This window comes from Rahnella sp. GSA61A (assembly GCF_019969905.1).
In the GTDB taxonomy this organism is placed as follows: Bacteria; Pseudomonadota; Gammaproteobacteria; order Enterobacterales; family Enterobacteriaceae; genus Rahnella; species Rahnella aceris.
This window is the reverse complement of the sequence record NZ_JAHXYO010000028.1, coordinates 1-57671: the sequence shown is the minus strand read 5'-3', so window position 1 is coordinate 57671 and position 57671 is coordinate 1. Positions and strand designations below refer to the sequence as shown.

The 57671-nt window shown below is 51.0% G+C and carries 52 protein-coding genes and 3 tRNA genes (1 of these 55 running past the window's edge); 17 read left to right on the top strand and 38 right to left on the bottom strand.

Going from position 1 to position 57671, the window contains the following annotated elements:
• The 18 genes from LC431_RS23950 to rpsB all read right to left on the bottom strand — a co-directional run.
• On the bottom strand, nucleotides 1–980 hold the 5' end (the start) of the coding sequence (locus LC431_RS23950) for a lysine decarboxylase LdcC (protein WP_015689430.1). It extends 1168 nt beyond the left edge of the window; 980 of the gene's 2148 nt are visible here — the first part of the coding sequence; it begins with the start codon at nucleotides 978–980; the stop codon falls past the left edge of the window.
• Nucleotides 981–1169: 189 nt separating this feature from the next.
• Nucleotides 1170–2129 carry an acetyl-CoA carboxylase carboxyl transferase subunit alpha gene (gene accA / locus LC431_RS23945; RefSeq protein WP_013574209.1) on the bottom strand — a complete coding sequence of 320 codons (960 nt, stop codon included), beginning with the start codon at nucleotides 2127–2129 and terminating at the stop codon, nucleotides 1170–1172.
• A 12-nt stretch (nucleotides 2130–2141) separates the two neighbouring features.
• Entirely contained in the window at nucleotides 2142–5624 is a 3483-nt protein-coding gene (gene dnaE, locus LC431_RS23940; protein WP_153376606.1) for a DNA polymerase III subunit alpha, read from the bottom strand.
• A gap of 83 nt (nucleotides 5625–5707) precedes the next feature.
• Entirely contained in the window at nucleotides 5708–6304 is a 597-nt protein-coding gene (rnhB, locus tag LC431_RS23935; RefSeq protein WP_037035141.1) for a ribonuclease HII, read from the bottom strand.
• Entirely contained in the window at nucleotides 6301–7449 is a 1149-nt protein-coding gene (gene lpxB, locus LC431_RS23930; RefSeq protein WP_037035142.1) for a lipid-A-disaccharide synthase, read from the bottom strand. Before lpxB ends, rnhB begins: the two co-directional genes overlap by 4 nt.
• A gap of 18 nt (nucleotides 7450–7467) precedes the next feature.
• On the bottom strand, nucleotides 7468–8256 hold the full coding sequence (gene lpxA / locus LC431_RS23925; protein ID WP_013574205.1) for an acyl-ACP--UDP-N-acetylglucosamine O-acyltransferase: 789 nt from the start codon (nucleotides 8254–8256) through the stop codon (nucleotides 7468–7470).
• Between the two features lie 3 nt (nucleotides 8257–8259).
• A complete protein-coding gene (gene fabZ, locus LC431_RS23920) occupies nucleotides 8260–8748 on the bottom strand; it encodes a 3-hydroxyacyl-ACP dehydratase FabZ (RefSeq protein ID WP_086935265.1) in 489 nt (162 codons plus the stop codon).
• A 114-nt stretch (nucleotides 8749–8862) separates the two neighbouring features.
• Nucleotides 8863–9885, bottom strand: a complete 1023-nt coding sequence (lpxD, locus tag LC431_RS23915; RefSeq protein ID WP_013574203.1) for a UDP-3-O-(3-hydroxymyristoyl)glucosamine N-acyltransferase — start codon at nucleotides 9883–9885, stop codon at nucleotides 8863–8865.
• A 2-nt stretch (nucleotides 9886–9887) separates the two neighbouring features.
• A complete protein-coding gene (gene skp / locus LC431_RS23910; RefSeq protein ID WP_013574202.1) occupies nucleotides 9888–10385 on the bottom strand; it encodes a molecular chaperone Skp in 498 nt (165 codons plus the stop codon).
• A gap of 152 nt (nucleotides 10386–10537) precedes the next feature.
• Entirely contained in the window at nucleotides 10538–12958 is a 2421-nt protein-coding gene (gene bamA / locus LC431_RS23905; protein WP_013574201.1) for an outer membrane protein assembly factor BamA, read from the bottom strand.
• Between the two features lie 36 nt (nucleotides 12959–12994).
• Entirely contained in the window at nucleotides 12995–14350 is a 1356-nt protein-coding gene (gene rseP, locus LC431_RS23900; protein WP_013574200.1) for a sigma E protease regulator RseP, read from the bottom strand.
• Between the two features lie 42 nt (nucleotides 14351–14392).
• The gene (cdsA, locus tag LC431_RS23895) at nucleotides 14393–15241 is read right to left on the bottom strand and encodes a phosphatidate cytidylyltransferase (protein WP_013574199.1); all 849 of its coding nucleotides are present in this window, start codon (nucleotides 15239–15241) and stop codon (nucleotides 14393–14395) included.
• Between the two features lie 9 nt (nucleotides 15242–15250).
• Complete coding sequence (ispU, locus tag LC431_RS23890; RefSeq protein ID WP_013574198.1) at nucleotides 15251–16009, bottom strand: (2E,6E)-farnesyl-diphosphate-specific ditrans,polycis-undecaprenyl-diphosphate synthase; 759 nt, start codon at nucleotides 16007–16009, stop codon at nucleotides 15251–15253.
• A gap of 289 nt (nucleotides 16010–16298) precedes the next feature.
• Nucleotides 16299–17495: a 1-deoxy-D-xylulose-5-phosphate reductoisomerase gene (ispC, locus tag LC431_RS23885; RefSeq protein WP_112152492.1), complete on the bottom strand. Its 1197-nt coding sequence runs from the start codon at nucleotides 17493–17495 to the stop codon at nucleotides 16299–16301.
• A 158-nt stretch (nucleotides 17496–17653) separates the two neighbouring features.
• On the bottom strand, nucleotides 17654–18211 hold the full coding sequence (frr, locus tag LC431_RS23880) for a ribosome recycling factor (protein WP_013574196.1): 558 nt from the start codon (nucleotides 18209–18211) through the stop codon (nucleotides 17654–17656).
• 108 nt (nucleotides 18212–18319) lie between these two features.
• On the bottom strand, nucleotides 18320–19051 hold the full coding sequence (gene pyrH / locus LC431_RS23875; RefSeq protein ID WP_013574195.1) for a UMP kinase: 732 nt from the start codon (nucleotides 19049–19051) through the stop codon (nucleotides 18320–18322).
• A 160-nt stretch (nucleotides 19052–19211) separates the two neighbouring features.
• Nucleotides 19212–20063, bottom strand: a complete 852-nt coding sequence (gene tsf, locus LC431_RS23870) for a translation elongation factor Ts (protein ID WP_013574194.1) — start codon at nucleotides 20061–20063, stop codon at nucleotides 19212–19214.
• A gap of 147 nt (nucleotides 20064–20210) precedes the next feature.
• Nucleotides 20211–20936, bottom strand: a complete 726-nt coding sequence (gene rpsB / locus LC431_RS23865; protein WP_013574193.1) for a 30S ribosomal protein S2 — start codon at nucleotides 20934–20936, stop codon at nucleotides 20211–20213.
• A gap of 367 nt (nucleotides 20937–21303) precedes the next feature.
• On the opposite strand from rpsB, the gene map reads away from it, so the two are divergent.
• The 4 genes from map to LC431_RS23845 all read left to right on the top strand — a co-directional run bounded on the left by map (nucleotide 21304) and on the right by LC431_RS23845 (nucleotide 26301).
• On the top strand, nucleotides 21304–22095 hold the full coding sequence (map, locus tag LC431_RS23860; protein ID WP_013574192.1) for a type I methionyl aminopeptidase: 792 nt from the start codon (nucleotides 21304–21306) through the stop codon (nucleotides 22093–22095).
• Nucleotides 22096–22205: 110 nt separating this feature from the next.
• The gene (gene glnD, locus LC431_RS23855) at nucleotides 22206–24896 is read left to right on the top strand and encodes a bifunctional uridylyltransferase/uridylyl-removing protein GlnD (RefSeq protein ID WP_013574191.1); all 2691 of its coding nucleotides are present in this window, start codon (nucleotides 22206–22208) and stop codon (nucleotides 24894–24896) included.
• Nucleotides 24897–24942: 46 nt separating this feature from the next.
• On the top strand, nucleotides 24943–25767 hold the full coding sequence (gene dapD, locus LC431_RS23850; RefSeq protein ID WP_013574190.1) for a 2,3,4,5-tetrahydropyridine-2,6-dicarboxylate N-succinyltransferase: 825 nt from the start codon (nucleotides 24943–24945) through the stop codon (nucleotides 25765–25767).
• A gap of 144 nt (nucleotides 25768–25911) precedes the next feature.
• On the top strand, nucleotides 25912–26301 hold the full coding sequence (locus LC431_RS23845) for a DUF3461 family protein (protein WP_013574189.1): 390 nt from the start codon (nucleotides 25912–25914) through the stop codon (nucleotides 26299–26301).
• Nucleotides 26302–26393: 92 nt separating this feature from the next.
• On the opposite strand, the gene LC431_RS23840 is transcribed toward LC431_RS23845, so the two are convergent.
• From LC431_RS23840 to LC431_RS23830, 3 genes are read right to left on the bottom strand one after another with little or no spacing between them, the layout of a single operon-like run.
• A complete protein-coding gene (locus LC431_RS23840) occupies nucleotides 26394–26843 on the bottom strand; it encodes a flavodoxin (protein WP_013574188.1) in 450 nt (149 codons plus the stop codon).
• A 42-nt stretch (nucleotides 26844–26885) separates the two neighbouring features.
• Nucleotides 26886–27665 (bottom strand): tRNA pseudouridine(65) synthase TruC, encoded by a 780-nt coding sequence (truC, locus tag LC431_RS23835; protein ID WP_166861385.1) that lies wholly within the window; start codon nucleotides 27663–27665, stop codon nucleotides 26886–26888.
• 1 nt (nucleotide 27666) lies between these two features.
• A complete protein-coding gene (locus tag LC431_RS23830; protein ID WP_013574186.1) occupies nucleotides 27667–27981 on the bottom strand; it encodes a YqcC family protein in 315 nt (104 codons plus the stop codon).
• A 190-nt stretch (nucleotides 27982–28171) separates the two neighbouring features.
• Here LC431_RS23830 and LC431_RS23825 point away from each other — a divergent pair, with 190 nt between their 5' ends.
• Nucleotides 28172–29410 carry an MFS transporter gene (locus LC431_RS23825; protein ID WP_013574185.1) on the top strand — a complete coding sequence of 413 codons (1239 nt, stop codon included), beginning with the start codon at nucleotides 28172–28174 and terminating at the stop codon, nucleotides 29408–29410.
• Nucleotides 29411–30067: 657 nt separating this feature from the next.
• Here the strand turns inward: LC431_RS23825 and syd are convergent.
• The gene (syd, locus tag LC431_RS23820; RefSeq protein WP_013574184.1) at nucleotides 30068–30619 is read right to left on the bottom strand and encodes a SecY-interacting protein; all 552 of its coding nucleotides are present in this window, start codon (nucleotides 30617–30619) and stop codon (nucleotides 30068–30070) included.
• A 76-nt stretch (nucleotides 30620–30695) separates the two neighbouring features.
• Between syd and queF the strand changes: the two genes are divergently transcribed.
• The 3 genes from queF (at nucleotide 30696) to xni (ending at nucleotide 33907) form a co-directional block, all read left to right on the top strand.
• Nucleotides 30696–31541, top strand: coding sequence for an NADPH-dependent 7-cyano-7-deazaguanine reductase QueF (gene queF, locus LC431_RS23815; RefSeq protein ID WP_112152495.1), 846 nt, complete (start codon nucleotides 30696–30698; stop codon nucleotides 31539–31541).
• Between the two features lie 170 nt (nucleotides 31542–31711).
• Nucleotides 31712–33076 carry a nucleotide 5'-monophosphate nucleosidase PpnN gene (ppnN, locus tag LC431_RS23810; protein ID WP_013574182.1) on the top strand — a complete coding sequence of 455 codons (1365 nt, stop codon included), beginning with the start codon at nucleotides 31712–31714 and terminating at the stop codon, nucleotides 33074–33076.
• 78 nt (nucleotides 33077–33154) lie between these two features.
• Nucleotides 33155–33907, top strand: coding sequence for a flap endonuclease Xni (gene xni, locus LC431_RS23805; RefSeq protein WP_013574181.1), 753 nt, complete (start codon nucleotides 33155–33157; stop codon nucleotides 33905–33907).
• 130 nt (nucleotides 33908–34037) lie between these two features.
• Here the strand turns inward: xni and rlmM are convergent, their stop codons facing one another.
• From rlmM to LC431_RS23785, 4 genes are all read right to left on the bottom strand, one after another.
• Nucleotides 34038–35144: a 23S rRNA (cytidine(2498)-2'-O)-methyltransferase RlmM gene (rlmM, locus tag LC431_RS23800; RefSeq protein WP_013574180.1), complete on the bottom strand. Its 1107-nt coding sequence runs from the start codon at nucleotides 35142–35144 to the stop codon at nucleotides 34038–34040.
• Nucleotides 35137–35532: a DUF423 domain-containing protein gene (locus LC431_RS23795; protein ID WP_013574179.1), complete on the bottom strand. Its 396-nt coding sequence runs from the start codon at nucleotides 35530–35532 to the stop codon at nucleotides 35137–35139. The genes rlmM and LC431_RS23795 overlap by 8 nt, the downstream gene beginning before the upstream one ends.
• 94 nt (nucleotides 35533–35626) lie before the next feature.
• Nucleotides 35627–36547 (bottom strand): transcriptional regulator GcvA, encoded by a 921-nt coding sequence (locus LC431_RS23790; RefSeq protein WP_013574178.1) that lies wholly within the window; start codon nucleotides 36545–36547, stop codon nucleotides 35627–35629.
• Between the two features lie 484 nt (nucleotides 36548–37031).
• Nucleotides 37032–37253, bottom strand: coding sequence for a YgdI/YgdR family lipoprotein (locus tag LC431_RS23785; RefSeq protein WP_013574177.1), 222 nt, complete (start codon nucleotides 37251–37253; stop codon nucleotides 37032–37034).
• A gap of 187 nt (nucleotides 37254–37440) precedes the next feature.
• Between LC431_RS23785 and csdA the strand changes: the two genes are divergently transcribed.
• Complete coding sequence (gene csdA / locus LC431_RS23780; protein ID WP_223510391.1) at nucleotides 37441–38646, top strand: cysteine desulfurase CsdA; 1206 nt, start codon at nucleotides 37441–37443, stop codon at nucleotides 38644–38646.
• Nucleotides 38647–38666: 20 nt separating this feature from the next.
• Nucleotides 38667–39101, top strand: coding sequence for a cysteine desulfurase sulfur acceptor subunit CsdE (csdE, locus tag LC431_RS23775; RefSeq protein ID WP_037035153.1), 435 nt, complete (start codon nucleotides 38667–38669; stop codon nucleotides 39099–39101).
• Here the strand turns inward: csdE and tcdA are convergent.
• Complete coding sequence (gene tcdA, locus LC431_RS23770) at nucleotides 39089–39904, bottom strand: tRNA cyclic N6-threonylcarbamoyladenosine(37) synthase TcdA (protein ID WP_013574174.1); 816 nt, start codon at nucleotides 39902–39904, stop codon at nucleotides 39089–39091. The two genes, csdE and tcdA, sit on opposite strands and share 13 nt — an antisense overlap.
• 45 nt (nucleotides 39905–39949) lie before the next feature.
• The gene (gene mltA, locus LC431_RS23765; protein ID WP_013574173.1) at nucleotides 39950–41062 is read right to left on the bottom strand and encodes a murein transglycosylase A; all 1113 of its coding nucleotides are present in this window, start codon (nucleotides 41060–41062) and stop codon (nucleotides 39950–39952) included.
• A 219-nt stretch (nucleotides 41063–41281) separates the two neighbouring features.
• Between mltA and LC431_RS23760 the strand changes: the two genes are divergently transcribed.
• From LC431_RS23760 to LC431_RS23750, 3 genes are all read left to right on the top strand, one after another.
• Nucleotides 41282–41358, top strand: a tRNA-Met gene (locus tag LC431_RS23760).
• Nucleotides 41359–41420: 62 nt separating this feature from the next.
• Nucleotides 41421–41497: transfer RNA gene (locus LC431_RS23755), tRNA-Met, on the top strand.
• Nucleotides 41498–41570: 73 nt separating this feature from the next.
• Nucleotides 41571–41647 (top strand) — tRNA-Met (locus LC431_RS23750).
• Between the two features lie 100 nt (nucleotides 41648–41747).
• Here the strand turns inward: LC431_RS23750 and amiC are convergent.
• Nucleotides 41748–42998 (bottom strand): N-acetylmuramoyl-L-alanine amidase AmiC, encoded by a 1251-nt coding sequence (amiC, locus tag LC431_RS23745; RefSeq protein ID WP_119261288.1) that lies wholly within the window; start codon nucleotides 42996–42998, stop codon nucleotides 41748–41750.
• A 228-nt stretch (nucleotides 42999–43226) separates the two neighbouring features.
• Here amiC and argA point away from each other — a divergent pair, with 228 nt between their 5' ends.
• Nucleotides 43227–44552, top strand: coding sequence for an amino-acid N-acetyltransferase (gene argA / locus LC431_RS23740; RefSeq protein WP_013574171.1), 1326 nt, complete (start codon nucleotides 43227–43229; stop codon nucleotides 44550–44552).
• Nucleotides 44553–44628: 76 nt separating this feature from the next.
• Here the strand turns inward: argA and ptrA are convergent, their stop codons facing one another.
• The 9 genes from ptrA to rppH all read right to left on the bottom strand — a co-directional run bounded on the left by ptrA (nucleotide 44629) and on the right by rppH (nucleotide 54595).
• Complete coding sequence (gene ptrA, locus LC431_RS23735; RefSeq protein WP_217243898.1) at nucleotides 44629–47514, bottom strand: pitrilysin; 2886 nt, start codon at nucleotides 47512–47514, stop codon at nucleotides 44629–44631.
• 302 nt (nucleotides 47515–47816) lie between these two features.
• Nucleotides 47817–48161 carry a prepilin-type N-terminal cleavage/methylation domain-containing protein gene (locus tag LC431_RS23730; protein WP_153376604.1) on the bottom strand — a complete coding sequence of 115 codons (345 nt, stop codon included), beginning with the start codon at nucleotides 48159–48161 and terminating at the stop codon, nucleotides 47817–47819.
• Complete coding sequence (locus LC431_RS23725) at nucleotides 48154–48639, bottom strand: YgdB family protein (protein ID WP_223510390.1); 486 nt, start codon at nucleotides 48637–48639, stop codon at nucleotides 48154–48156. The genes LC431_RS23730 and LC431_RS23725 overlap by 8 nt, the downstream gene beginning before the upstream one ends.
• Nucleotides 48636–49223 carry a prepilin peptidase-dependent protein gene (locus LC431_RS23720; protein WP_013574167.1) on the bottom strand — a complete coding sequence of 196 codons (588 nt, stop codon included), beginning with the start codon at nucleotides 49221–49223 and terminating at the stop codon, nucleotides 48636–48638. Before LC431_RS23720 ends, LC431_RS23725 begins: the two co-directional genes overlap by 4 nt.
• Nucleotides 49214–49675 (bottom strand): prepilin peptidase-dependent protein, encoded by a 462-nt coding sequence (locus LC431_RS23715; RefSeq protein ID WP_013574166.1) that lies wholly within the window; start codon nucleotides 49673–49675, stop codon nucleotides 49214–49216. The genes LC431_RS23720 and LC431_RS23715 overlap by 10 nt, the downstream gene beginning before the upstream one ends.
• Before the next feature lie 281 nt (nucleotides 49676–49956).
• Entirely contained in the window at nucleotides 49957–50751 is a 795-nt protein-coding gene (thyA, locus tag LC431_RS23710; protein WP_013574165.1) for a thymidylate synthase, read from the bottom strand.
• 6 nt (nucleotides 50752–50757) lie between these two features.
• On the bottom strand, nucleotides 50758–51627 hold the full coding sequence (gene lgt, locus LC431_RS23705; protein ID WP_013574164.1) for a prolipoprotein diacylglyceryl transferase: 870 nt from the start codon (nucleotides 51625–51627) through the stop codon (nucleotides 50758–50760).
• 182 nt (nucleotides 51628–51809) lie between these two features.
• Entirely contained in the window at nucleotides 51810–54056 is a 2247-nt protein-coding gene (ptsP, locus tag LC431_RS23700) for a phosphoenolpyruvate--protein phosphotransferase (RefSeq protein ID WP_013574163.1), read from the bottom strand.
• An 11-nt stretch (nucleotides 54057–54067) separates the two neighbouring features.
• A complete protein-coding gene (gene rppH, locus LC431_RS23695; protein ID WP_013574162.1) occupies nucleotides 54068–54595 on the bottom strand; it encodes an RNA pyrophosphohydrolase in 528 nt (175 codons plus the stop codon).
• 695 nt (nucleotides 54596–55290) lie between these two features.
• Here rppH and mutH point away from each other — a divergent pair.
• From mutH to LC431_RS23680, 3 genes are all read left to right on the top strand, one after another.
• Complete coding sequence (gene mutH / locus LC431_RS23690) at nucleotides 55291–55977, top strand: DNA mismatch repair endonuclease MutH (protein ID WP_013574161.1); 687 nt, start codon at nucleotides 55291–55293, stop codon at nucleotides 55975–55977.
• A gap of 86 nt (nucleotides 55978–56063) precedes the next feature.
• Nucleotides 56064–56282, top strand: coding sequence for a YgdI/YgdR family lipoprotein (locus LC431_RS23685; protein WP_015689428.1), 219 nt, complete (start codon nucleotides 56064–56066; stop codon nucleotides 56280–56282).
• Between the two features lie 184 nt (nucleotides 56283–56466).
• Nucleotides 56467–57507, top strand: a complete 1041-nt coding sequence (locus LC431_RS23680; RefSeq protein WP_013574159.1) for an NADP(H)-dependent aldo-keto reductase — start codon at nucleotides 56467–56469, stop codon at nucleotides 57505–57507.
• Nucleotides 57508–57671: the final 164 nt, after the last annotated feature.

Sequence of the window (57671 nt, the reverse complement as noted above, 5' to 3'; positions counted from 1 at the left end):
ATCGACGGAACATCCAGTGTGTTTTTGATGTAATCCGTGTTGTACAGCAAGCCGTCGTAAGTCGAGTTAGTGATCACTGCGTGCACTGGCCAGGTGGCATTCTCTGTCTGTGCAATTTTCTCTTCGATGCTTTCGCGGGTGAATTCATGCTTAGGAATCCCGCCAAGAATGCCATACGCGTTGCGATTGGGACGCAAATAGACCGGCACAATATTGGTCATCATCATCAGATGGGCGAGCGATTTATGACAGTTGCGGTCAATCAGCACCGTACTCCCTGCCGGTGCCGCATACATTCCGACAATTTTATTGGCCGTCGAGGTGCCATTAGTGACGATATAACTTTGCTCGGCGCCGAAAGTACGGGCGATATATTCCTCCGCCTCTAGATGCGGACCAGTGTGATCCAACAGGGAACCAAGTTCTGTCACAGAAATCGACACATCGGCTTTCAACGTTTTGGCCCCGAAAAAATCATAGAACAACGTCCCTACCGGGCTTTTTAAAAACGCCGTACCGGCCATATGCCCCGGCGTACAGAAAGTGTACTTTCCTTCTTCTACGTAGGTGAACAACGCTTTAGTCAGCGGCGGTGTAATGGTATCGATGTATTCATCGGTGTACTGGCGGATGCGTTTGGCAATATCCTCCGCCGCACTCAGTGCGTATTCAAAGAAATAGAGCACCATGCGCATTTCATTAACGTCGACGTCCAGCGTCGAATGCGTATTGATGAAAGCGTAAAGCGGCAGATATTCATTCAGCTCATTAATGGCTGTACACAGCTCTTCGCTATGCTGATCCCAGTCGAAAATAGCGCCGCAAATGCGGGCATTATTTTCGATGAGTTTGAGCAGATCCGCGCGATCGCGCGGATAAATGACCTGAAATCCGAGAAGCGTCAGCGCGCTATCCAGTTCACGGATCGGCTCGTCTTTGTAGTAAGCCCCTTCCGGGCGCATGATAGCGATAATATTCATCTGACAAATCCTTCTGTTATTTATTTTCTAAGGTATTTATAGAAACACGGTTAGTGCCTGCTGGGTACCCTTTACCGTTGAGTTTAAAGTGAAATGGGGAAATTTAAGAATGCTGGAAAGATGGATAGATGAAAACGGACAATAAAAAAGGCCACGCAATGCGTGGCCTTTCGAAAATCACGTTCAGGATCAGCAGTAGCCGTAAGTCATCAGACGCTGATAACGACGGTTACGCAGCTCTTCCGTACTCAGCACATCCAGATCGCTCAGATCAGCTTCAAGTTGTGCACGCAGAGAAGCAGCCATCGCTTCTACGTTACGGTGAGCGCCACCCAAAGGCTCAGGGATCACAGAGTCGATCAGTTTCAGCTCTTTCAGACGCGGTGCAATGATGCCCATCGCTTCCGCGGCCAGAGGGGCTTTATCCGCACTCTTCCACAGAATTGATGCACAACCTTCCGGCGAAATAACCGAATAGGTGCTGTATTGCAGCATATTAACTTTATCACCCACACCAATCGCCAGTGCACCACCTGAACCACCTTCACCGATAACGGTGCAGATAACCGGGACATTCAGACGGGACATTTCGCGCAGGTTACGGGCGATCGCTTCAGACTGACCACGTTCTTCAGCGCCCACGCCCGGATAAGCGCCCGGTGTGTCGATGAAGGTGATGATTGGCAGTTTGAAACGCTCAGCCATTTCCATCAGACGTAGCGCTTTGCGATACCCTTCCGGGGCGGGCATGCCGAAGTTACGACGAATTTTCTCTTTCGTTTCACGGCCTTTCTGATGACCAATGATCATCACGGCACGTTCGCCCAAACGAGCAATACCGCCAACGATAGCTTTATCGTCTGCGAATGCACGATCACCCGCCAGTTCATCAAAATCGGTAAAGATATGTTTGATGTAATCAAGCGTATAAGGACGACGAGGATGGCGTGCCAGTTGGGCAATTTGCCAGGCACCCAGATCAGAGAAAATCTTACGGGTCAGTTCAACGCTTTTCTCGCGCAAGCGTGCAACTTCTTCGTCCAGATTAATATCTAATTTTTCGTCTTGACGGCTGACTGCAGTCAGCGAGTCAATTTTCGCTTCCAGTTCCGCAATCGGCTGTTCAAAATCAAGAAAATTCAGACTCATAGCATTCCTATTTTAGTCAAATTCCAGTTCCACCTGCTCAGTACCGACCAGGCCTCGCAAATCCAGCAACAGTTTGTCCGTTGGCGTAACACGCCATGACGCCCCGAATCGTAGCCGGGCTCTTGCGTTTTCTCGTTGGTAATACAGATGCACTGGTATCGTCCCCGATCGATGTGGTTCCAACGATTGGCGGAGACGGTTCAAAAGCTGGTCATCAATTTGCCTGTCAGTCAGCGAGATAGCAAGACCGCGAGCATATTTTTCCCGTGCTTCACTGATGTCCATTACATCGCGGGCCATCATTTTAAGCCCGCCACTGAAGTCATCAAAGCTGACCTGTCCTGTGGCGATAAGGATACGGTCTTTTTCCAATAAATGCTGGAATTTTTCCAACGCTTCGGTGAACAACATCACTTCCAGACGACCGGAACGGTCATCAAGTGTACAGATCCCAATGCGGTTACCCCGCTTGGTGACCATGACACGCGCAGCGAGGACCAGCCCCACTGCGACGGTCATTTTGCCCCGTTCCGTCGGATGCATATCTTTTAAACGCTGGCCGCCGCCATAACGTTCAATTTCTTTCAAATATTGTGTGATCGGATGGCCGGTCAGATACAAGCCGAGCGTCTCACGTTCGCCATCCAGAACAGTTTGTTCCGGCCATGGCATCACATTCGCGTAAGATTTCTCAACCTGCTCAGGTGCTTCTGCAAGCACACCAAACATATCAACCTGACCAATCGCCTCGGCTTTGGCATGTTGATCAGCGGCTTTCAATGCGTCGCTTAGGGAACTCATCAACGCGGCACGGTGTGGTCCCAGGCGGTCAAACGCCCCGGACATGATCAGCTTCTCGAGAATACGTTTGTTCAGTTTTTTGACGTCAGCACGCGCGCAGAGATCAAACAGTTCTTTGAAATAGCCGCCTTCGTTACGCGCTTCAATAATGGCTTCAATCGGACCTTCACCCACGCCTTTAATCGCGCCGATGCCGTAAACAATTTCGCCTTCATCATTCACGTGGAAATGATACAGACCGCTGTTGATATCAGGCGGTAAAATCTTCAGCCCCATACGCCAGCATTCATCCACCAGCCCGACCACTTTCTCGGTATTATCCATATCAGCCGTCATTACCGCCGCCATGAACTCCGCAGGATAGTGCGCTTTCAGCCACAGCGTCTGATACGAGACCAAAGCGTAAGCCGCCGAGTGAGATTTGTTAAAACCGTAACCGGCAAATTTCTCTACCAGGTCAAAGATTTTAATCGCCAGTTCGCCGTCAATACCCCGAGATTTGGCCCCCTCTTCAAAACCACCGCGCTGCTTGGCCATCTCCACCGGGTTTTTCTTACCCATTGCACGGCGGAGCATGTCTGCACCACCCAGCGAGTAACCGGCCAGAACCTGCGCAATCTGCATAACCTGTTCCTGATACAGGATGATGCCGTATGTCGGCTCCAGCACAGGTTTCAGGGATTCATGCTGCCACTGGATATCCGGATAAGAAATCTCTTCACGACCATGTTTACGGTCAATAAAGTTATCCACCATGCCGGACTGCAATGGCCCAGGGCGGAACAGCGCGACCAGTGCGATCATATCTTCGAAGCTGTCGGGCTTCAGACGTTTGATCAAATCTTTCATGCCGCGGGATTCAAGCTGGAATACCGCCGTGGTTTCCGAGCGTTGCAGCATGTCGAAGCTTTTTTTATCATCCAGCGGGATGGCCGCAATATCCAGCGGTGCCTCACCGGCTTTCGCGCGGCGGGCGTTGATCATCTCCAGCGCCCAATCGATGATGGTCAGCGTACGCAGACCGAGGAAGTCGAACTTCACCAGACCCGCGTATTCCACGTCATTTTTATCGAACTGCGTGACCGGGTGATTACCTTCTGCGTCACAATAAAGCGGCGCGAAATCAGTGATTTTGGTCGGCGCAATCACCACACCACCGGCATGTTTACCGGCATTACGGGTTACACCTTCCAGCTGACGCGCCATATCGATCAGCGACTTAACTTCTTCGTCAGCCTCGTAAATCTCTGGCAACTGCGGCTCAGCGGCAAATGCTTTTTCAAGCGTCATCCCCGGATCAGGAGGCACCAGTTTGGAAATGCGGTCAACGAAACCGTAAGGATGGCCCAGAACACGCCCCACATCGCGGATCACCGCTTTGGCCGCCATGGTACCGAAGGTGATGATCTGCGAGACCGCTTCGCGGCCATACATTTCTGAAACGTGATCGATAACCCGGTCGCGTTTTTCCATGCAGAAGTCGACGTCAAAGTCGGGCATGGAAACACGTTCAGGGTTAAGGAAACGTTCGAACAGCAGGTCAAACTCGAGCGGATCCAGATCGGTGATTTTCAGGGCATACGCCACCAGAGAACCCGCACCGGAACCACGCCCCGGCCCGACAGGCACGCTGTTATCTTTCGACCACTGGATGAATTCCATTACGATCAGGAAGTAACCGGGGAAACCCATCTGGTTGATAACTTTAAGTTCGATGTCCAGACGCTCGTCATATTCAGGGCGTCTTTGTGCACGAACTTCCGGATCCGGGAATAAAAACTCAAGGCGCTCTTCCAGCCCGATTTTTGATTTTTCGACCAGAAAATCTTCAGTGGTCATGTCACCGGTAGGGAACTGCGGTAGAAAATATTCGCCCAGACGGATGGTGACATTACAGCGTTTGGCGATTTCCACGCTGTTTTGCAGAGCTTCAGGCAAATCCTCGAACAGCTCGCACATTTCATCTTCACTGCGCATATATTGCTGTGAAGTGTAATTGCGCGGACGTTTAGGATCATCCAGTGTAAAGCCATCGTGGATCGCAACACGAATCTCATGGGCATCAAAGTCGGCCGGCACCATAAAGCGCACGTCGTTGGTTGCCACCACCGGCAAACCGCGTTCTGTCGCCAGTGCGACCGCCGCATGCAGATAGTTTTCTTCTTCTGCCCGACCGGTACGGATCAATTCGAGATAATAGCGATCAGGGAAATACTGCTGGTAGAAATCCAGGCACTGACTGACTTGCAAATCATTTCCGCGGGTCAGAAACTTACCGACATCACCCATTCTCGCGCCGGAAAGCAGGATCAAACCTTCATTGAGTTCTGCCAGCCATTCGAGGTCGACGATCGGCCCGGCTGCGCCGTAACCGCGCTGATATGCTCTGGAAATCAATAATGTCAGGTTCTGGTAACCCTGATTATTCATCGCCAGAACAGTCAGTTGGGCCAGTTCATCACCCAGAATTTCGCTTTGGACATTCAGGTCTGCACCGATAATCGGTTTTACACCTGCGCCATGTGCCGCACCGTAAAATTTAACCAGTCCGCACAAGTTAGTGAAATCGGTAATCGCCAGAGCAGGCATGCCGAGTGACGCTGCGCATTTCACCAGCGGACCGACCTTCGCAAGCCCATCCACCATGGAATAGTCGCTATGTACACGCAGATGAATAAAACGAGGTTCGGCCATATCCAGAGTCCAGAAATGAGTGAATTAAAGGTTTGTGTGCCCGTCTTTTTTAGCAATAAAAACGGGCAGGAACAAATGACGCGTTATGCCAGTCCGAGCGCGCGTTTCACCGGTGAAAAACTTCGACGGTGGTGTGTAGTGGCTCCAAGACGGGCAAGACTTTCAAGATGCACCGGCGTCGGATAGCCTTTGTGCTTCGCAAAACCATATTCAGGGAACTGAAGATCCAGTTCAACCATTTCGCGGTCGCGGGTGACTTTAGCCAAAATTGAGGCTGCGCTAATTTCAGCGACTTTGCTGTCCCCTTTCACTATCGCCTGTGAAGCCATCGGAAGTTTAGGGCAGCGATTGCCGTCAATCAGCACCATATCAGGCGTAATACACAAACCGGCAACGGCTCTTTGCATTGCCAGCATGGTGGCATGCAAAATATTCAGTTCATCAATTTCATGTGGTTCAGCGCGCCCGAGACTCCAGGCCAGCGCTTTCTCTTTGATTTCGATGTATAACGCCTCACGGCGCTTTTCAGAGAGTTTCTTGGAATCTGCCAGCCCGGCAATCGGGTTAGCAGGATCAAGAATCACAGCAGCGGTGACGACTGCCCCCACTAAAGGACCACGCCCCACTTCATCCACGCCTGCAATACAGACAGCTTGTGGATAGATAAATACATCACTCATCGCTTTGCCAGCTCCATGACAGCCTGAGCAGCCTGTTCGTCTGCGTCACGGCGGATACTTTCATGCAGTTCCAGGAACGTCTCACGCAGTTCCCGGCTTTTCTCACCACCAGCCAATAAAGGCAGCAACGCAGCAGAAAGTTTGTCAGGTACACATTCGGTTTGCAGTAATTCGGTGACAATTTCCCGCCGTGCCAGCAGATTTGGCAATGAAACATACGGCGTTTTCACCAGACGTTCCGCCAGCCAGAAAGTGAAAGGCTTCATACGATAACCCACAACCATCGGGCATTTTGCCAGCATACATTCCAGCGCTGCCGTTCCCGATGCCAGTAAAGCGGCATCACTGGCGATCATCGCTTCCCGACCTTTCCCATCGAGCAAATGCGCAGGAAGATCAGGGGCTATTTCAGCCTTGATCCGTTCAAACTGCTCGCGACGTTTGGCATTCACCAGGGGCACAACGACATGTAAATCAGGATAAGTCTGTCGTAGCTGCAAAGCTGTTTTCAGAAAATCCGCGCTGAGCATTTCCACTTCAGCGTGACGACTTCCCGGCAGCAAAGCAAGGCAATGCACATCTTCAGGAATACCGAGTGACAAACGTGCAGCCTGTTTATCAGGATGCAGCGGCATCGCATCGGCCATCGTATGACCAATGAAACGACAGGGAACATTGAATTTGTCATAAAACGCTTTTTCGAAAGGCAGGAATGCCAAAACCAGATCCGTTGCCTTGCCGATTTTGAAAACACGTTTTTGACGCCAGGCCCAGACAGACGGGCTGACATAGTGAATAGTACGCAGACCGCGCTGCTTCAAACGACCTTCAAGCGTGATGTTGAAGTCAGGAGCATCAATGCCCACGAACACATCAGGCTTCAGTTCGCTAAAACGACGGGTCAGATCTTTGCGGATTTTCAACAAGCGTGGCAGCCGTTCAAGAACTTCCACCACGCCCATTACCGCCAGTTCTTCCATCTCGTACCAGGCTTCGCATCCTTCCGCCTGCATCAGCGGACCCGCGACACCCACAAAACGGGCATCAGGATGATGCTTCTTCAAGGCTCGAATCAGCCCGGCGCCAAGAATGTCACCGGACGTTTCACCGGCCACCAGGCCAATTGTCAGAACAGGCTTTTGCATTGTTTTCCGTAGCGCAGATCAGCGAATAATACCGCGCGTTGAGCGGTCAAAGAAATCACTGAAAGGTTTAGCTTTCGGGAATTCAGCCGCGATAGCAGCGATTTCCGGTTGTGCTTCTTCCAGCGTTTTACCGCTGCGGTACAGTAACTTATAAGCATTGCGAATAGCGTGCAGATCGGCTTTTTCGAAACCACGTCGCTTAAGCCCTTCGATATTGATGCCGAAAGGTGTCGCATGGTTACCTTGCGCAATGACAAACGGAGGAACATCCTGAGCAACCCCGGAACATCCACCCACCATCACATGCGCACCGATAATACAGAACTGATGCACTGCCGTCATGCCGCCAATGATCGCGAAATCATCAACCTCAACGTGACCACCGAGGGTCGCGTTGTTCGCCAGAATACAGCGATTCCCAATGACACAATCGTGGGCAATATGTGCGTTAACCATCAACAGGTTATCACTACCCACTTTTGTCAGACCACCGCCCTGAACGGTACCACGATGAATGGTAACGCTCTCACGAATATTGTTGCGATCGCCGACCTCAACGCGTGTTGGTTCACCGGCATATTTCAGATCCTGGTTAATTTCACCAATGGAAACGAACTGAAAGATGCGGTTATCGCGACCAATTTTGGTCACGCCATTAAGAACTACGTGTGATTTAAGCTCGGTGCCTTCACCAATTTCTACCTGGGAACCCACGTAGCAGAAAGGACCGATATGAACTCTGGCACCGATAACAGCACCGTCTTCAACAATAGCGCTTGGATGAATAAAGGCGGTTTTATCAATCATGTATTAAGACTCCCGGCGGCGGGCGCACATCATTGATGCCTCGCAAGCGATCTCGCCATCGACTTTCGCGACACCTTTGAAACGAGCAACGCCACGACGCTCTTTAATGAATTCAACTTCCAGAACCATCTGGTCACCCGGCAGGACCGGACGTTTAAAGCGTGCATCGTCGATTGCTGCAAAATAATACAATTCGCCAGGTTCCAGTTTTCCAACGCTTTTAAATGCCAGAATGCCGGTGGCCTGAGCCATTGCTTCCAGAATCAAAACGCCCGGGAAAATCGGTTTACCCGGGAAATGGCCCTGGAAGAACGGTTCGTTAAAAGAAACGTTTTTCACAGCGCGCAAAAATTTCCCTTTCTCAAAATCCAACACGCGATCAACCAGCAAGAACGGGTAACGGTGTGGCAGTAAATCCAGTATCTCTTCAATATGCAGAGTATGAGTGTCAGTAGTCAAAATACTCTTCCTGTCTATAAAAACTGATGGCATCAATAACACGGCCTGCCAGACCCCAAAAGAAGGTCATCAGGCAGGCCGCAAATAGGAACGTATGTCGCAGGTTCACTCAACGAAGGGAACACAAAGCAGCACCGTAGGTGGTAATTAATCTTTTTCGATTTTACGCTCGACAGCTTTGAGGCGTTTATTCATCTCGTCGATATTCATTACCAATGCAGCCGTCTTACGCCAAACTTTATTCGGTTGTAACGGGATACCGGAGGAGTATACCCCAGGTTCAGTGATTGGTCGCATTACCATTCCCATTCCCGTCACTACGGCCTGATCACAGATTTCCATGTGACCATTGATAACACTGGCTCCGCCGATCTGGCAGTAGCGTCCAATTTTCAGACTACCGGCCATAATAACACCGCCAGCGACCGCCGTATTGTCTCCAATCACGACGTTGTGTGCAATCTGACATTGGTTATCAATGATGACGCCATTGCTAATGATAGTGTCATCCAGTGCGCCACGGTCAATAGTGGTACAGGCACCGATTTCAACACGGTCACCGATAATGACAGTACCTAACTGTGGGATTTTAACCCAATTACCACGATCATTGGCATAACCAAAACCATCAGCGCCGATCACAGTACCTGACTGAATCAAGCACTGCTCGCCGATTTCAACGCGGTGATAAATAGAAACATTGGCCCACAACCGTGTGCCAGCGCCTATTTTTGCCTCTTTACCGATAAAACAGCCTGCACCGATGACAACATTGTCACCCAATACAACGCCTGATTCGATGACTGCATTTGCGCCAACCGAGACATTCTTACCTAATGTTGCACTGTCTGAAATCACCGCACTCGCCGCGATATCCACTGCCGGTGCTGGCGTGGTATCCAGCAATTGCGCCATCCGCGCATACGTCAGGTAAGGGTTTTTAACCACTAATGCCGCTGTAGGGCAAAATGGCAGATCCGCTTCGGTCAACACTACGGCGCCTGCATTGCAGGAAGCCAACTGTTCACGGTAACGGCTGTTTGATAAAAACGTGATTTGCTCAGAGTGTGCGGAATGCATTGAAGCAACGCCGGTGATGGCAATTTCGCCATCACCGTGCAATTGTGCATCCAACTGCTGTGCGAGATCAGCCAGTCGAATTGAAGACATGTTTATTTAACCTGTTTCAGCACATCAGCAGTAATGTCTTTGCTATTGTCAGCATATGCAATGGCATTAGCATCGATAACAACGTCATAACCTTCTTTACTTGCTACAGTTTTCACAGCGTCCTGAATACGGCTCAGGATTTTGTTGCGCTCTTCGCCCTGACGACGACGGTTGTCCTGGTCGAATTGCTGCGCTTTTGCAGAGAATGCTTCACGCTGAGCCATTACGTCTTTTTCAAGTTTAGAACGGTCGCTGGCTTTCATTGTAGAGCCATCGCGTTGCAGACGTTGCATTTTGGTTTGCAGATCACGTTCCTGAGATTGCAAATCTGTCGCACGGCTTTTGAACTCGTTTTCCAGCTGTTTTGCTACAGCTTCACGAGCAGGCATTTGTTGGAAAATACTTGCTACGTTAACGATAGCAATTTTATCAGCAGCCTGAACGCTAGCTGAAGAAGCCATAACTAAACCGAGGCCTGCGGCATATAACCACTTTTTCACTATAAACTCCTTCCATCACCCGTTGTGCCATATGGCACATTAAATTACACAAAACACCTGACATGAAAACAATACACGGGCCGAAACCCGTGTATGAGATTTATCATCAGGCCATTGCGATTCTGCTGGACAACTTCTGCCCGGACAGAACGTTACCAGGTTTTACCAATGTTAAACTGGAACTGTTCTGCCTTATCGCCTTCATATTTCTTGACCGGTTGTGCGTAGGAGAAGACCAATGGTCCAAGTGGAGACATCCACTGCAACGCAAGACCCGAAGAAACACGAATGTTACCTGGTTTACTGTAATCAGGAACGCCTGCCGCAATAGTCTGCGGGGTGTTTTCCCAACCTGTATCCCAAACAGTACCGCTGTCCACGAACAGGGAAGTACGCAATGAGTTAGCGTATTTCTCGCTAACAAATGGAGTCGGAACAATCAGTTCAGCACTCAATACTGCCATTGCGTTACCGCCAACTGCGTCGTTTGAGTTATCAATCGGACAGCCGCTGTAAGATGTGTTAGCCGTAGTACATTTGTAGTATGCCGCTTTTGGACCAATGGTGTTCGACTGGAAACCACGAACACTGCTTGAACCACCGGCATAGAAGTTGTCGTAGAACGGCACTTCTTTACCGCCAAGACCGTCTGCGTAACCTGCACGCGCACGGCCCATCAGCACCCAGTCACGATCCTGATTTAGCGGCATATAACTGGTTGAATCAAATGTAATTTTATAATATTCGTTATCAGAACCCGGAACGGTTACTTTACCGTTCAGACTGGCTTTCGTCCCAGATGTCGGGAAGTAGCCACGGTCGAGATTGTTATAACCCCAGCCGAGGTTGGCGAAGAAATCATTCGCACTAAAGTCAGCATCAGCATTGTCACTGGTGGTCACCGGCGGTTTCAGCCCAACAGAGTTCAGATAACGGAACATAGCGATCTGTGGTTCCATATTGGACAGATCGTTGTGTACGTAATCCAGACCCAGGCGCAATGAGTTATTTTCATTGATTGGGAAACCAAGATTACCGCCAATACCATAACTTCTGTTGGTATAGCTGGACAGGTCCGCATCATCAGCTTTGAAGTCGTTATAGAAGATACGACCACCCAGACTTACGCCATCAACGGTGAAGTAAGGGTCAGTGATAGTGAATTCTGCATATGTCTGGTAATCGTTTTTAGTACCGCTGATGCCAACAGAATTACCCGTACCCAGCCAGTTATCCTGCTGGACACCCACCTGGAAGCTGACACCACTCTCAGTACCGTAACCCACACCAAAGTTGAAGCTACCGGTGTTACGTTCTTTCACTTTGTAGACAACATCAACCTGATCAGGCGAACCTGGAACACGCTGCGTATCAACATCAACCGTTTCGAAATAACCCAGACGGTTCAGACGCTCTTTACCTTTATCGACCAGATCGTTGCCCAACCAGGCACCTTCCATCTGACGCATTTCACGGCGCAGTACGCTGTCCTTACTGGTGTCATTACCTTCAAAACGGATATGACGTACATAGAAACGGTTCCCCGCATCAACGTTGATATGCAGTTTGACGGTCTTGTCTGCATCATTAATTTCTGGCTGTGTAGTCACACGCGGATAGGCATAGCCATAACGACCCAGCATCTGCTTGATGTCGTTTTCCATTTTGGTGACTTTGGCGCCGTTATACAGCTCGCCTTTATCAATTTTAGTCAGGCTTTGAACTTCTGCTGAGTGACCCGCCATGCTGCCAGTCACTTCAACGCCAGAAAGTTTGTATTGCTCACCTTCTGTGATGTTCAGCGTAATGTAGATGCCTTTTTTGTCCGGCGTCAGGCTGACCTGAGTCGAATCAATGTTGAAACGGGCATAACCGCGATCCAGATAGAAACTACGCAGGGTTTCAAGGTCACCCGCGAGTTTTTGTTTCTGATATTTACGGTCACCGACCACGTTCCACCATGGCACTTCATCACGCAGCTGGAAGCGTGAAATCAGATCATCGGTCGTAAAGGCATGGTTACCAACAATGTTGATCTGCTGAATTTTGGCAGAAACACCTTCGGTGAAGACCAGCTTCAGATCAACACGGTTACGTGGCAAAGGGGTCACAACCGCTTTTACCGATGCACTGTATTTACCGACGCTGTAATAGAAGTCTTCGAGACCTTTCTCGATGCTGCCGATGGTTGTACGGTCAAGGGCTTCGCCAACACGGACGCCAGAGGCCTCCAGGTTTTGCTTCAGCATGTCATCTTTCACCGATTTGTTACCGGAGAAAGTAATGCTGGCAATAGTTGGACGTTCTTTGACCTGAACAATCAGAGAATTTCCATCGCGCAGGACACGAACATCCTCGAAGTTGCCAGTGGCAAACAATGCACGAATGGTATTACTGATATCATCGTCAGTCACCGTATCACCGACGCGAACCGGCATATTGAGTAACGCCGCACCGACGGCAACTCGCTGCAGGCCTTCGAAATGAATATCTTTCACTACGAAACCGTCTGCACCGTATACGGTGGCGCTGCCAAACAGCAGCGACGCTATGAGCAACTTTTTGATCGCCATCGTTGTTATGCGTTCTTCCTAACCTAATCTCCGGCCTTAAAGACGGGAGAAATCATTGAAAAGTGCAAGCCCCATCAACAACACCAGCAAAACTGAACCAATGCGGTAACTGAAGTCCTGAACTCGCTCGGAAACTGGCCCACCTTTAAGCTTTTCTATTGCGAGAAACAGCAGGTGTCCACCATCTAATACCGGTAATGGGAAGAGGTTGATGATCCCCAGATTGACACTAATGAGTGCCAAAAACGTGAGGTAAGACACCAAACCATATTCAGCTGACATTCCTGCGCCCTGTGCGATGGATATTGGGCCACTCAGATTGTTCAGCTTCACATCTCCGGTAATTAACTTACCCAGCATGCTCACTGTGAGTTTCATCAGTTGCCAGGTTTTATCCCCGGCCTCATAAAACGCCACAAACGGGCCATACTGACGGATTGTTTTATATTCATCAGGCAGCGGTATCACTTTCGGTACCACACCAGCAAAACCCTGTATCTTGCCTTTACCTGCGGACTTCGTGTCCGGCGTCAGTGTTAACGCGACGGGATTCCCCGCCCGCTCAACTTCCAGTGCAATTGGTTTACCCGGATTGTCACGTACCTGTATGACAAACGACTGCCAGCTTTCCAGAATCTGACCATCGACTTTAACGATCCTGTCCCCGGCTTGCAAACCCGCCTTTTGCGCGGCTGAATCTGGCTGCACCTCCTGCAGAACAGATTCTATCTGCGGCCCTCTGGGAATCATCCCCAGAGACACCACCGGATCCTGCTTTTCAGGATCAAATTGCCATTGACGCAAATCCAGAGTTTTCTCAACGACCTGGGATGAGCCAAATTGCGCCACATCAACCGTCGTTTGATCATCACCAATTTCGCCGACTAACGCCATACGAACTGAATCCCAATCAGGCGTTTCGATACCCGCAACAGATTTTAGTTCCATTCCGGGTGAAATATTGGATTGTGCGGCAATTGAATTTGCAGTGACATTTGCCACGACAGGACGCACGCTCGGCACGCCGATGACGAAGATCAGCCAGTAAGCAAAAACAGCAAAAATGAAATTGGCGATCGGCCCGGCGCTGATGATAGCAGCGCGCTGCCAGATTTTTTTGTTATTGAAAGATTGGTGGCGGAATTCAGGCGCTACAGCCTCGACGCGCTCGTCGAGCATCTTAACGTAGCCTCCGAGAGGAATGATGGCCAGAACATACTCTGTTCCCTGACGGTCAGTCCGGCGCCATAGCGCGCGTCCAAAACCGACAGAAAAACGTTCGACACGCACACCACAACGACGAGCAACCCAGAAATGGCCGAACTCGTGCACGGTGATAAGCACCCCCAATGCGACGATAAAGGCGGCCAGGCTCCAGAGTATGTTCATCATATGTCTAACTATTCCTTAGGAAACTTCACCGTCACAGACGGATTAATACACTAACAGCATCAGACAGGCGAATACAGGCACCGCAGCCGTCAGGCTGTCGATACGATCCAGTATTCCGCCGTGACCAGGGATCATATGACCACTGTCTTTGATCCCTGCCTCGCGTTTGAACATACTTTCCGTCAGGTCGCCCAGCACAGAAGCCAGCGCGGCAACAACGGAACAAATCAATAAGGTCGACGGTACCACATCAAGTGGTGCATAGCGGCCAAATAGCCAGGCTATGAGGGCTGAAGTCAGAAGACCGCCAGCAAACCCTTCCCAGGTTTTCCCCGGGGATACTTTAGGCGCCAGTTTATGCTTACCAAATAATTTACCAAACAGGTAAGCGCCGGAGTCTGCCCCCCAGACCAGTAGCATCACATATAACAACCACCATGCGCCAGTATGATGATTTTCTGCATAACCGTATTGGCGCAGTGCGACCATACCCCAGAAAAACGGCACAATAGTCAGTATGCCAAAGACTAAGCGCAGCACACGGGAATGGCGCCAGAAGGCTGCCGAAGCAGGATATCCAACCACCAGCACCAATGCCAGACACCACCACGCAAGCGCAGCCCATAATGAGCCTCCGACTTGCAACAGATGCACGCTTTGCTGGTAAGCAGGTATGCTCAGCATCATCGCTGCCAGCAGGAAACCACATAATATAGCCAGCCAGATGCGCTGATTACGGCTTGCAAAACCGGCCAGTTGCCCCCACTCCCACGCTGCCAGCATGCACACAACTAACGTCACGATGGCAAAACCGACAGGCGGTAATAAAAAGAGTGCTGCAATAACAATCGGTATTAAAATCAGAGCTGTGATAATGCGATACTTCAGCAAATGTTCTCCCTAGGACGCATTGGCGCCGATAGGTGTAGTCCCCCCGAAGCGGCGCTCGCGTTGTGCAAAAGCAGTCAGCGCACCTTCAAAGGTATTTTCATCAAAATCAGGCCAGAGGACATCGGTAAAGTAGAGCTCCGCGTAGGCAATTTGCCACAGCAAAAAGTTACTGATCCTATGTTCCCCACCGGTTCTGATCACCAAATCGACGGGTGCCAGTTCGCTCATACAGACCGCTGAATTCAGCAATTCTTCTGTAATCTGTTCTGCCCGCAGCGTGCCGGCTTCAACCTGACCCGCCAGAGTCTTAACGCCTTGAATAATATCCCATCGGCCACCGTAATTCGCGGCAATGTTCAGGGTAAGACCGTCGTTATTTTGAGTCATTGTTTCTGAACGACGAATGCGTTCCTGCAGACGAGCACTAAAGCGACTGACGTCGCCAATGACCCGAAGCCTGACATTATGTTTATGCAAGCTTTTGACTTCACTGTCTAATGCACGGACGAACAACTCCATCAATGCGGAGACTTCCTGGGCCGGACGATTCCAGTTTTCACTACTAAAGGCATAAAGCGTGAGTGCATCAAGGTGATGACTGGCAGCAAAACTTACCGCTTTGCGCACCGACTTCACTCCCGCTTTATGACCGAATACCCTCATTTTACCCTGACGTTTTGCCCAGCGTCCGTTACCGTCCATGATAATGGCAACATGGCGAGGTTGAGAGCAATACATATCAGACATCTGTTGATTTTCGAGGGACATAACGCGTACTCATTTCCTTTTATCAGAACACAGCGGCTTTCTGGCTGGCATAACATTCTTCTGGCTGACGACGCCACAACAGTTAGCTGGCGGCACACCTTTCTGTCGCTGGTGCGACTACACGCGCAAAAAAGCCGTGTCCCCCTTGCAGGCACGGCTTACACTGACAGATCACCGATTCCACCTTTAACACTCAGGCCCTGAAAAGCCAAATCTACTGTCAGTGTGGCGCAGACTATACCATTTCAATGTGATGCTAACAAACTGCTGCATAAGTACAAAAACAGCCTTATAGCGCAAATGTATGAAGTTTCTCACGTGCACTGGCTCTCGCCTGCGCGTCGATCTCCAACACTTCCTCAACAGAATCAGGTTCAGCGCTCACTAACTGCTCCATCACCTGACGATTCAGGCCAGCAATGTCAGTAAAACGAATCTCACCATTGAGGAACGCGGCCACCGAAATTTCATTCGCGGCATTCAGTGCCGTCGTCGCTGCCTGCCCGGTGTTGCTGGCTTCGATAGCCAATTGCAAACAAGGATAACGTGCGTAATCCGGTGCACTGAAAGTCATCGCACCCATTTTACAAAAATCCAACGCTTCGACGTCAGTTCTGACTCTGTGCGGATATGCCATGGCATGCGCAATTGGGGTACGCATATCCGGCGAGCCAAGTTGAGCCAGCACGCTGCCATCGCAATAACGCACCATGGAATGGATCACGGATTGCGGATGGATAATCACTTCCATCTCAGCAGCAGAGGCATTAAACAACCAGCGGGCTTCAATATACTCCAGCCCTTTATTCATCATGGTTGCCGAGTCGACGGAAATTTTACGCCCCATCGACCAGTTGGGATGCGCGCAAGCCTGATCAGGAGTGACATCGCGAAATTTATCCAACGGCAGTTCGCGGAACGGGCCACCGGATCCGGTTAAAATAATGCGGGAGATCCCGTGGCTTTCGAGGGAAGCATATCCCAGCTGTTTTTGAATGGATTCAGGCAAACTCTGGAAAATAGCGTTATGTTCACTGTCGATAGGCAATAGCTGAGACTGACTATGGCGGACAGCGTCCATAAAAATGCGCCCGCAGGTCACCAGCGATTCTTTGTTAGCCAGAAGCACCTGTTTACCGGCGCGGACAGCAGCGAGTGTCGGTAACAAGCCCGCAGCCCCCACGATAGCCGACATCACCTGATCCACATCATCAAGAGCGGCCAGTTCAGTCGCCGCATCGGGTCCGGAAAGCACCTCGGTACGGCTTCCCTGTTCAGCCAGAATGGCTCTCAGCGCACGGGCAGAAGATTCATCCGCCATCGAAGCATAGGCAGGGTGAAACTCAAGACACTGCTGCGCCATAACGTCAACATTGCGCCCTGCAACCAGTGCTTTAACGGAGAAATCGTCAGGGTTAGACCGGACAACGGAAAGCGTGCTGGTGCCGACAGACCCTGTCGAACCAAGAATAGTCATTTGTTTCATGAAAATGCCCGGGATAGCGCTCGTAAATTCGGAAAGTGCACAGTCTGAAACCTCTTATCTGGCTTGTCCATGAGATTGTTCGAACAGGTAAAAAATTTAAAGCCCGATAAAAGACAAAGCGCCGCAATTGCGGCGCTTTGGAAGAAATTCAAGCCGGATTAGAACTCCATTAACTCGGCTTCTTTCTCGCTCAGAGCAACGTCGATTTTCTTGATGAAAATATCAGTCAGTTTCTGAATATCGTCCTGGGAACGGCGATCTTCGTCTTCGCTGATTTCTTTATCTTTCAACAGTGCTTTGGTTTTATCGTTCGCATCGCGGCGGACGTTACGGACAGAGACACGGCCCTGCTCTGCTTCGCCACGCACCACTTTGATCAAGTCTTTACGACGTTCTTCGGTCAGCGCTGGCAATGGAACACGAATTGTCGCGCCTGCAGAAGACGGGTTCAGACCCAAATCAGAGGTCATGATCGCTTTTTCAACAGCAGCGCTGATAGAGCGGTCAAAAACAGAGATTGCCAGAGTACGGGAATCTTCCACCGTCACCTGTGCCAGCTGACGCAGAGGCGTTGCTGAACCGTAGTATTCCACCATGATGCCATCCAGGATGCCCGGAGATGCACGGCCGGTACGGATTTTGCTGATATGCGTTTTGAATGATTCAACGCATTTTTCCATGCGAATTTCAGCGTCTTTTTTGATTTCGTTAATCACGTTGTGAACCTTTGAAAGCTGATTACCTGGCAGACCATAACATCAGTATAGTCCGTGAATACTCATGCCAGCAGAGGCTGGCTGAACGTAATGTTCAATTGTGAAGGATCACTCCGCTTTAGAAATCAGCGTTCCTTCATTTTCACCCATCACCACGCGACGCAGTGCACCAGGCTTATTCATGTTGAAAACGCGAATTGGCAGATTGTGATCGCGGGCCAGCGTGAAGGCCGCCAGATCCATCACTTTCAATTCCTGTTCCAACACTTCCTGATAGGTCAGTGTTTCGTAGAGTGTCGCTTCCGGATTTTTCACCGGGTCGGCAGAATATACGCCGTCAACTTTGGTCGCTTTTAATACCACATCAGCTTCGATTTCGATCCCGCGCAGACACGCTGCTGAGTCAGTGGTAAAGAAAGGATTGCCGGTACCGGCGGAGAAAATCACCACACGGTTATGACGCAGCAAGCTGATGGCTTCTGCCCAGCTGTAATTATCACAAACACCGTTCAAAGGGATTGCAGACATCAGGCGTGCGTTAACATAGGCGCGGTGTAATGCATCACGCATTGCCAGGCCATTCATGACAGTCGCCAGCATACCCATATGGTCGCCTACAACACGATTCATGCCCGCCTGTGCCAGACCCGCGCCACGGAACAAGTTACCGCCGCCGATCACAACACCTACCTGAATGCCGAGTTCGACCAGCTCTTTTACTTCCTGAGCCATGCGATCTAATACACTCGCGTCGATACCAAAACCTTCACTACCCTGCAGGGCTTCGCCACTGAGTTTGAGCAGGATACGTTGATAAACGGGTTTCGCATTGGTAGCCATGGTGTCTGTCCTAGAAGCAATGTGTCTTAATGGATAGTCAGTCTTTACATCATAGCGCTGTCTGAATGACATTCACGCACAATGTAATAGGAATTTGGGGCTGGATAAAACGGAACCGCCCTTTCGCAGCGGTTCCATTTTAGGGTGTATCAGATACTGATTAAGACTGTTTAGTCATTGCTGCAACTTCAGCAGCAAAGTCAGTCTCAACTTTCTCGATACCTTCGCCCACTTCGAAGCGGATGAAGTTAGTCACGTCAGCGCTATGTTCTTTCAGAACCTGACCCACAGTTTTGCTTGGGTCGATAACGAAAGGCTGACCAGTCAGAGAAACTTCGCCGGTGAATTTCTTCATGCGGCCTTCAACCATTTTCTCTGCAATCTCTTTTGGCTTGCCAGACTGCATCGCGATGTCCAGCTGAACCTGGTACTCTTTTTCTACCACTTCGGCAGACACATCTTCAGGCTTAACGAATTCTGGTTTGCTTGCTGCAACGTGCATAGCAATTTGCTTAACCAGTTCTTCATCAGCGCCTTTAGCAGCAATCAGAACGCCGATACGAGCGCCGTGCAGGTAGCTGCCCAACACGTCGCCTTCAAGGATTTGAACGCGGCGAATGTTGATGTTCTCACCGATTTTAGCAACCAGCTGAATACGTTCTTCTTCGAACTGAGCTTTCAGGACTTCAACGTCAGTCACTTTGCCTGCAACAGCAGCGTCCAGTACTTTGTCAGCGAAAGCCTGGAAACCAGCATCTTTAGCCACGAAGTCAGTCTGGCAGTTAACTTCCAGAATCACGCCGAAGTTACCTTCGATTTTGGTTTTGATCACGCCGTCAGCAGCTACGTTGCCTGCTTTTTTCGCCGCTTTGATCGCGCCAGATTTACGCATGTTTTCAATTGCCAGCTCGATGTCGCCGTTAGCTTCAACCAGAGCTTTCTTACAATCCATCATGCCAGCGCCAGTACGTTCGCGCAGTTCTTTTACCAGGGCAGCGGTAATATCAGCCATTGTATTTTCCTCGATTATCTCAGTGCAAAAAGGGTTTTTGCGGTGAGATATTTCTCGCATTTAAGATAAGCAAAGGGGGCCAATAAAGGCCCCCTAACCAACATATTTCAATACCTGGTTAATAAGGGCTCTGCTGAGCTTGCCTTATTATTCAGCTTCTACGAAGCTTTCTTCTGCCTGAACAGCCAGATCTTGCGAACGGCCTTCACGAACAGTGGCAGCAACAGCGCTCAGGTACAGATTTACTGCACGGATTGCGTCATCGTTACCTGGGATAACAAAGTCAACGCCATCCGGATCGGAGTTGGTATCAACAATGGAGAATACCGGGATACCCAGGTTGTTAGCTTCTTTGATTGCAATGTGTTCGTGATCAGCATCGATAACGAACAGAGCATCAGGAAGACCACCCATATCCTTGATACCACCCAGGCTGTTTTCCAGCTTAGCCAGTTCACGAGTACGCATCAGCGCCTCTTTCTTGGTCAGCTTCTCGAAGGTGCCGTCCTGAGACTGAATTTCCAGATCTTTCAAACGTTTGATGGACTGACGAACTGTTTTCCAGTTAGTCAGCATGCCGCCCAACCAGCGATGGTTCACGAAGAACTGGTCGCAGTTGTGTGCAGCTTCTTTTACCGCTTCGCTTGCTGCGCGTTTAGTACCAACGAACAGGATCTTACCTTTACGGGAGGAGATCTTCTGCAACTCAGCCAGAGCTTCGTTGAACATTGGAACAGTTTTCTCAAGGTTGATGATGTGAACCTTGTTACGAGCGCCGAAGATGAATGGCTTCATTTTCGGGTTCCAGTAACGGGTTTGGTGACCGAAGTGAACACCGGCCTTGAGCATGTCGCGCATGGAAACAGTTGCCATGATAAAACCTCTATTAAGTAGTTGGGGTTATGCCTCCACGTATCCCATACAACCGACCCTGCAGAACGAATTCCCAAGGCACCCCGGCGTATGTGTCGATACGTGTGTGTTATTACTTACGTTAATAAGTACACAATGAGTGATTTTGGCTTTAATCCCTCAGAGTCGTAAGACCCAGAGCGGATTGCCGGCGCGCTTTATACCATAAATAACGGCCCGGCAGCAACTTTTGTTCACCGGATTGCTTCCCGGGAAATGATAGTTTGGCAGCAAATATCAGGGCTGATACCATAAGCCACAGCTAATTATTGACGACATCGGTGTAGAAATAAAGCACACCTGATGCACAGAACCCGCAGGACAACACATGGCTATTTCAATCAAAACCCCTGAAGACATCGAAAAAATGCGCGTTGCTGGCCGTCTGGCCGCGGAAGTGCTGGAAATCATTGAGCCTTTCGTTAAACCGGGCGTCAGCACCGGCGAGCTGGATCGCATTTGTGCCGATCACATCGTGAACAAGCAACAGGCGGTTTCTGCCTGCCTGGATTACCACGGCTTCCCGAAATCTGTCTGTATTTCCGTTAACGAAGTGGTGTGCCACGGTATTCCGAGCGAAGACAAAATTTTGAAAGATGGCGACATCGTCAACATTGATGTCACGGTCATTAAGGATGGTTTCCATGGTGACACCTCCAAAATGTTCATCGCGGGTAAACCGACGATTCTGGGTGAGCGTCTTTGCCGTATCACGCAGGAAAGCCTGTATATCGCACTGCGCCTGATCAAGCCAGGTATCCGCCTGCGCACGTTGGGTAAAGAGATCCAGAAGTTCGTTGAAGCCGAGAAATTCTCTGTGGTACGCGAATATTGCGGTCACGGCATCGGTGAGGGTTTCCACGAGGAGCCTCAGGTACTGCATTACGATGCGGATGACGGCGGTGTTGTGCTTCAGGCGGGTATGGCGTTTACCGTTGAACCGATGGTCAACGCAGGCGATTACCGTATCCGCACCATGAAAGACGGCTGGACAGTAAAAACTAAAGATCGCAGCTTGTCGGCTCAGTACGAGCATACTATTGTGGTGACAGATAACGGTTGTGAAATTATGACGCTGCGTAAGGATGACACCATTCCGGCTATCCTGACGCACGACTAAACAGTCACCCGCTCTGCGGAGAGGGTATAAATCTGTGAATCAAGCCGGCGAAAGCCGGTTTTTTTTATCTTTCACGTTTATTGGTCTCTCACGTGTAGGGCTGCGCACCCATGATTGAAAACTTCCCGGCTGAAAAGAGCGTACTACTGCAAACCACGCAGGATCTCGCCCGTACTTTTCCGCTACAACCGGCCTCCCCTTCTGTCTATCCGGACGACGATTTAAACCGTCAGAGCCTGAAACAGCATATGGAACAGTTTCAGGCATGGCTGGCGGATGCCTTCAATGCCGGGCAACAGGCTGAAGAACTGGTAGACGCACGGACGCATTACATCGATCAGCTGTTACAGCGTTTGTGGACCTTCTACGGCTTCGACAATATTCCGGAAACTGCGATGGTGGCCGTAGGCGGCTACGGGCGCGGCGAATTGCATCCTTTATCGGATATCGATGTTCTGGTGCTCAGCCAGAAACGGCTTAACGATGAACAGGCATTGCGCATCGGTGAACTGATTACCTTGCTGTGGGACGTTAAGCTGGAAGTCGGACACAGCGTGCGTACGCTGGAAGAATGTCTGCTGGAAGGGTTGGCTGATTTAACCGTAGCCACCAACCTGATCGAATCCCGCCTGATCTGCGGCGATGTCGCGCTGTTTCTCAGTATGCAGAAACACATTTTCAGCGACGGATTCTGGCCTTCGCCAAACTTCTTCCGCGCCAAAATTGATGAACAAAATGAACGCCATCTGCGTTATCACGGCACCAGTTATAACCTTGAGCCAGATATCAAAAGCAGCCCTGGCGGCCTGCGCGACATTCACACCATTTTATGGGTAGCCCGTCGTCATTTTGGCGCCACATCGCTGGACGAAATGGTGGCCTTTGGTTTTCTGACCAAAGCTGAGCGCAACGAACTGCTGGAATGTCAGAGTTTCCTGTGGCGAATCCGTTTTGCCCTGCATTTGCTGCTGCCCCGCTACGACAACCGTCTGCTGTTCGACCGCCAGCAAAGTGTGGCGCAATTGCTGCAATATCAGGGCGAAGGCAATCAGCCCGTCGAACGCATGATGAAAGATTTCTACCGCATGACCCGCCGGGTCGGCGAGCTGAATCAGATGTTATTGCAGTTGTTCGATGAAGCGATTCTGGCCATCGGCCCGAATGAAAAACCACGGCCGCTCGATGAAGATTTCCAACTGCGTGGCGATCTGATTGATCTGCGGGACAGCACGCTCTTTGACCGCCGTCCGGAAACTATCATCAGCATGTTCCACCTGATGGTGCGCCATCGCGAAATCAAAGGGATTTACTCCACCACCGTCCGCCTGCTGCGCCATGCCCGTCGACATCTCAAAGAGCCGCTATGCATGATCCCGCAGGCGCGCGAAATGTTTATGTCGATCCTGCGCCATCCGGGCGCCGTGTCACGCGCGCTGGTGCCTATGCACCGCCACAGCGTGCTGTGGGCATATATGCCGCAATGGGGGCAGATCGTCGGGCAGATGCAATTCGACTTGTTCCACGCGTACACAGTCGATGAACATACCATTCGCGTGCTGCAAAAACTTGAAAGCTTTGCTCACGAAGAAACCCGGCCGAAACATCCACTCTGTGTGGAGCTGTATCCGCGGCTGCCACAGCCTGAACTGTTGCTGATGGCCGCCCTGTTCCACGATATTGCCAAAGGCCGCGGTGGTGATCACTCGATTCTCGGCGCGCAGGATGTGCTGGAATTTGCCGAACTGCACGGGCTGAATTCCCGTGAAACCCAGTTGGTCTCGTGGCTGGTTCGCTGTCACTTGCTGATGTCAGTGACGGCACAGCGCCGCGATATTCAGGATCCTAATGAAATCCAGCAGTTCGCCGCAGAAATGCAGACCGAAGTTCGCCTGCGCTATCTGGTCAGCCTGACCGTGGCGGATATCTGTGCTACCAACGAAACCCTGTGGAACAGCTGGAAACAAAGCCTGATACGCGAACTGTATTTTGCCACCGAAAAGCAATTGCGCCGCGGCATGCAAAACACGCCGGATCTTCGCGAGCGCGTGCGTCATCACCGCCTTCAGGCGCTGGCATTGCTGCGTATGGATAATATTGATGAAGAAGCGCTGCACCGTATCTGGAGCCGCTGCCGGGCGGATTATTTCCTGCGCCATTCACCCAATCAACTGGCATGGCACGCAAGACACCTGCTGGAACATGACTCCACCAAACCGCTGGTGCTGGTCAGCCGTCAGGCAACGCGCGGCGGGACCGAGATATTTATCTGGAGCCCTGACCGACCGTATCTGTTTGCCACCGTCGCCGGTGAGCTGGACAGGCGTAACCTGAGCATTCATGACGCGCAGATTTTCACCAATCGCGACGGCATGGCGATGGATACTTTCATTGTACTGGAACCGGACGGCAGCCCGCTGGCACAAGACCGGCATGAAGCCATTCGTTACGCGCTGGAACAGTCGATGACGCAGGCTTATCAGCCGCCGCGTGCGCGACGTCCTTCGCCGAAACTGCGTCATTTCAGCGTGCAGACCGAAGTCAGTTTCCTGCCGACGCATACCGACCGCCGGACGTATATGGAACTGGTGTCGCTGGATCAACCCGGCCTGCTGGCACGCGTCGGGGAAGTCTTCTCTGATCTCGGCCTGTCGCTGCACGGTGCGCGCATCTCGACCATCGGCGAACGCGTAGAGGACTTATTTATTCTGGCAAATGGCGAGCGTCGTGCGCTGGATAAGCAAACTCGCCAGGAAATCACACGCCGGTTAACTGAGGCACTCAACCCTGGCGATAAAATGTGATACAAGTACCACTATCTTTTAAAACCAATTCAGGAAAGAGAACAGGATGCAGCAACTACAAACCGTTATTGAACAAGCCTTCGAGCGCCGTGCAGACATTACTCCGGCTAACGTTGACAGCGTAACGCGCGACGCTATCACTGAAGTTATCAGCAAAATCGACAGCGGCGAATTGCGCGTTGCTGAGAAGATTGATGGCGAATGGGTGACGCATCAGTGGCTGAAGAAAGCGGTACTGCTCTCGTTCAGAATCAATGACAACCAGGTGATGGAAGGCGGTGAGAGCCGTTACTTCGATAAAGTGCCCATGAAATTCGCTGACTACGATGAAGCGCGTTTCCAGCGTGAAGGTTTCCGCGTGGTGCCACCTGCTGCCGTGCGTAAAGGCGCATTCATTGCACGCAACACCGTGCTGATGCCTTCTTATGTCAACATCGGCGCTTACGTTGATGAAGGCACCATGGTTGATACCTGGGCGACTGTCGGTTCTTGTGCGCAGATCGGTAAAAACGTTCATCTGTCCGGTGGCGTAGGTATCGGCGGCGTTCTGGAGCCACTTCAGGCGAACCCGACTATCATCGAAGACAATTGCTTCATCGGCGCGCGTTCAGAAATCGTTGAAGGCGTGATCGTGGAAGAAGGCTCGGTGATTTCCATGGGTGTTTACATCGGCCAGAGCACCAAAATCTATGACCGTGAAACTGGTGAAGTGCATTACGGCCGCGTACCAGCGGGCTCCGTAGTGGTTTCCGGCAACCTGCCTTCTAAAGACGGTAAATACAGCCTGTACTGCGCTGTCATCGTCAAGAAAGTAGATGCGAAAACTCTGGGCAAAACCGGCCTGAATGAGTTATTGCGCACAATCGACTAAACTTAAAAATAGCGGGTATTGTTTTAAAAAATAACCCGCTATTTTTTTATCTTCTAAACGGCAAACTGTGCAATTAATCAATGATTAAAGCCGCCGTTCAGTTCATCATGACACTCTGATTTTCTCCTAAACGAAGGTGGCGCTATGTATGACAATCTGAAAAGCCTGGGCATTAATAATCCCGACGATATTGATCGTTACAGCCTGCGTCAGGAGGCCAATAACGATATTCTGAAGATCTATTTCCGCAGAGATAAAGGCGAGTTTTTTGCTAAAAGCGTGAAGTTTAAATACCCGCGCCAGCGTAAAACCATCGTTGCCGATAATGCCGGTCAGGGTTATAAAGAAATTCATGAGATCAGCCCAAATCTGCGCTATGTGATTGATGAGCTGGATCAAATCTGTCAGCGTGATCAGGTAGAAGTGGATCTGAAACGTAAAATTCTGGATGACTTACGCCATCTTGAATCTGTCGTGGCGAATAAAATTTCTGAGATTGAATCTGATCTGGAAAAACTCACCAACGGCCGCTGATAAATTCCGGTCAGAAGATGTGAATACAAAAAAGGTCAGGCGTTTGCCTGACCTTTTTATTTCTTGCGCGCAGAACGGCAAAGGGTGTGACGTTATTTAAGCAACTGTCCCCATTTTTCCACCCACGGAATCGCAACGGTTTCCGGTTCGGCAGTTTCCATGGCGTCAATTTCCAGCATTTCGCCAATGCGCGATGCGCCTTGTTCCTGCAATAAATCATCCAGCTTATGGCCGCCGCCACAGAAATGATCGTAGCTGATATCACCCAGCGCAATCATGCCGTAACGCAACTCCGGCTGATAGCCCACGGTGTCACGGATGGCGACATACAAAGGCGCTATGCTGTCCGGCAAATCCCCCTGACCGGTAGTCGACGTCACAATCAGCACAAAGTGATGACGGTAATATTGCCAGGCTTCAAGCGTGCCTTCTTCAAACAGTTTCACGTCATGACCCTGGCCTTTCAGCACGGTTTCCGCTTCCTCTGCCACCAGTAACGCATTGCCGTATACCGTACCGACAAAAATTCCGACTTCTGCCATGGGTTTCACTCCTGTGTGATGCCAATATTTCAATCAAAGGGACTAAATTTGTGCACTATCCTGACGGCAAGTTTCTGCAAACTCAACCCTTTCAAGCTCAGGGATTTTTCCCTGCCAGCCAAACTGTGTCACCACATTTTGCCAGCGATGATCCCAGCGCGCCTGAATCGACAACGGCTCACCCGTAACCGGATGAGGCAATTGCATATGACTGGCGTGCAGCATCAGCCCGGAACAGCCGAAATGCTGCGTCATACCCCGGTTTTGCTTTAAATCACCGTGCGCGCTGTCTCCGATTATCGGGTGACGCAGATGCGACATATGCCTGCGCAGCTGATGTTTACGACCGGTTTCTGGTTTCAGTTCAACCAGGCTATAACGGGCCGTATCATAACGACCAACAGCCACGGGCATCTCGACCTGAGCCACCACGCGATAATGCGTGACCGCAGGCTGTGGCGCTTTATCCGGACTGGCAAACTTATCGGCGATTTTATCAAGCTCTTCCGTCAGCGCGTAATCGAGGGTACCGTCTTGCGGCACATACCCGCGAACCACGGCATGATACACCTTGCTCATCTGGTTATTTTCAAACTGCTGCGACAGCAAACGCGCCACTTCGCTGGACAGCGCCAGCAGCAAAACGCCCGACGTCGGCTTATCCAGCCGGTGAACCGTAAACACATGCTGACCAATCTGATCACGCAATGTTTGCATCACAAACACCGTTTCATGGCGGTCCAGCCAGCTGCGGTGAACCAGCATACCCGCAGGTTTATTTACTGCGATCAGATGTTCGTCCTGATACAAAATTTCCAGCATGTCAGTCTTCTATGTTCAGCAAATCGTCGAGGCGTTGCAGCTGAGTCAGCAAACGGAGTGCTTCAGGCATCGCCACTTCAAAATAGGGGGTGATAGCAAAACGGGTTGGCATTGGTGCCTGGGCCTCCAGCAACGCGTACATACGGGGAACCAGCACCCATTGGAGCCATTGTTCAGCAGACAGGGTATCCACTGAAAACGGCTCTTTGCTTTCAAAGGCTTCCGCTTCCGGCGGCGTGGCGTGCCACAATTTTTCATCACGCATGACCTGCTCGATATCTTCTAAAATCTGGCGAACCTGGTTTTCTATATTCATCAATGACTCTCTTCGTTCATGGCCCCGGGCAGCCTCCGCCGGGGGGCGCAAAGCATAACATTGAAGGACTGATGCCCCAACTCTCTGCATCCTATCCAATTTATCTATCCAACCATAAGTTTTTCGTGGTAGCGATAAACGCCCGATACGGGCAAACTACCGCCACTTTTTTCTTTACAGATCTGTCCACATGTCCGCACAACACATTCAAAAAGCACACGCAACACCGGCAAAAGCCATGCTGGCCTCCGTCACCGGCTACGCCATGGACGGATTTGATTTATTGATCCTCGGTTTCATGCTCCCGGCTATTACCAGCGAATTTGGTTTGTCTTCCTCACAAAGTGGTTCGCTGGTGACCTGGACCCTGATTGGTGCCGTACTGGGCGGCGTCATTTTCGGACCTATCAGCGATCGTTTCGGCCGCATCCGGGTACTGACCTTCACCATTCTGATGTTCTCCCTCTTCACCGGTTTATGCGCTTTCGCACAAGGGTACTGGGATTTACTGATCTATCGCACTCTGGCTGGTGTCGGCCTGGGCGGTGAATTTGGTATCGGCATGGCGCTGATTGCAGAAGCGTGGCCAGCGGAAAAACGTAACCGCGCCTCGGCCTATGTCGGCATGGGCTGGCAGCTCGGCGTGCTAATGGCCGCCTTCCTGACACCGATGCTGTTGGGCATTATCGGCTGGCGCGGCATGTTCCTGGTCGGACTGTTACCGGCGCTGGCCTCTTTCCTTATCCGCCGCACAATGGGCGAACCGGAAGCCTTCGTAAAACACACTGCCAGCAATAATGATGGCTCACTGTTTAGCCGCATTAAGTTACTGTTCCGCGATAAAGTCACGACCAAAGCCAGTATCGGCATTCTGATCCTGTGCTCTGTTCAGAACTTTGGTTATTACGGGCTGATGATCTGGATGCCGAGTTATCTGTCGAAAAACTTTGGCTTCTCACTGACCAAATCTGGCCTGTGGACCGCCGTGACGGTTGTCGGTATGACCTTCGGCATCTGGCTGTTCGGCATGTTGTCGGATCGTTTCCCGCGCTGGAAAATCTTCCTGATTTATCAGATTGGCGCTGTCGTGATGGTGGTGTGTTACGCGCAGTTGTCTGACCCGACGCTGATGTTGTTCGCAGGCGCGCTGATGGGGATGTTCGTGAATGGCATGATTGGCGGTTACGGCGGCCTGATTTCCGATCTCTATCCGGTACGTGTCCGGGCGACGGCCCAGAATCTGTTATTTAATCTCGGACGTGGCGTCGGTGGTTTTGGCCCGCTGGTGATTGGAATGCTGGTGGCACAGGTGTCATTTACCGCAGCAATTACCTTGCTGGCCGCGATTTATCTGCTGGATATTTTTGCCACTTTATTCCTGTTGCCGAAAAAGCAGGGGCAGGATGATGTCTTGGGGGCGATCGGCTGAGGAATGGCTGGCGCTTTGGGCTGGAAGGAAGATTTTACAGAAGTAATTTTTATAGACATAAAAGTTGGGGGCACTGTTTTCACAGTGCCCCCGGTTCGTTTTATAGCAATCCAGCTACCTGAGTGCTCCCTGCTCAATCCCTGAAAACTTTTCCTGCGGTTATCCTAACCGGCTGTCCTTTGCATCGTCCAACTTTCATCCTGACGGTCTGTCCTAAGTCATCCTGACTGATGTCCCTTGGTCATCTGTGACCCGCTCAGCTTCCTTTGTGAGCTCTCTTCTCCGTCCTGGAGGTGTCCCTGGTTTCGTCCTGAAACATCCTGGCATAATCCGATGCCGTCCTGACTCTTCCTGAGCCGTCCCCTTTTTTATGAATCAGCCATCATCCTGATGTTCTGCTTCATGCTTCCTTAGTGCCTGACTAGAATCGTTGATTTCGGCCTTGGGAGCAAGGCAGGCTGTAAGCCAACCTCAGCGGGCGTAAGCCGTCTCACAACCAATAAATCAACCAACTAATTGATTTAATTTATGAAAATTATTTTAACCAGGAAGTAATTAAGTCAAATTAGCGAGATCTCTTACAGCCTTTGTGAGAGATCTCTCACACGCTTGTGAGCCATTTGTGCTCTGCGGGATGGGTCGTTCAGATGATGTTGCTCAGGCGGGACAAACAGCGGTCAGCATTGTAAGGAATTCTGATAACGATGGCGAGAGTATAGTTCGTTTTTTACTGCCGAACTGTTCCAGCACGACATTACCGGTCACATTGCATAACGAAACCAGATCCAGCTCGGAATCTGTGGTCGCCAGAAAAAGGGTAGGTGTCAGCTTCAGCCTCTTTTGCGTGACCAGATGCCCGATCAGATTTTCCTGCAAACGGGTGAAATCTTCCTGGCTCCAGACCTGCAACAACGTCAGCGGATTTCCCTGCCAGCTGGCGGTCATGTCCCCTGCATACTGTGTCGTGTAAAACTCATGCGCCTCAGGACGCAACTGTAATTCCAGCGCCCGTTCTACATTTTGCAAGGTCGCATCAGGGGTAAACGTCTGTGTTAGCCAGAAGACCTTGTCTTCATCTGTTTTGACCACGCACGGCGAATCCACACCAAAAAGGGCTTCACTGGCGGGCGGCATGCCGGTTTCCTGTTGCCAGAGATCGACATAACGTTGAGTAAATTCACGCAATGCTACAGAAACTTCAGACTCCATAATTCTCTCATCTTCCGGTAAGGCTGGGGTAAACTAGGGATTATTCTCTATTGTACCTATTTCGTAAGGTGACAGCATGTCCTCATATCAGGATAACCCCGCCCTGGCGCAACTGACGCTGGGTAAAAGTACGGCTTATGTCGATCAATACGACGCGTCTTTATTGCAGGCCGTTCCGCGCAGCATGAACCGTGAACCGCTGGGTTTATATCCGGACAACTTACCGTTTCATGGCGCAGATATCTGGACGCTGTATGAACTGTCGTGGCTCAATGCCAAAGGCCTGCCGCAGGTTGCCGTGGGTGAAATCAGTCTGAATGCCAACAGCCAGAATCTGATCGAATCCAAAAGCTTCAAGCTCTATCTGAACAGCTTCAACCAGACCGTTTTCGCGGACTGGCAGGCGGTCAAGGAAACATTAACCCGTGATTTAAGCGCCTGCGCGCAAGGCGAAGTCACGGTGAGCGTCAGCCGTCTGTCTGAGATTGAAGGTTCAGCGGTTGGGCATTTTGACGGTGTTTGCATCGATGAGCAGGATATTGAGATCGACAGTTACGAGTTCAGCACGGATTATCTGGCCAATGCTAAAGGTGCTGAGATCGTTGAAGAGTCGCTGGTCAGTCATCTGCTGAAATCCAACTGCCTGATCACCCATCAGCCAGACTGGGGTTCCGTTCAGGTCCAATATCGCGGCCCGAAAATCGACCATGAAGCGCTGCTGCGTTACCTGGTTTCTTTCCGCCATCACAATGAATTCCACGAACAATGCGTTGAACGCATCTTTAATGATTTGCTGCGTTTCTGCCAGCCGGAAAAGCTTGCCGTTTATGCGCGCTATACACGCCGCGGTGGTCTGGACATCAATCCATGGAGATCCAACTTCCCGTTTGAACCTGCAACCGCGCGACTTGTCAGACAATAATGCGAGACGTTGCTCAAGAACTGAGCTAACGCTCTGTCAGCATTGGTAAAAGCCTGATGACGGGGTTACTGTTAAATCGCGTACGGCGCAAAAAATATGATCCGAAAAATCATGCGCCGCAATCAGGTAGCAGAAAGAATCACTGCACCCGTTGGTGTCAAGGAGCAACTTTGATTACACATATCAGCCCGTTAGGCTCAATGGATTTGTTGTCGCAGCTGGAAGTCGACATGCTCAAACGTACTGCGAGCAGCGACCTCTATCGTCTTTTCCGAAATTGTTCACTGGCCGTGCTTAACAGCGGCAGCCAGACTGACAGCAGTAAAGAGCTTCTCGACCGTTACGAAAGCTTTGATATCAATGTGCTGCGCAGAGAGCGTGGCGTGAAACTGGAACTGGTAAACCCACCGGAAGACGCATTTGTGGATGGCCGGATTATCCGCTCATTACAGGCCAACCTGTTTGCTGTACTGCGCGATATTCTGTTCGTGAGCGGGCAAATTGACAACGCCGGTCGTTTTCAGCACCTGAATACCAAAAACTCAGCGCATCTGACCAATCTGGTGTTCTCTATCTTACGCAATGCCCGCGCCCTGCATCTGGATGAAGATCCGAACATGGTGGTTTGCTGGGGCGGACATTCAATTAATGAAATTGAATATCAGTATGCCCGTAACGTCGGCAGTCAGCTGGGTCTGCGTGAACTGAACATTTGTACCGGCTGTGGCCCGGGCGCAATGGAAGCCCCGATGAAAGGCGCCGCCGTCGGCCACGCGCAACAGCGCTACAAAGCCGGCCGCTTTATCGGCATGACAGAACCGTCGATTATTGCTGCTGAGCCGCCTAATCCACTGGTCAACGAACTGATCATCATGCCGGATATCGAAAAACGGCTTGAGGCGTTCGTGCGCATTGCGCACGGGATCATTATCTTCCCTGGCGGTGTAGGTACCGCAGAAGAATTACTGTATCTGCTGGGCATTCTGATGGATCCGGAAAACAGCGATCAGGTTTTACCGCTGATCCTCACCGGCCCGAAAGAAAGCGCGGATTACTTCCACGTTCTTGATGCCTTCATTAAAGAAACGCTGGGTGAAGAAGCCTGTAAGTTCTACACCATCATCATCGACGATCCGACAGAAGTCGCCCGTCAGATGAAACGCGCCATGCCGCTGGTGAAAGAAAACCGTCGTAACAGCGGAGATGCCTACAGTTTCAACTGGTCGATTCGCATTGCGCCCGATTTGCAGCACCCGTTCGAACCGAATCATGAAAACATGGCGAACCTGAATCTTTATCCTAACCAGCCACCGCAGGAACTGGCCGCCGCACTGCGCCGCGCCTTCTCCGGTATTGTGGCCGGTAACGTGAAAGAATTTGGGATCCACGCCATCGAAAAACATGGTCGCTTCAAGCTGCACGGCGATCCGGCTTTAATGAAAAAAATGGACAGCCTGCTGCAAGGTTTCGTCGCCCAGCACCGTATGAAATTGCCGGGCAGCGCATATATTCCTTGCTATGAGATTTGTGCCTGACCGACCGATCACACGGCAAGTCACACTTCTAAAGCAGATCTAAGGGCGACGCGAGTCGCCTTTATTATGGAGATTAACATGGCAATACATCTGCTGATTATTGATGCCCTGAACCTGATCCGCCGTATCCATGCGGTTCAGGGTTCGCCTTGTCTGATTACCTGCCAGAACGCCATAGGTCAGCTGATTCAGCATACTCAGCCCACACATGCCGTTGCCGTATTTGACGAAGATGACCGGGCAGACAGTTGGCGTCATCAGTGTCTGCCCGACTACAAAGCCGGGCGCTCACCAATGCCAGATAATCTGGTTGCGGAAATGCCCAGCCTGAAAGCCGGTTTTGAAGGGCTAGGCATTGCCTGCTGGCATTCTGCCGGTAATGAAGCGGACGACCTGGCGGCAACACTGGCCGCGAAAGTGTCATCCGGCGGCCATCAGGTCACCATCGTTTCAACCGATAAAGGGTACTGTCAGTTACTGGCACCCAATATTCAGATCCGCGATTACTTCCAGAAACGCTGGCTGGATATGCCGTTTGTTCAGGAAACGTTTGGCGTATTGCCACAGCAACTCACCGATTACTGGGGTCTGGCCGGGATCAGCAGCAGTAAAATCCCGGGAGTGCCGGGAATAGGCCCGAAGACAGCGGTCACGTTACTGACACAGACCGGATCGCTGGATGAGCTTTACGACAATCTGGAAGGCGTGCCGGAAAAATGGCGTAAAAAACTCGAAGAGCACCGTGAACTGGCGTATGCCTGCAAACGTGTATCAACGCTGCAAACCGACGTCGCGCTGGATGGCAATTTGCAGCAACTGCGTTTGCCATAAAAAAGCACTTCTCAAACGCAAGTGCTCAGGAAGGATACTCTGAATAATTTGAATTGCAGGCAGGTGGCAAGTAAGTGATTCGGGCGAACGCACGCAGCCCACGCCCCTGCAGTTCAAAGTATGACGAGTATCAGCGATCACGCTCGTCGCGGCGTCCGCCAATAGCCGACCAGAAACGGCGGATATGCACGGTGACTTCTTCGCGATCGTGATAAAGCTGCTTCGCGAAGATCTCGGCATTCACGCCATTTTCTTTCAGACGTTCGTCGATGCGTTCAAGAATATTAGAGACTTCTTCGTAACGCTTTTTCATCGGCAACTTCAGGTTAAAGATCGCCTCACGGCACCAGCCGTTGACCAGCCAGTCACACATCAGCGCAGCCACTTTAGCCGGTTTTTCGACCATGTCACACACCAGCCAGTAGTTCTTAGTGCTGGTGGATTTGTAACGGAAGCCGTCTTCACGCAGATGAATCACCTGACCGGTTTCCATCAGGCTGGGTGCCATCGGACCGTTGTCGACAGCCGTGACCATCATGCTGCGTTGTGTCAGCTGGTACGTCCAGCCGCCAGGACACGCGCCTAAATCCACCGCGTACATGCCACTTGCCAGACGTTCATCCCACTCATCAGCCGGAATAAAGACATGGAAAGCTTCTTCCAGTTTCAGCGTTGAACGGCTTGGCGCTTCGGAAGGAAACTTGAGGCGCGGAATACCCATATAGAACGGTGAATTGTTATTGCTGTAGGAATACCCCACATAGCAGCAACCCGGCGCGATAAAGAACACATGCACTACCGGACGCAGCGCATTCTCTTTCTTGCCCAGCACTTTGCATTCGCGCATCGCGGAACGCAGCGGCACAGTCAGTTTGCGGCAGAACTTGGTCAGCTCTTTGCTTTCATTGGTATCAGGCACTTCAACGCGAAGCTCACCACCGTTGGTAATCACGTTCTGAACCATGCCGACAATCGGAGAAACACGATCTTCCGGCGGCAAATCTTTCAGCAACTCTCCCACCACGATCAACTGACGGGCAAAAATCAGCTCGCGGAAGGGCAGTTCTTTGGCGATACGGTCAGCATCATCTGGTTGATAGCATTCAAACAGCACATAACCGCTGTTTTCTTTCACGCGGGCAAAACCGAAGATTTCCATCTTCGCAGCTTTGTCAGTAATTTCTGCTGCGCATTCTTTTTCAAAACCCTGACGGCAGTAGAGAGCAAGTTTATTCATGGCGTTCGGCCTTTTTCTTCAGGCGCAATGCGCCGATCAACAACAAAATCCAACCGACCAGGAACAAGGTACCGCCAATCGGAGTGACAAAAACGAACAAACGGAGATGTGACAGCGCCAGACAATAAAGGCTGCCGCTGAATAAAACGGTTCCCAGCGCTAAAAAGGCGCTGCTCCAGTAGAACCACACATTGCGCTGGCGCTGCATCGCAACACCCAGAATCATCACTACCAGCGTATGAATGCTTTGATAAGTTAACCCGGTATGGATCCATGCCATTTCCGCTTCGCCGAGCGACTGGCTCAACACATGTGCGCCAAAAGCACCGAAAGCGACGTAGATAAAACCGCTGATAGCGGCGAAAATCAACATTGAACGACTGGTCATTATGCGTTACCTGTTATCGTTATTTGCTGATGAAAAACCTGATTAATCAATCTCATCAGCAGACTCAGGACTTTCTATCCCCAGGAATCAGGCCTCACGCCTGATCGAAACGAAAGCGCAGTTTTTCCTGCTCGCTGGCTGCACGGGCGAGGATCCACTGACGAAAGGCGGCTATTTTACCCAGTTCTGCCTGACTGTCATGACAAACCAGATAAAAAGCATTTTTACTAATTAAAACTTCACTGAACGGACACACCAGACGTCCGGCCTCAATCTCAGTCTGTGCCATGACATTATTCACCAGCGCAATACCCTGCCCGTGAACGGCGGCCTGAACCACCATCGCACTGTGGCTGAAAATAGGCCCCTGCTGCACATTCACCTGCTGCAACCCAAGCTGTTTGGTGTACGCCAGCCAGTCCCGACGGGAAGCATCGTGCAGCAGTGTGTGATGACTTAAATCGGCGGGTTCCTTCAGCGGATTATCCCCCATCAGCAACGAAGGAGAACAAACCGGCAGTAAATACTCCGCATACAATCGCTCTGCCCGTAGCCCCGGCCAGTTACCCCGACCATGGAATATGGCAACGTCGACATCGTCGGCCAATTTATCTTCTTCACGGTCTACCGCCTGGATGCGTACATCGATGCCCGGATAAGCTGAGTTAAAGCCAGACAATCTTGGCACCAGCCATTGAATCGCAAAACTGGGCGGTAAACTGACGGTCAGCGCGCCTTTGGCACTGCGTGCCTGAAGTTTACGTGTGGCCTCATTCAGAGCAGAGAATATCTCTTTGATATCCAGATAATAGCTCTGCCCTTCTTCGCTCAGTAACAAAGAGCGATTGCGGCGGCGAAACAGTTTTAACCCTAAAAAGTCCTCAAGTGACTTAATCTGGTGGCTAACAGCGGCCTGCGTGACGAACAGTTCCTCGGCAGCCTTAGTAAAACTAAGGTGACGCGCTGCGGCATCAAACACCCGCAGAGAATTCAAAGGCGGTAAACGTTTTGACATAGAATGGATACTTCTTATTCGCCGGTTAGCGGAACGCCTGTCCGTGGGTTTAGGTATTAGTTTTTTTAATCCGAGACATTATAATTTGTCCGTTGAGGATGTACAGGCAAAAACCTATAGTGGCGCCACTTCCTGAGCCGGAACGAAAAGTAGATTGGTATGAGGATGCTGAAATACTTTTGGCTTGTGGTTGTGATGTTGTGTTTGCAATTGTCTGGCAATCCAGACGCGTAGCTTGAATGCTACAAACTTTTCACTTCCTGTACATTACCCTGTCTGTCCAAAGTGATTTTTTAGCACCGCAATTTGCGGTGCTTTTTTTTTGCTTTTTTTGCTGCATAAAGGACGCAAAGGAAACACCAGGCAGCAGAATGACGAGCGCATAATGTGACAAAACCGGCTTCCTCGCAAGAGGAGCCGGTTTTGTCACAAAGCAAAATGTGAGGTTACCTGAGCGACTGACTCAAGGTGTTCACGTCAGGAATCAGTTCCCTTCTGCCATTTCTTTGATTTCAGATTTATTGATCTGCTGCTTATTGCCATACGCATCGGTATAACTGATCATACCGGTATCACTGTCGGTGCTAGGTTTGCCTTCAGCAACAATGGTGCGGCCATCGTTGGTGTGCATCACGTAGTTGCTCGAACAGGCGGCAAGTGTTGTCGTCAGCAGTGCAGCTGAAATTACGGCGGCGATCTTCTTCATCATAGACTCCTTGCAGATTAATATGCTTCAAATTCCTGGTTAGACTCCAGGCTAATGCTTCTAGTCTTCGTAATTCAGCATAACAAACCTCTGATGAATTTCCAGGTAACCATTCCTAAAATGAATAAGCGGCTTGTGTTACAGATAAACCTGTATTTTTAACTCAGGCCGAAGGATCTGATTTCGTATGACTGATTTTAACCCCGCAGATTTTCGTCAACAGTTTCCTGCGTTGTCTCAGGGGCAATGTTATCTCGACAGTGCCGCCACCGCCCTGAAGCCGCAGGCGGTGATCGAGGCCACTGTAAATTTCTACTCTCAGGAAGGAGCCACCGTGCACCGCAGCCAGTATCATGCGGCGCAAGCCCTGACAGATGACTACGAGCAGGCCAGAAGGCTGGTGGCGCAGTGGATCAACGCGCCGCATTCCGCAGATATCGTCTGGACGCGGGGAACCACGGAGTCCATAAATCTGGTGGCACAAAGCTGGCTACGCCCTCGACTGCAACCGGGTGATGAGATTATTGTCAGTCAGGCGGAACATCACGCTAACCTCATTCCGTGGCTGATGGTCGCACAACAATGTCAGGCGCAGGTGATCACGCTGCCAGTGGATGAGTGCGGCATTCCTGATATCACCGCCCTTTCCGTCCTGCTGAACAACAAAACCCGCTTGCTGGCACTGACGCAAATGTCGAATGTTACCGGCGGAATACCCGATATAGCCCGTGCCGTTGAACTGGCACACGCTAACGACACGCCCGTTCTGATCGATGGCGCACAAGGCGTTGTTCATTGTTCGCCAGACGTTCAACAACTCGATATCGACTTTTATGCCTTCTCCGGCCATAAGCTTTACGGGCCGACAGGCATCGGCGTGCTGTATGGCAAAACTAAATTGCTCGAGAATATGGCACCGTGGCAGGGCGGCGGGAAAATGCTGACCCAGGCTTCCATGACCGGTTTTACACCGCAGGCCGTGCCCCACCGCTTCGAAGCGGGTACGCCTAACATTGCCGGTGTGATCGGGATGTCAGCAGCGCTGAAATGGTTAAAAACCGTAGATCTGCAAGCGGCAGAGAAATATACACAAAATCTGGCGAGTCTGGCTGAAGAGCAGCTTACGCAGATTGAGGGTTTCCGCAGTTTCCGCTGTCAGAATGCCTCACTTCTGGCATTCGATATCGCCGGTGTGCATCACAGTGACCTTGTGACATTGCTGGCTGAACAAGGCATTGCCTTGCGCGCCGGACAGCATTGCGCCCAGCCATTGATGGATGCTCTGGGCATCAGCGGAACATTACGGGCTTCATTTGCGCCGTATAATAATGAACAGGACGTTATACGGCTGGTCAGGGCAGTAAAATATGCTTTCGATCTGTTAGCCGACTAATTCATTCTTTGGGGAATACCATGTTAGCGCCACATCCTTTCGGCCATGAGATCACTGAATCCTCACTGACCGAAAAATTCGCGTCATTCCGTCAGTGGGAAGACCGCTACCGTCAGTTAATCCTGCTGGCGAAATCTTTGCCGCCGCTGGATACGACGCTGAAAACGCCGGAAAATGAGCTGTCTGGTTGTGAAAACCGAGTATGGCTAGGCGCGGAAAAAGCGGTGAATGGAACAATGCATTTCTATGGTGACAGCGAAGGAAGGATCGTTAAAGGTTTGCTGGCAGTGCTACTGACCGCCGTGGAAGGCAAAACGCCAGACGAGATTTTAATGCGGGATCCGCTGGCGCTGTTTGATGTATTGGGGTTGCGTGAGCAACTGAGTACCAGCCGCTCCAGCGGGCTTCATGCGCTGGCAGAAGGCGTAATCGCCCTGGCTCGTCAGGCTGCCTGAGCCTGACGCTGTGCCTTAGCCATCATCTTCTTCAGTACGTGGGATACCGCGACAAAACCAAACGTCGCGGTAACCATCGTTGCAGCCCCAAAACCAGACGCGCAATCCATGCGTTTAGGGCCTTCTGCGCTTGCCTTTGCAGCACATACCGAGCCATCAGCCTGCGGATACATCAACGGCTCGCTGGAAAACACACAGTCAATTCCGAGCTTACCTTTGCTGTTTTTCACCACGTTGAAATCATTTTTCAGACGTTCACGCAGTTTTGCCGCCAGCGGATCCTGAATGGTTTTCGCCAGATCCACGACAGCAATTTGGGTCGGATCAATCTGACCACCCGCACCGCCCGTCGTCACCACCGGAATTTTATAACGACGGCAATAGGCCAGCAGCGCGGCTTTAGGCCGGACGCTGTCGATAGCATCAATGACATAGCTGAACCCTTGATCGAGCATCTCCGCCACGTTATCCGGCGTAATAAAATCATCAATGCAGGTGACTTTGCACTCCGGATTAATCGCCAGAATGCGCTGCGCCATAATTTCCGTTTTTGCCTGCCCGACGTTTTCACGTAACGCATGGATTTGACGGTTGGTGTTGGTCACACACACATCATCCATATCAATCAGCGTGATCGCGCCAATACCGGTGCGGGCCAGTGCTTCCGCAGCCCATGACCCCACTCCGCCAATACCAATCACACAGATATGCGCCTGCGAGAACAGCTCCAGCGATTGCTGACCATAAAGCCGGGCAGTTCCGCCAAAACGTTGCTGATAAGCGTCGGAGTAAGTCGCTGTCATGAAAAGATAAACCTCAGTGCGTTCGAAGACTTTGTCGTTTGAAATCTAGTTGGATGGCGCGTATGCCGTGAACAACGGCTTGCCGTTCTGCGCTGATTTTAACACCCAGACGCGTCCGTAGTGATTATAAAATCCTGCGGAGTGGCCAGCGTCAGGACCAATCCCCTGATACATATCGAAATGTTGTCCTTTAATCGCACCACCAACATCCAGTGCGACCATCAGACGCATATGATATTTACCGGTAAACTTGCCTTTATCGTTAAGCTCCGGCACTTCCGCCAGCAAGGTAGTACCCGCCGGGATCAGCGAACGGTCAGAAGCTACAGAGGCTTTGGCAATCAGCGGCACACCGCTGGCACCGCGAACTGGCGCGAAAGGTTCAGGCTTGAAGAAAACGAATGACGGATTCTGTTCCAGCAATTCACGCACTTCTGCCGGGCTGTGAGTATCTGCCCACTGGCGGATCGCCTGCATAGACATATTCTCACGCGCCACTTCACCGCGGTCGATCAGCACTTTGCCGATACTGCGGTAAGCGTGACCATTCTTGCCCGCATAACCGAAGAACATGAACGGGCGACCATCGCCGTAATCGACATAACCGCTGCCCTGTACTTCCATCATAAAGTTATCCATCAGGGAGTTGGTCCAGGCCACCACATAGTTATCACTCAGGGCACCGGAGTAAATCGAAGCACGATCGGGCAGACGACCGCGTTTAGGCGGCATACGGTACAGCGGATACTGGAATTCGCCCTGACGGGTGTAGCGCGCCTGCACAACTGGCGTGTAATAGCCGGTCAGTTGCACGTTACCAAAATTGTCAGCACCTTCCATCTGATAGGCGCTGATGCCGTACTGGCTAAGATTGCGGGTATCAGCCCCGGAGCGCAGCCATTGTTCAACAGCCTGGAATGTCGTGTTATTACGACCATATAAAGAAGAAGAGGCAATTTGTACCGCAGCGACCTGATTAGAGTAATCCAGCGCATTTACCGGCTTGCCTGTAGCATTCGGCTCATTCACATATTCAAGCGCATTATCCAGACGGCCATCTTTATACTGCTGGCCCCGGTCAGTCGGTCGCGAAGAACACCCCGCCAGCACCGCTAACACCAGACCACCCAGCAGATATTTACTCCAACGTCCTTTCATTATTCCGCGCTCTCTTACTTTCAGGGAAATGGCTGGCGAAACGATAACAAACGCCCTATCAGAAAGGAATTACCACAGCCGAAAAAAGTGTACTGAGCCAAATTGAACACCAAACGGCGATTTTGTGCATAAAAAGCCAGCAACTAAGTGCTTTATTTGAATAAATTCAAAAAAGGGTTGCACGAAATCTCATGGGGAGTATAGTTCGCCTCCATCGGACGCGGGGTGGAGCAGCCTGGTAGCTCGTCGGGCTCATAACCCGAAGGTCGTCGGTTCAAATCCGGCCCCCGCAACCAATTCGATATCGATGCATTAAATGCCCGGTTGAATTGTACGATGAATTAAAGCAGTATACGGACGCGGGGTGGAGCAGCCTGGTAGCTCGTCGGGCTCATAACCCGAAGGTCGTCGGTTCAAATCCGGCCCCCGCAACCAATTCGAGACAGACGCATAAAGATGCTCAGTTCGAATAATGTGATGAAATAAAGCAGTAAACAGTAGTGACGGACGCGGGGTGGAGCAGCCTGGTAGCTCGTCGGGCTCATAACCCGAAGGTCGTCGGTTCAAATCCGGCCCCCGCAACCAACTACTAAAAATCAGTGAAAAACATCAGGCACCCTAACGGGTGTTTTTTTGTATCTGAATTCCGGCGAAGCGCGGAATAATCACCCCGCCCCCGCGCGACTCATCCCATCGTCGACATCCCGCCTTGTGCGAAATACGCTTTGATCCCGGCCAGAATTGACTCCGCCACCTGCTGCTGAAAATGCGCAGTCCGCAATTTTTTCTCTTCATTAATGTTACTGATAAACGCCGTTTCGACCAGAATCGACGGAATATCCGGCGCTTTCAATACCGCGAATCCGGCCTGATCCACTTTATTTTTGTGCAGATGATTAATCTTTCCCATGCGCGTCAGCACTTCTTTGCCAAATTTCAGGCTATCGCTGATGGTTGCCGTCTGAACCAGATCAAACATCGTGTGATCCAGATACCGGTCGCCACTTTTACTGACGCCGCCTATCAGGTCAGATTCATTCTGCGTTTGTGCGAGAAAACGTGCTGCGGAACTGGTGGCGCCTTTGGTCGACAACGCAAAAACCGATGAGCCTCTTGCTGCCCGACTGGTAAAGGCATCTGCGTGGATAGAGATAAAAAGGTCTGCCCGCAGTTTTCGTGCCTTTGCCACGCGGACTTTGAGCGGAATAAACACGTCTTCATTGCGGGTCATATGCGCTTTCATATTGGGTTCACGCGCAATCAGCTTCTGTAATCTGCGGCCAATCTGCAACACGACATCTTTTTCACGGGTCTTGTATTTGCCAATAGCTCCCGGATCTTCACCGCCATGGCCGGGATCAAGCATAATCACCAGTGGCCGGCTTCGCCCCGCCTGGCCGTCTTTCTTCGTTTCCGGCGGTAATGTTCTCGCGACATCTCCGCGGTTGTAATCTTCCAGTAACGCCAGCAGCGGATCATCCTGAGCACTGATCTCACCTTCTTGCGGATACAAATCGATCACCAGCCGGTTATGGAATTCAGCGACCGGTTTCAGCGTGAAGACATGCGGATTGATTGTACGCTTTAGCTCAAACACCAGACGCACCGTTTTGGTATCAAACTGCCCCACCCGCGCCTGCCGGATGTAAGGATCACTTTGCTGGATTTTTTCACCCAGTCCCTTGAGCACACTGTTGAGATGCACGCCTTCGATATCCACCACAACGCGTGGCGGATCACTGAGCAGAAACTGCTTATATTTTAAGGGCGTGCTGGATTCGAGGGTGATTCGGGTATAAGTAGACGAGGGCCAGATGCGTACGGCAATAACCTGTGAGCTGGCCGCAAAACCTACTTTACTCACGCTGAGCATCCAGGAAGCAGCTACGGTTTGCAGGAGGCGTCGTCTTCCGGGATTGTGAGTATCGTCAGTCATGCAGTCTCAAAAAGGTCCAAAAGTTAAAAAAAGATGATAAAAAACTCAATTTACGAATTCTAACGAATCATATCCTGCATGTCATTCCTAAACATTTAGTCTATTTATCAATTTGTTGTATGTTTGTGATAAGGGTTAAAACAAAAACAGAGATTTCTTACTTGCCACAGGGCCATAAAAGAATAAAAATACAAAAATTACGAATAAAAATTCATACGAGGTTTTGCCGTGAAGGAACGTAGTACTGAACTGGTCCAGGGATTTCGCCACTCAGTTCCCTATATAAATGCTCACCGTGGCAAAACATTCGTTGTCATGCTCGGTGGAGAAGCCATTGAACATGAGAATTTCAGCAATATTGTCAATGATATCGGCCTGTTACACAGCTTAGGCATCCGTCTGGTGGTTGTTTATGGCGCCCGACCGCAGATTGATGAGAACCTTTCTGAGCATAATTACGAACCGATTTATCATAAAAACATCCGCGTCACCGATGCCCGCGCGCTCGAGCTGGTTAAGCAAGCCGCAGGTCTGCTGCAGCTCGATATCACAGCGCGACTTTCGATGAGTCTGAATAATACGCCACTCCAAGGTGCGCACATCAACGTCGTCAGCGGCAATTTTATCATTGCTCAACCGCTGGGCGTCGATGACGGTATTGATTACTGTCACAGCGGCCGTATCCGCCGTATTGATGAAGAAGCGATTCACCGTCAGCTCGACAGCAATGCCATTGTCTTGCTTGGCCCGGTGGCAGTTTCGGTTACCGGTGAAAGCTTCAACCTGACTTCTGAGGAAGTAGCGACACAACTAGCAATCAAACTGAAAGCGGAAAAAATGATCGGCTTCTGCTCTTCTCAGGGGGTAATCAACGAGGAAGGTAATATTATTTCCGAACTGTTCCCTAATGATGCACAGCAAAGAATTGATCAGATGGAATCCAGCGGTGACTATCTTTCCGGCACCGTTCGCTTCCTGCGCGGCGCGGTGAAAGCCTGCCGCAGTGGTGTACGTCGCAGTCACCTGATCAGTTATCAGGAAGACGGTGCGCTGGTTCAGGAACTGTTCTCGCGAGACGGTATTGGTACGCAAATCGTGATGGAAAGTGCCGAGCAAGTGCGTCGTGCAACCATCAACGACATCGGCGGCATTCTGGAACTTATCCGGCCGCTGGAGCAACAGGGTATTCTGGTGCGTCGTTCCCGCGAACAGCTGGAAATGGAAATCGATAAATTTACCATTATCGAGCGGGATAACCTGACCATTGCCTGCGCAGCGCTTTACCCCTTCCATGATGAAGGGATTGGCGAAATGGCCTGCGTGGCGGTTCACCCCGACTACCGCAGCTCTTCACGCGGTGAAATGTTACTGCAACGCGTTGCCAGCCAGGCGAAACTTATGGGGCTGAACAGGCTGTTCGTACTGACGACCCGCAGTATTCACTGGTTCCAGGAACGTGGCTTCAAGCCAGCAGAAGTGGATGTGTTGCCGATTCAGAAACAAGAAATGTACAACTACCAGCGTCGCTCCAAAATACTGATCGCCGAACTGTAAAAATCTCGCCACCTTTCCTCCGTGGTAAAAAAGGACGCTCTCGCGTCCTTTTTATTTTGCTTTGCACATCAGCACGTTATTTATCCGCGTGCGGTTCCAGCACCTGTTGCAACGTGGAGGTGTCAGGCCAGGTTTTAAAGCCCTCAGGCACCGCATATTGTGGGATCTTGCTATCGTTGCCTGAGACCTGCGAAAGCATCGCCAGACCATCCTGCTTCATTACAGCCTGATCGAAATAATCCGCCAGTTGAGTTTGAGTCAGCCCGGCAATAACCCGGATCACATTCGTGCGGGTATCAAATTGCGGATTTCCGCGACTGAAATCATTCCCCAGACGGTCGGCTTCCTCATCTAGCGTCTGCGGATTTTGCTGCATTTCATGCACCAGTCCCTGTTTATATTGCAGAAACTCATCATCCTTCATTTCACGCAGACGTTTTTCGGCCTGCTGATAAAATGCCAGATAGCGCTGATACAGATAGTCAGGTTGCTTGCTGTTACTTTGCAGCAGGAAACCAATCCCCCACTGTTTTCCTACCGGAATAGGGAAAGCAAACACGGCATAACCCAGCTGTTCCTGTGTCCGAAGCTGGCTGTAGAACCATGGCTGAATAATCTGTCCCAGCAATGCACTGTACGCCATGCTCTGAACTTCATCATAACCGGTGGGAACATATACCGCTGCCAGTGCTGAGTCCGAACTTGTCCCGATACGCTGGATATTTGCTTTCAGCGGCTGAGTCACTACAGCCTGCTTTCCGCGCCACCACCGTGTCCCATGCGCGCCCAGCTTTTGCATAATTTGCTGAGACATCGCTTTAACCTGATCAGCCGTCATGTTCCCCACAACCATCATTTCCACGGCAGCATGGTGAACCAGTTGTTCACGGTAAGCGTTCACATCATCCAGTGTGATGGCAGAAACCAGCTTTTCACGCTCGCTGCGCTCGGTGTAAGGCACCCGCGAAAGTAACTGAACCGGTTGCAGCGCCAGCTCAAACGCTTTTCCTTTATCTGCTGAAGCTAAGCGTTCGAGATACCATGATTTCGCCTGATCAAGCTGTTCCTGAGTCGGTTTGAAATCGGGATAGTTATCAACCAGTGCGGCCAGTAAATCAGGCAGACACTCGGTAAAACCTGTGGCAGTAAACTGCAAACCGTTATCCGGAGATGTCCCGAACGTGATCCCGCCAATGGATGCCTGATAACTCAGCTGATCAAAAGCCACGCCGGTGAGGTAATCCGTCAGGCCATAGAGCACCTGATTTTTAGCCGTGCTGAGCGACTGCTCATTGCGGAAAGAAACAGTCACATTGGCTTTAGGCTCATCAGCAAAATAACGACTCGGCATGTAGAACACACGCAAACCTTTATCTTCAACCAGCAGCTGAGGTTTCGTCGCCGTCGAATCTTTAGTGACCAGCGCAAGTGAATCAGGAATGTACGGATTCAGCGCTGGCAGCGACAGCGAAATCCCCTTCCCCAACGTCTGCCACTGCGAGTAGGTTTGCGCGGGAACTTTATCAATTTCATAAGGCGCATTAACGAAGTAGGCCACTTTATTGTGCGGCTCGTTCGGACTGATGATCCAGTAACGCGCATTTTGCGGCGTCATTTCTGTTAGACGTGCCTCAATCGCTTTGGGGTCATACTGGTCAGTCAGATAAGGTGAGTCGAGAACGTGCTCGACAGGGACCCGCAACATGGTGTCCACCAGCCATTCGACATAATCCATATCACGCGTCAGCGCCGGATAGCGGAAGTCGAGCGCCATAACGTGGGCAATTTCATCAAAATAGGTTTTTTTGATGCCCTGAGCGCGTATTTCGTTGAGATAGTTGAAAATGGCTGCAATAACCGTATCGCGCTGCGCCAGTCCCTTATCAGTCAGGGAAACAGAGATATTGAATACGCCCATATTACGGTTAACCATCGGGTCCGCACCTGCGCTGATCCCATCGGCATAGCCTTGCTTCTGTAACCAGTCTGATAAGGTATTCGGGCTGCGGTTACCCATCAGATAGCTGATATAGGTGTCGGTTTTACTGCGAAAATGGGCACTATTATTATCAATTGCAAATTCAACCCGTAATTCTTTGCGCGGCTGTGCAGGAACGAAATGGATAAACTCACCCTTTTGGTCTGCTGTTAATGTCGGGACCGTAATCGGCGGCACAGCTGCGTGGTGATTGGCAATCTGACCAAAGGTTGTGGCGGCCAGCTCAGCAAGTTCAGGCAACGGTTTATTACTGTAAATCACACCGACCATCAGGTTGGCAGAATAGTAGCGCTGATAAAAAGCCGTCAGCTGATCATGAAGCTTACTGCCCGGTTTATCTTTCAACGTATCCAGGTTTCCGCCTGAAAAACGGGACGCCGGATGCCTGGGATTTAATGTCTCTGCGCGAACTTGCGCCATCCGCATGCCGTCACGTGATCGGGCCATGGTCAGTTCAGCGTTCACCGCATTACGCTCACGGTCGCCGTTGGCGGGGTCTAACAACGGTTCACCGATAGCATCTGCAAGGCGATCTACCGCTTCTGGCAAGGCATCGTTTTCTACTTCAAGATAAAACGCGGTACGGTAAGAAGCAGTGCTGCCATTGTGGCTGCCACCGTGTTTCTTAAGGAATTCAGACAGACTTTCCGGCTGAGGATATTTCTTCGAGCCCATCAGTAACATGTGCTCAGTATAGTGGGCAAGACCCAGCTGAGAATCAGGATCCTCCAGCGAACCGACAGGAATGGCGAGCGCGGCGAGTGATTTGGGGGCTTGAGAGTCAGAAACCAGCAAGACGGTCATATCATTAGCCAGTTTAATTGCCTGATACTGGCGAGGGTCGTTCTGACTTTTATTGATAGCTTGTGCAAAAGGCTGCCAGTCGGCTGCACTTGAAACAACAGGGGCCCAAAAGGTCAATAACAACAGTACCCCGGAAATGCGGGTAACGTGTTTTAACATTGCCACTCTCCCTCAATCGAATAAACGTGCCACACGGGCAATAAATATACAGCTCACCGGTAGATGAACCTCAACAAGCTGTTTTGAGCGGTTAAGCCTGCTAAGACCCCGCAGAAACAGGATAGTTGTGAAAAAAATCGAATCGGGATTTTCTTCCTATGTTCCGTCACGTTTTAACCATAAAGCCAATTGCTCCCAATAGGGAAAAATAACCCTGTTAAACCACTCTAAGCTGTTAGCCCGCCATTGCAAGTGGCTTAACAGTATTTTTGTCCGGTAATATGCGGCTTACAGGCACAACTTCAGGGGCCAAAATTGCATATTAAGCGCTGCAATATTGCCTGATATTTTGCCGGCGTTTGAATTGTCGCAGTGACCAGCTTGCAGGATTGTGCATCTGAAATGCCTGTAAACCGATATTCCCAATCTTTCGCTAAAGGCTCAGTCCCCTTTCCTGCCACTGAATATGCTTCAAGCTGGGAATGTGCTTCTGACCACGCCTGCTGAACCTGCCACTGACGCATAAACCCATTGCTCAGTGATTGGTAATAATTCAGGAGGCCCAGAATGGAAACTGACAAGAACAACATGGCGATGAGCGCTTCCGTGAGGCTGAAACCTTGCTGTGCTGAGTGGTTTTCATTCATTGCAGATCTGCTCATCAGCCTCAGGACAAAAATCCAGCCATCCCTGTGTCAGCGGTGAAAAAATCAGATTTCCACCAGTCTGTTTTTTAATACTGACTTGCTGATACTGCATAACCGGCTCATTGCCTTCAGCCATGCGTCCCTCACCACGAACCAGAAAGATATTCTGACGCAATGAAGGCCGGGTACACGTCCTGCCACTTCCTGAAACAATGAGGCCTGCGGGCATATCCCGGCACTGCCAGAGAGGTTCGCTGCTGTCTTTCCATGACTGGCGGATACCCCATGCTAATGCTGAGGCTGCATTTTCCCGGGCAATGACATAGCGGTGCTGATTTGACGTCAGCGCAAGCCCGGCGGAAAGTTGCTGTTGCAGCGAGTTAAGGGCAATCAGCCCTAATCCCATCATCACCAGAATACTCAGGATCATGGCGCTCCCCCGCTGTCTGGACGAATCGCGCATTTTTGCTGCTGTCATAAGACGTGGCCTGCAATCATCTCGGTCACCTGCCGGTGGATGAAAGGATTTTTGCTCCAGCTGGCTTCAAGTTGCAGAGAATACAGGCGGCCGGAGCCACTTGCTGCGACCTCGGTTACCACGAACCGGGTCACGCTGACTTCAGCAGGGTCGAGGAGTTTTTCCCAACCTCCACTGCTGCAATCACCCGCCCCGCGCTGGATCTCAATACCGCCCTGACGCAAACGGTAACCAAAGTATTCAGAGTCCGCCGTCCCGGGCTTATCCCATGTTCCGTTGCGGTTCAGGTCATAGATAACAAGGATGCAGGAGCTGGTTGCTTCACCCGCAGCGTTGCCGATGATGACAGATTTACCCTCGCAGGTTCCGTTACAGAAACCGGCCCGACGAATATCTTTGCCAATGGCAAAAGTAGTCTGGCGCAACAATTGCTCGAGCTGATAATGTCGGCCCAGACTCTGGCTTCTCTGGCGCATCAGCGGATAGATTTGCGCGGCACTGAGCATCAGCATGCTGCCAATCCCCATCGCAATCATGACTTCAGGCAGCGTGAATCCCTGACAACGGGCTAAATTCACTGGCATAAGCCGATACTCAGTAAAGGCTGATTTTCACTACACGTACGTAACCGTCCTCTGACAGAAAGTACGATTCGCAAACTACCCGCTGAATTTTTTAGTGTGATATGTCCGGCAAGTGCGGCATTACGCAGGCCGTAAAAACCCATGGTTTTTTCACTGACAGCGAGTAACTCCACACCGGGTTCATTGATGGCGAATATTTTACCCACGGCATTATGACAACCTGAAGGGCGGGTTCCGCTACCCACACATCCATTAGCACCGGCAATGCCCCATAAGACAGCAGAACGATTGTAATTATTGGCTTCGGCCTGCACCCCGTACAAATACAAACGCAGTTGCTGCGCAGATTGCTCAAGCTTTAATGCCTGCTGATAATCGCGCCAGGTGTGGATTCCCCACAATGTGCACATGGCGACCAAAGTCACAACAACCATCATTTCTATCAGCGACATTCCCTCTTCCCCTGCCCGCTCAAATGTTTTCATGCGGCCAAAATAGGCATTTAGATTTTTTCCGCCACTGGGAGAGTCATTTTTTCCAGGATGTCGTGAGAACTATCGGTGCAACGAAATCCACGCGACAAATAAGTTGCGTGATGTCTCGCAGGGATAGCATCGGGATGTAAATCGGGATTGGAATCGTCAGTAAAAGGCGTAAAAAGTGGAGCAGAGGGAAAGCCGGATAAAAGGGAAATGGCCGCCTGACAGTGCTGTCAGGCGGTAAAAACAAGGAATCAGATCGCGACCGGCGCTTTGATTGCGGGATGCGGATCGTACCCTTCAATCTCGAAATCTTCGAAGTTGTAATCAAACAGGGAGGCAGGTTTGCGTTTAATGACAAGTTTTGGCAATGCACGAGGCTCACGCGTCAGTTGCAGATGTGTCTGTTCCATATGGTTGCTGTACAGATGTGTATCACCACCGGTCCAGACAAAATCACCGACTTCCAGATCACATTGCTGCGCCATCATATGCACCAGCAGCGCGTAGCTGGCGATGTTAAACGGCAGTCCGAGGAAAACGTCGCATGAACGCTGATACAACTGACAAGACAGTTTCCCGTCGGCCACATAGAACTGGAAGAAAGCGTGGCAAGGTGCCAGCGCCATCTGATCCAGTTCACCCACATTCCACGCCGACACGATAATGCGGCGTGAATCCGGGTCTTTTTTCAGCTGTTCAACAACGCTCGCCAGTTGGTCGATTTGCCTGCCGTCAGCCGCGCCCCAGGCACGCCATTGCTTGCCGTAAACCGGGCCGAGGTCGCCATTCTCATCTGCCCACTCATCCCAGATGCTGACATTATTTTCACGCAGATAGGCGATGTTAGTTTCACCTTTCAGGAACCACAGGAGTTCATGAATGATTGAGCGCAAGTGACAGCGTTTGGTGGTGACCAGCGGGAAACCTTCCTGCAAGTTGAAACGCATCTGATGACCAAAAATCGACAGCGTGCCTGTACCGGTACGGTCGGCTTTAGGGGTGCCCTCATCGAGCACTTTCTGCATTAAATCCAGATACTGTTTCATGTTACCTCACGACAATTGTTTCTGCGGACGGCGATATGCCCAGACCATCACAATCAGGCCAATGACAACCATTGGAATGGACAGAACCTGCCCCATGCTGATGATCCCGTCGAACAGACCGAGCTGTGCATCCGGCTGACGGTAGTGTTCAACGATAATACGGAATAAGCCATATCCGATCAGGAACAAGCCTGATACCGCGCCCATCGGGCGTGATTTACGGATGAATATGTTCAGAATGATGAATAGCACGATGCCTTCAAGCAGCAGTTCATACAGCTGGGAAGGATGGCGCGGTAATACGCCGTACTGGTTCAACAAAGGCTGCCATTTAGGGTCAGCGGCAGCAATGGCGATATCTTCCTGACGGGATCCCGGGAACAGCATTGCCCATGGCACATCTGTGGTCACACGGCCCCAGAGTTCACCATTAATGAAGTTACCCAAACGACCTGCGCCAAGTCCAAACGGGATCAGTGGAGCGATAAAGTCGGAAACCTGGAAGAAGTTGCGTTTGGTTCGATGGGCGAAAATCAGCATGACCACGATTACGCCAATCAGGCCGCCGTGGAAAGACATGCCGCCATCCCAGACCTTGAAAAGATAAAGCGGATTATCGAGGAATAAAGGCAGGTTGTAGAAGAAAACGTAACCGATACGACCACCGAGGAATACCCCCAGGAAACCAGCATACAGCAAGTTTTCAACTTCATCTTTTGTCCAGCCGCTGCCTGGCTTATTGGCACGGCGTACTGCCAGCCACATCGCGAAGACAAAACCAACTAAGTACATCAGTCCGTACCAGTGGAGAGATACCGGTCCGATTGAGAAAATCACCGGATCAAACTGGGGAAACGCCAGATAGCTGTTGCTCATCTATCACCACAAATTGTTTATGATTATTGCCCGTTCAGGGGCCAGCAGGGAGCGAATAGTAGCATAGCCGGAAGGTTTTCCGGGGCTAAGCCGCTGGAAAAGTTCTGTAAAAAATCATCTCATCCTGTGCCGGAAAGCGAGCAGGATGGGAGTAATACGGTACAAAGCATCAACTCTGGTGCTTATTTACCACCACGGATCAGGCCGCCCAACCCGCGTCTTTCCATAAAAGCAGCGGTCATATGACGAACGTCCGTCGTAAAATGCGCCTGCAGCACCCGACCGGCAAGCTCTTCGGCATCATGAAGTTCGATACGGCGAAGCAGGTATTTTACACGGGCAACACTGCGCCCGTTCATACTGAGATTACGAAAGCCCATGCCGGTAAGCAGTAACGCGCCCATCGGGTCACCCGCCATCTCGCCGCATAAGCTGACATCCAGCCCGGCAACCTCAGCGGTGGTGACAATTTGTTTGAGCACCCGCAGCATCGCCGGATGCAGGCTGTCATACAGCCCGGCAACGCGGGTATTGTTGCGATCAACAGCGAGCAGATATTGCGTCAGATCGTTGGTACCGACGGAAATAAATTCCACTCTTCCGGCCAATGCAGGCAACATAAAGACCATTGATGGGACTTCGATCATTACGCCAAGACGCGTGTGTGGCAGCTCGTAACCCAACTGTTCTTCCACTTCACGTCCCGCACGATCGATTAAACGACGTGCCTCATCAATCTCTTCAAGGCTGGTAACCATCGGCAGCAGAATACCGAGATTTCCGGTCGCAGCATTGGCACGCAGCATCGCGCGAACCTGAATCAGGAAAATTTCAGGCTGATCGAGAGTAATACGAATACCGCGCCAGCCCAGACAAGGGTTTTCCTCGCTGATCGGCATATAAGGCAGCTGTTTATCAGAGCCGATATCCAGCGTTCGCAATGTCACCGGCTTTTGCGGAAACAACTGCAACATGCCCTGATATTGCGCGACCTGCTCTTCTTCAGAAGGGAAGCCGCTTTGCAACATGAAAGGAATTTCGGTGCGATACAGCCCGACGCCGTCAACGCGGCTGCCGAACAATTTTTCATGGTCAGCACTCAGACCGGCGTTGAGCATCACTTTCACCCGCTCACCGCTTTTCAGCGCTGCAGGTTGCTCAACATCATCTTCAGCCTTCTGACTCAGCTCCATTTCTTCGCTGATCAGCCGCGTGTATTCCGTGACCAGTACGGCTTCCGGATCAATCAGCAGTTCACCGCGATAACCATCGACAATCAGCTGTCGCTGGCTGAGCAGTGCAGGCTGAATATCGGCGCCCATCACGGTCGGCACGCCCATCGCACGGACCAAAATCGCCGCATGCGAGTTAGCTGCACCATCACGAACTACCACACCTGCCAGCCGGTCCTGCGGCATTTCGGCCAACAAAGTAGCGGTCAGTTCGTCGGCAACCAGAATAAAACGTTCCGGCCACTGTGTGTTGCCCTGAATCGTATCATCAAGATGGAAAACCAGCCGCTGGCCCAGCGCACGTAAATCGCTGCCACGCTCACGCAGATAGGTATCCTGCAAGCTGGCAAACTGCGCCGCAAACTCTTCCACGACCTTTTTAACTGCCCACTCCGCGACGGCGCCCTGATCTATTTGAGCGAACAGTTCACGCTTGAGGCGTGCATCATTAAGAAGGTGAGAGTAGAGGTCAAAAATCGCCGCGCTTTCTTTCTGCGCACTCGCCGCGAAACGTTTACTGAAACGGCGGAACTCAGCACCGGCGTCTTCCAGGGCCCGGGTCAGACGTTCGCGTTCACGGACGGTATCCAGCGTAGACGCCATATAAACGTGATCGAGCGAAGGTTGCGAGCTGTCCTGCCAGCCGATACCGATGGCCACACCCGGCGATGCGGCAAGTGCACGAACGCGCGTCTGGCGAAAGCGCCCGTAAAGCACATTAAGCTGTGCCTGAGAAAGGATCGCCGCCAGCTGAGTGGCGAGCGTGACCATAAACGACTCTTCACTTTCGTCGAACTGCCGGTGTTCGCGTTGCTGAATAACCAGCACACCCAGCAACTGACGGCGGTGAATGATCGGCACACCCAGGAAGGATCGGAAAAGATCTTCTTTTACGGCGGGGATATATTTAAAACTGGGATGGCTCTGCGCATCGGCAAGGTTAATGGGCTCAGCCAGACGCCCTACCAGACCCACAATCCCCTGATCAAACGCCAGCGTAATAGTCCGCCCGCGAGGTTTTTTCAAACCTCGCGTCGCCATCAGGTAATAACAACGGCGGTCATTGTCAGCGAGATAGACGGAACAGACTTCCGTGTCCATCGCCAGGCAGGTTTCGTTGACCAGTACGTCCAGCGCATCATTGAGGCTGGACGCCATTGCTACCTTTTCAACAATTTCTCGCAAACGCGTGAGCATCTCTTCGTGACTTAGCCTCTTTTACGACGATAGGCGGGCGATGTCCTGGGAAGGGAGACTTCCTGCATCGGCATAATCGTGGTGGAAAACTCTTTCATTACACGCCGGTAAACATCGCGCTTAAATGACACCACCTGACGAACCGGATACCAGAAACTCACCCAACGCCAGCCATCAAATTCAGGCGTACTGCTGCGCTGCATATTGATATCAGCATCGTTACACATCAGTTGCAGCAAGAACCATTTTTGCTTTTGGCCGATACAAACCGGCTTTGTGTCCCAACGCACCAAACGTTTTGGCAATTTATAACGTAACCAGTTACGGGTTGAAGCCAGAATACGGACATCTTTACGGCCAAGCCCCACTTCCTCAAACAGCTCGCGGTACATGGCCTGCTCAGCGGTTTCACCAGGGTTTATGCCCCCTTGTGGAAACTGCCAGGAGTGCTGGCCGTATCGTCTGGCCCACAACACCTGACCCTGCTTGTCACAGATTACAATACCAACATTCGGGCGGTAGCCATCATCATCGATCACCGGACTACCCCAATAGCTAAACTCATAGATGTACTGATTGTTTCATACTACCAACAGGCGGTAAACCACTGGTTAATACCGATCAGCATGAATAAAAATGGGATAACTCACAGTTATACGCCAAGTTATAAACAGATTTTAGAAATCACCTGCGATTTTATTCACTTTTTCTGTGGATAGGTATGTGAAGAACTTCAGAGTAAGCAGGGTAAAACTCTTCTTAACTTATTTTTACCGGGAAAACATGCTCCGATAAAAATTTTTAAAAACAAATACTTATTCACATTAAACAGAGTTATCCCACGGTTAAAAATGAGAGTTATCTCACACCTTCAAGTGATCTGGCGAAAGATCCACCAATGTTGTTTTTATCCACAGCTATCGTCTAAAAGTTGACGTCATTGCCCCAAAAATTGGATAAAACCCCTCCCGTCAAGCCTGTAAATCGAACCAGTGATCGAATTCAGGCAGGGTTATCCAAGAAATCTGTGGATAAGTAGGTGGAAGATCCTGTTCATTGTCGCCTTCAACAGGTGATCAACCTAATCGTTAAGGCGCAAAAGAAGTCAGAAACCTGAAAAAAAACTAAGACAAATCATGCTATTATTTCATTGCTCCACAGGAATAAGTTTTTATTCACTGTGCATGACAAAAGCAGTACGAAATTTAATCTATTGAGTGAGCATTGTTTTTTTATGTCTATTCCTTTACCTGCCACCCAGCCTCCGCACAACGAACAGCAACTGTTGCACCGCGCACAATCGCTGGCGGGTCATACGCTGGGTGAACTGGCCGCTCACGCTGGCCTGCCTATTCCTGAGAACCTTAAACGGGAGAAAGGCTGGGTCGGTATGTTGCTTGAGGTGTATCTCGGCGCCATTGCAGGAAGTAAACCGGAGCAGGATTTCGCTGATATTGGCATTGAGCTGAAAACGATCCCAATTGATTCCCGTGGCAGGCCGCTGGAAACCACATTTGTCTGCGTTGCCCCGTTAACCGGTAACAGCGGTGTGACGTGGGAAAACAGCCATGTGCGCCATAAACTGGCGCGAGTTTTGTGGATACCGGTCGAAGGTGAGCGCCAGATCCCCCTGGCTGAGCGCCACATCGGGGCGCCTTTATTATGGCAACCCTCTGAGGAAGAAGATGAGCAACTGCGTCAGGACTGGGAAGAACTGATGGATTTGATTGTTCTGGGTAAAGTCGAAAGCATCACAGCCCGACATGGGGAATACCTGCAAATTCGCCCCAAAGCTGCCAACAGCAAAGCGCTGACGGAAGCGATCGGAGAGTCAGGGCAACCCATTTTGACGCTGCCGCGCGGCTTCTATTTGAAAAAGCGTTTTACGGCGGCGCTTCTGGCCCGCCATTTTCAGCTTTAACCGATATCATTTCCCGCTGCCTGCGGGATAGTTTGCTACGCTAAATGTGAATATCTTCGGTACAACAAAAAGGAACGTTAACGATGATGAAGAAAACTTTAATGGCGGCCGGTGCTGCGCTTGTGGTGTTGAGCCTCGCGGGCTGTGCCAGCGATTATGTGATCTCAACCAAAGACGGCAATATGATCCTGACTGATGGTAAACCTAAGCTGGATAAATCTACCGGACTGCTGAGTTACACAGACGAACAAGGCAACGACCGCCAGATCAATAATGACAACGTCAGCCAGGTGATGAAGCGTTAAGCATTACGCTTCTTAACCCGTCGCAGAGCCAGTTATCAGGACTGGCTCTTTGTTATTTTATCCACCGACCGCGTCGTTCCTCCCGCACACACTGCCACTTCCCCCATCTGCCAGCCTTGTATATAGTCAGTTAAGGCGCTTTTTCTAACAGGCTGACATTCTCAGATATAAAGGAAGACCGGCAATGCAATATCACCGTATACCCCACAGTTCTTTAGAAGTGAGCTTACTGGGACTTGGCACCATGACTTTTGGTGAACAAAACAGCGAAGCCGACGCCCACCAGCAACTCGATTACGCCGTTGCGGCAGGCATCAACCTGATTGATACCGCAGAGATGTATCCCGTTCCGCCGCGTCCTGAAACCCAGGGGCTGACGGAAAGCTATATCGGCAGCTGGCTGAAAGCCCGTGGCAACCGTGAGAAAATTGTTCTGGCGAGCAAAGTCTCCGGGCCTTCCCGCGGCAATGACAACGCCATTCGTCCGGCTCAGATGCTGGATCGCAAAAATATCCGCGCGGCGCTGGATGCCAGTTTGCAACGTCTGAATACGGATTATCTGGATCTTTATCAGTTGCACTGGCCACAGCGTCAGACCAACTTCTTTGGCAAACTGAGTTATCAGTACACCGAAGAGCAGTCTCCGGTTACCTTGCTGGAAACGCTGGAAGCGCTGAATGAACAGGTTCGTGCCGGTAAAATCCGCTATATCGGCGTTTCTAACGAAACCCCGTGGGGCGTGATGCGTTACCTGCAACTGGCGGAGAAACATGATTTGCCGCGTATCGTTTCGATTCAAAACCCCTACAGCCTGCTGAACCGCAGCTTTGAAATCGGTTTGTCGGAGATCAGTCAGCACGAAGGGGTTGAACTGCTGGCCTATTCCAGCCTGGCATTCGGCACGCTGAGCGGTAAATACCTTAACGGTGCGAAACCGGCCGGGGCGCGTAATACGTTGTTCAGTCGTTTCACCCGTTACTCATCACCGCAGGCTGAAGCGGCGATTGCTGAATATGTCGCGCTGGCGAAGAAACGTAATCTGGATCCTTCTCAGATGGCGCTGGCCTTTGTGCGTCAGCAACCGTTCGTGGCCAGCACGCTGCTGGGCGCAACCACAATGGAACAACTGAAGATCAACATCGACAGTCAGGATCTGACACTCGATGAGGAAATCCTCGCTGATCTGGAAAACATCCACAAACGCTTCACCATTCCTGCGCCGTAAATCCTGATTGCAGGCAACAAAAAAGGGCGCTGAGCGCCTAATGCCGGTCACTTAAGGTGACCGGCATTGTTTTTTAAGGGATATTTCGACCTTTTTTCTCTCACTTCCCTGACATATTCACGCTCACGTCTCGAGGGCAGTTTTAGCATCGCTGCGTTGCTGTA

Coding starts and splice junctions, on each gene's coding strand:
- accA (WP_013574209.1), bottom strand. CDS start 2,129: ATGAGTCTGAATTTTCTTGATTTTGAACAGCCGATTGCGGAACTGGAA.
- dnaE (WP_153376606.1), bottom strand. CDS start 5,624: ATGGCCGAACCTCGTTTTATTCATCTGCGTGTACATAGCGACTATTCC.
- rnhB (WP_037035141.1), bottom strand. CDS start 6,304: ATGAGTGATGTATTTATCTATCCACAAGCTGTCTGTATTGCAGGCGTG.
- lpxB (WP_037035142.1), bottom strand. CDS start 7,449: ATGCAAAAGCCTGTTCTGACAATTGGCCTGGTGGCCGGTGAAACGTCC.
- lpxA (WP_013574205.1), bottom strand. CDS start 8,256: ATGATTGATAAAACCGCCTTTATTCATCCAAGCGCTATTGTTGAAGAC.
- fabZ (WP_086935265.1), bottom strand. CDS start 8,748: ATGCCATCAGTTTTTATAGACAGGAAGAGTATTTTGACTACTGACACT.
- lpxD (WP_013574203.1), bottom strand. CDS start 9,885: ATGTCTTCAATTCGACTGGCTGATCTCGCACAGCAGTTGGATGCACAA.
- bamA (WP_013574201.1), bottom strand. CDS start 12,958: ATGGCGATCAAAAAGTTGCTCATAGCGTCGCTGCTGTTTGGCAGCGCC.
- rseP (WP_013574200.1), bottom strand. CDS start 14,350: ATGATGAACATACTCTGGAGCCTGGCCGCCTTTATCGTCGCATTGGGG.
- ispU (WP_013574198.1), bottom strand. CDS start 16,009: ATGTCCCTCGAAAATCAACAGATGTCTGATATGTATTGCTCTCAACCT.
- ispC (WP_112152492.1), bottom strand. CDS start 17,495: ATGAAACAAATGACTATTCTTGGTTCGACAGGGTCTGTCGGCACCAGC.
- pyrH (WP_013574195.1), bottom strand. CDS start 19,051: ATGGCTACCAATGCGAAACCCGTTTATCAACGTATCCTGCTCAAACTC.
- tsf (WP_013574194.1), bottom strand. CDS start 20,063: ATGGCTGATATTACCGCTGCCCTGGTAAAAGAACTGCGCGAACGTACT.
- rpsB (WP_013574193.1), bottom strand. CDS start 20,936: ATGGCAACTGTTTCCATGCGCGACATGCTCAAGGCCGGTGTTCACTTC.
- map (WP_013574192.1), top strand. CDS start 21,304: ATGGCTATTTCAATCAAAACCCCTGAAGACATCGAAAAAATGCGCGTT.
- glnD (WP_013574191.1), top strand. CDS start 22,206: ATGATTGAAAACTTCCCGGCTGAAAAGAGCGTACTACTGCAAACCACG.
- dapD (WP_013574190.1), top strand. CDS start 24,943: ATGCAGCAACTACAAACCGTTATTGAACAAGCCTTCGAGCGCCGTGCA.
- LC431_RS23845 (WP_013574189.1), top strand. CDS start 25,912: ATGTATGACAATCTGAAAAGCCTGGGCATTAATAATCCCGACGATATT.
- LC431_RS23840 (WP_013574188.1), bottom strand. CDS start 26,843: ATGGCAGAAGTCGGAATTTTTGTCGGTACGGTATACGGCAATGCGTTA.
- truC (WP_166861385.1), bottom strand. CDS start 27,665: ATGCTGGAAATTTTGTATCAGGACGAACATCTGATCGCAGTAAATAAA.
- LC431_RS23830 (WP_013574186.1), bottom strand. CDS start 27,981: ATGAATATAGAAAACCAGGTTCGCCAGATTTTAGAAGATATCGAGCAG.
- LC431_RS23825 (WP_013574185.1), top strand. CDS start 28,172: ATGTCCGCACAACACATTCAAAAAGCACACGCAACACCGGCAAAAGCC.
- syd (WP_013574184.1), bottom strand. CDS start 30,619: ATGGAGTCTGAAGTTTCTGTAGCATTGCGTGAATTTACTCAACGTTAT.
- queF (WP_112152495.1), top strand. CDS start 30,696: ATGTCCTCATATCAGGATAACCCCGCCCTGGCGCAACTGACGCTGGGT.
- xni (WP_013574181.1), top strand. CDS start 33,155: ATGGCAATACATCTGCTGATTATTGATGCCCTGAACCTGATCCGCCGT.
- rlmM (WP_013574180.1), bottom strand. CDS start 35,144: ATGAATAAACTTGCTCTCTACTGCCGTCAGGGTTTTGAAAAAGAATGC.
- LC431_RS23795 (WP_013574179.1), bottom strand. CDS start 35,532: ATGACCAGTCGTTCAATGTTGATTTTCGCCGCTATCAGCGGTTTTATC.
- LC431_RS23790 (WP_013574178.1), bottom strand. CDS start 36,547: ATGTCAAAACGTTTACCGCCTTTGAATTCTCTGCGGGTGTTTGATGCC.
- LC431_RS23785 (WP_013574177.1), bottom strand. CDS start 37,253: ATGAAGAAGATCGCCGCCGTAATTTCAGCTGCACTGCTGACGACAACA.
- csdA (WP_223510391.1), top strand. CDS start 37,441: ATGACTGATTTTAACCCCGCAGATTTTCGTCAACAGTTTCCTGCGTTG.
- csdE (WP_037035153.1), top strand. CDS start 38,667: ATGTTAGCGCCACATCCTTTCGGCCATGAGATCACTGAATCCTCACTG.
- tcdA (WP_013574174.1), bottom strand. CDS start 39,904: ATGACAGCGACTTACTCCGACGCTTATCAGCAACGTTTTGGCGGAACT.
- mltA (WP_013574173.1), bottom strand. CDS start 41,062: ATGAAAGGACGTTGGAGTAAATATCTGCTGGGTGGTCTGGTGTTAGCG.
- amiC (WP_119261288.1), bottom strand. CDS start 42,998: ATGACTGACGATACTCACAATCCCGGAAGACGACGCCTCCTGCAAACC.
- ptrA (WP_217243898.1), bottom strand. CDS start 47,514: ATGTTAAAACACGTTACCCGCATTTCCGGGGTACTGTTGTTATTGACC.
- LC431_RS23730 (WP_153376604.1), bottom strand. CDS start 48,161: ATGAATGAAAACCACTCAGCACAGCAAGGTTTCAGCCTCACGGAAGCG.
- LC431_RS23725 (WP_223510390.1), bottom strand. CDS start 48,639: ATGACAGCAGCAAAAATGCGCGATTCGTCCAGACAGCGGGGGAGCGCC.
- LC431_RS23720 (WP_013574167.1), bottom strand. CDS start 49,223: ATGCCAGTGAATTTAGCCCGTTGTCAGGGATTCACGCTGCCTGAAGTC.
- LC431_RS23715 (WP_013574166.1), bottom strand. CDS start 49,675: ATGTCGCTGATAGAAATGATGGTTGTTGTGACTTTGGTCGCCATGTGC.
- thyA (WP_013574165.1), bottom strand. CDS start 50,751: ATGAAACAGTATCTGGATTTAATGCAGAAAGTGCTCGATGAGGGCACC.
- lgt (WP_013574164.1), bottom strand. CDS start 51,627: ATGAGCAACAGCTATCTGGCGTTTCCCCAGTTTGATCCGGTGATTTTC.
- ptsP (WP_013574163.1), bottom strand. CDS start 54,056: ATGCTCACGCGTTTGCGAGAAATTGTTGAAAAGGTAGCAATGGCGTCC.
- mutH (WP_013574161.1), top strand. CDS start 55,291: ATGTCTATTCCTTTACCTGCCACCCAGCCTCCGCACAACGAACAGCAA.
- LC431_RS23685 (WP_015689428.1), top strand. CDS start 56,064: ATGAAGAAAACTTTAATGGCGGCCGGTGCTGCGCTTGTGGTGTTGAGC.
- LC431_RS23680 (WP_013574159.1), top strand. CDS start 56,467: ATGCAATATCACCGTATACCCCACAGTTCTTTAGAAGTGAGCTTACTG.